This is a genomic window from Spongiactinospora gelatinilytica (assembly GCF_003236385.1).
Taxonomy (GTDB): domain Bacteria; phylum Actinomycetota; class Actinomycetes; order Streptosporangiales; family Streptosporangiaceae; genus Spongiactinospora; species Spongiactinospora gelatinilytica.
The window spans coordinates 1-43,531 of the sequence record NZ_POUA01000016.1 but is presented as its reverse complement, the minus strand read 5'-3'; the positions used below and the strand labels follow the sequence as shown (position 1 = coordinate 43,531).

Genomic DNA, 43,531 nt, shown 5'->3' with positions numbered 1-43,531 from the left:
GTCCTACGCTGCCCGGCATGCGGCGTCTCGACCTTGTGGTCGCCATCGTCCAGCCCATTGTCGTGTGGGGTCCCGCGGTGCTGTTGGCCGGTGCGCTCGGGCTGGTGGGCGGCTGGGCCGTGCGTGAGCGGCGCAGGGCTTCCGCGCTTTCGGGGCGGGTGCGGCTACAGCGGGAGCTGCTGGCCGCGCAGCGGGCCGAGCTGGATCGGGCGGTGCCGGCCGGGGAGCGGCAACTGATCGCGGGGGAGGTGCACGAGGTGGTGGCGCACGTGGTTTCGGTGATGACGCTGCGCGTCGGCGGGGCGCGGCTGGTCATGCGTCGTGATCCCGAGCAGGCCGAGGCCGCGATGCGCGAGGCCGAGGACGCCGGTCGGCTGGCCGTGGCGGAACTGCGCCGCCTGGCGGCGCTGCCACGGCCTTCGGAGCGGCCCGATGGGGATTTCCCGGGCTCCGGTGAACCGCTGCCCGGGCTTTCAGAACGGCCGTGGACCGACCTCGCGCGGGCACGGGAGCCGTTGCCGGGGCTCGCGGATCTGCCCCGGCTGGTCGCGGAGGCCGAGGCGGGCGGCCTGGCCGTACGGCTCGGCGTGGCCGGAACGCCGCCGCCGCTGTCGCCGATGTTCGAGGTGTCGGTCTGCCGGATCGTGCAGGAGGCGCTGGCCAACGCCGTACGGCACGGCGCGGCCCGCACCGCCGAAGTGTCGCTGCGCTGGTGCTCCGGCGCGCTGGACCTGCTCGTCCGGGATAATGGCATGGCCAGGGCCGAAACCGTGACCCCCGGCCGAGGACTGGCCGGAATGGGAGAGCGGGCCGCGCTCTTCGGCGGCACCCTGTCAGCCGCCGCGCACCCGGGCGGCGGCTTCGAGGTACGCGTCCGGCTGCCGACCCCCGGATCGGGACCGGGCGGCGGCGAGGTCAGTCGGCCTCGTTGAGCCCGATGGAGAAGGCCGCCTCCAGGTCGTGCTTGGAGTAGGTGCGAAACGCCAGGTGCGTCTCGGTGTGCCGGACGCCCACGACCTTGTTCAGCTTGCCGGGCACCAGGTCGGCGACCTGCTCGTATGCACGCACCCTGATCATGGCCATCAGGTCGAACTCGCCGGTGATGGAGTAGACCTCGCTCACCCCGTCGATGTCGGCGATCTCCTTGGCCACCTGCGGAATCCGGTCGACCTCGGCCTTGATGTGCACGATCGCGGTGACCACGAGCCCCTCCTTCGGTGACCTGCCAGCGTGGCCCCCACCCTATCGCGCGAGCCGATCACCGCAGTGGACGCCCCTCCCGCTCACTGTGCCGCCGCAGCGCCTGGTAGGCCCGCTCGATACGGCCCCGCAGCCGGGCCGCCCCCCAGGCGGGCATGCTCCACCCGTCGTCGGCCTGCACCAGGCGGACCCCCGGCGACTCCAGCCAGCGCAGGATGCACTCGGTCTCCTCGGCGGTGGCCGCCGGAGTGGGCCCGGGGCCCGGGCGTACGGTCTCGGCGGTGGCCACCAGGGCGTCGACGAAGGGGGTGGGGTGCGCGCCGCGCGGCATCACCCCGGCGGCGGCGAGCCTGCCGTACCGGACGACGTGGATGTCCCAGCCGCCGCCGAAGGCCGGGCTCGCGGCCACGAGCTGGGGCAGCCGGGTCAGCGACCACAGGCGCTGCATGCGCGCGGCGGCGCGGATGTAGGCGGCCAGCCGGTCGCGGTCGGCGGCGGCCTCCTCGTAGCGCTGCTCGACCGACAGCCGCTCCATCCGGGCCTGTACGGCGGCGTAGACCGCCGAGGCGTCGTGCTCCATCGCGCGGCGCACCGCCTCGGCGTGTACGGCGTAGCCGGCCTGGCTCTCCCGCCCCTCGCAGGGCGCGCCGCAGCGGCCGAGCTCGGCCAGCGCGCAGGCCGTACGGGAGGGCCGCAGGCCCAGCCGCTCGGTGCAGCGGCGCAGCGGGATCGCCTCGTGCAGGGCGCTCCTGGCGTCTTCGGCGGCGCGGCCGCTACCGAAGGGCCCGAGGTAGGCCGCCTGGTCGTCGCGGACCTCACGGACGACCGACAGCCGCGGGAACGGCTCGTCGGTGAGTTTGAGCCACACCGCCCGCTCCGGAAAGCGGGAGCGGCGGTTGTAGCGCGGTTTGCCCGCGGCGATCAGCCGCAGCTCCCTGACCTCGGCCTCCAGCCCGGTGGCGCACACGATGGTGCGGACCCGCTCGGCGATGCCGATCATCTCGCGGATCCGGCGGCGGGTCTCGCTCGCGGTGAAGTAACTGCGCACCCGGGTGCGCAGGCTGCCGCTCTTGCCGATGTACAGTGCCTCGCCGTGCTCGTCCTCGAACACGTAGACGCCCGGCGCGGCGGGCACCGTGTCGGCCAGGTGGCGCTTGCGCCGCTGCTCCGGCGTGGGGGCGCGGACGAACCCCTTCAGCTCCTCCAGGGTGTGCACGCCGAAGGAGCCCGCGCGTTCGAGCAGGGCGTGCAGCACGTCGGTGGTGGCCCTGGCGTCGGCCAGGGCCCGGTGGGACGGCTCGGTCGAGCTGCGGAAGATCCGGGCGAGCGTGGACAGCTTGCAGTTGGGCGCCTCGTCGCGGGTGAGCACCCGCCTGGCCAGGTCGGCGGTGTCGACCACCGGGTTGGCCGGCGGCGGATATCCGTGCGCCGCGCACGCCGCCTTGATGAAGCCCATGTCGAAGGGGGCGTTGTGGGCCACCAGGGTGGCGCCCTTGATGAACTCCAGGAAGGACGGCAGCACCGAGGCGAACTTCGGCGCCGCCGCCACCATCGCGTCGGTGATGCCGGTCAGCACCGCGATGAACGGCGGAATCGGCCCGCCGGGATCGACCAGCGTGGCCAGCTCGCCGACCACCTGACCGCCGAGCACCTTGACCGCCCCGATCTCGGTGATCGCATGCTCGGCGGCCGAGCCTCCCGTCGTCTCCAGGTCGAACACCACGAATGTCACCTGGTCGAGTGGCGTGCCCAACTCGTCGAGCGCGCCCTGCACAGCGATCTCCACGCTCTTGACCATAAGGGCGGCCACCGACATATTCCCGGATTCAACGGTTTTGGATTCACGGCTGCGCCTGCCGCAGGCGGTCGGCCCGGATGCCGCGCAGCAGCGCCTCGGCGGTCAGCGCGACGGCGGCGAAGGCGACCACCAGCGCCGCCCCGGCGACCAGGGCGACCGGCCCGAGGGACGGCTCGTACAGCAGCGGCGGCGTACTCGGCGCGGTCGCGAACTCCGGGACGCGCGGCAGTGCCACCCGCGCGGCGAGCAGGCCCGCGCCGGCTCCGTTGAGGGTGCCCGCCGCGAGCGTGATGAGCTGTTCCAGCAGCAGCGCGGCGCGCAGTTCGCCGGGTTTCGCCCCGGTGGCCGCGAGCGCCGCCAGCTCGTACCCGCGCCGCCGGGCCGCGCCGTACAGGGCCAGTACGGCCCGGCCCAGTGCCAGCGCCCCGGCGGCGAGCGCGGCCGCCAGCATGAGCGCCAGCGCCAGCCCCGGGCCCTGGGTCGTGTAACGGGAGACGAGCTGGTCCGGGGTGCGCGCGGGCGAGACCGGATGGCCCTGGGCCTTGAGCGCCGCGGCGACCTGCTCCAGACGCCCGGCCGCGACCCAGACCTCGAACCGCGCCTCGGGGGCGATGCCCAGGGCGGCCCGGTCGGCGAGTTCGAGGTCCACGATCGCGCCGGGTTCGGAAAGTCCCGGCAGCGGTGCCCGCTCGCCCAGCACGGCGTGCCCGGCTGCGAAGTTCTGGTCCAGGCCCGGCGTGAGTTCGCCGTCGATCGGGCCGTTGACCAGCGCCGGCAGGTGCCGGGGGAAGGTCGCGGGTACGGCCTTGGCCCCGCCGAACAGGGGGATCATCAGCGACAGCCCGTCCTCGCCGGCCGACGCCGTGCCGCTCCACCGGGCGCGGTCGGTGAGGCCGGCGTCGATCTCCCGCCAGCGCCCACCGGTGCGCACCTCGATCCTCTTGACGTCCGCGAACATGCTCGCGTTGGTGGTGACCTCGTCGAGGACCGTCACCTCCGCGCGCAGGGCGCGCAGCTCGCAGGTGGCGGCCCGGCACTCCGGGGGCAGGCCCCATTCCATCGTGGCGGGGCCGATCGGCCCGAGCGGGATGCTCTTGACCAGGGTGCTCCCCGGGACCCGGAAGTCGGCGAACAGCGTCGGCTCCCATTTGTCCGGCACCTTCACCGGACCGATCCGCAGCCTAATCCGCTCACCCCGCACCATCAGACGCGGCGTGCCGGGCGGGCCGGCCAGCCCGGCGGTCAGCCGCGCGGCGTCCGTCCCCGGGCGGGCCGCGGCCCAGTCGGCGACGTGCGCGAACCGGGCGGGGTCCGTCGCGATCATCTTCGGCGGGCCGGGCATGACGATCACCGGGGCGGCGTGCCGCCCGCCGGGATCGGCGGCCTCGACCGCCGCGCGCAGTTCGGCCACACTGCCGGCGCGCAGTTCCAGCACGCCCGCCGCGCCGTTGTGCACGCGGGCCACCCGCTCGAAGTTCGCCGAGGTGACGTCCCAAGCGGCGGTGGCGAAGACGGCCATGCCGAACGCGGTGCACAGCACGATCAGGCTGCCCGCGGTGGCGCGCCCGCGGGCGATCTGGCGCAGCGCCAGGAACGCCCCGATGCCCCCGGCCCGCCTGCTCGCCCGGAACAGCCGCCCGGCCAGGAACGGCACGACCCGGCAGGCCAGCAGCGCGACGCCCAGCGCGAGCAGCCCCGGTACGGCCAGCGCCGCCGACGTCTGCCCCGAGGTCTGCGTGATGACCCCCGCCGCCAGCAGCTCCACCAGGCCGAGCGCCGTCAGGGACAGCACGATCGCGTCGATGACCCACCCTCGGGCCCGCCGCCTCGGCGTGCGCCGCCACTCCTCGGTGACCGGCCGCACCGCCATGCCGCGCGCCGCGATCACGGCCGCGACCAGCCCGCCGAGCGGTACGGCGGCGCCCGCGAGCACGCCCGCGGGCGGCAGCGCGAGCGCCACCTGGCCGGGCAGCAGAGCCGCCGCCACGACCTGGGCGAGCCGCATCCCCAGGGCCAGCCCGGCGGCCAGCGCGAGCGCCAGCAGCAGCACCGGCTCGGCCAGCGCGAACCGCCACACCCGCAGCCGGCCCTGCCCGCGCAGCCGGGCCAGCGCGATCTCCGGGGCGCGCGCGGCCACCAGGTCGGAGACCGTCAGGTACAGCAGCAGCCAGCCCAGCGCCACCAACTGCGCGATCACCAGCAGCGCGGGCACGCCCAGCGTGCCGGTCTGCGCGCGCACCTCCAGCATGGTGTCCGGGACGCGGCTGAGGGTGATCACCGGGGCTTGGGCCAGGCCGAGCCGGGGGGCCGCGGCGGTCAGTTCCTCCAGGCGGGGGAGATCCGCGGCGGTGATCTTGGTGGGGTCGATGGACACGATGGACCAGTGCGTCCACTGCACGGTGGCCTGCGTGGCCCGCCGGGTCTCCTCGACGGTGAACAACGGGTCGGCCTTGCTCTCCGACGATCCGGCGGTCTGCGCGAACAGGTTGCCGCCGAACCAGTACGGGTCGTTGATGTCACGCGGCCGGTAGACCCCGACCACGCGCAGCGGGGCCAGTTCCGCCCTGGCGGCGATCACCTCGCCCGGGGCGGGCGCGACCGCCAGCCCCGCAACCCGGACGACCTTGCCCGCGTCGAGGCGGCTCGCCTGGCTGGCGATCACCTCGCCCCCGTTCGCCGGGCAGCGGCCCTTCACCAGGACCAGGTGCGCACAGACGTCGTCCTGGTAGATCACCGGGCGGACGACGCCGCCGCGCGGGTCGCGGCCGGGGAGTTCCGCGCCGTTGACGGGCGTGCCGAGGAAGGCCGCGCCGGAGCGGAACCGGTCGGCGAGCGGCGAGACGTCGGCGTCGCGCGCGGTGATGCGCCAGCCCCTGCCCTCGGGGGCGGCCTGGTTCAGGACGCCTCGGACGAGCGCGGTGCCCGCCGCCTCGGCGAAGATCGGTCCCAACGCGGAGGTGGCCACCGAGACGACCGTCACGACGAGCACGGCCAGCGACAGGCCGCGGCGCTCCCACAGCCCGCGCAGGGTCAGCCCCCGACTCCGGGCACTCATGATTCGGCCCGGCGCAGCGCCACGCCGTCGGGCAGGGCCTCGACCCTGGCCATCGAGCCCGGCGGCAGCAGTTCGTGGAACTCGGGGGGAAGCTGCACCCCGCCCTCCCGGCCGACCACCACGAACTCCTCGCCGTGCCGGCCCTCCGCGCCGACCTTTCCGTCCCGGATCGTGATGGTACGGCCGAGCGCCCGGCTGACCGCCGCGTCATGGGTGACCACCACGACGGTCGTCCCGTTCTCCTCGGCCGCCTGTTCGATCAGGCCGATGACGGCCCGCCCGGAATCGTCGTCGAGCTGGCTGGTCGGCTCGTCGGCCAGCAGCAGCCGGGGCGCGTTGGCCAGCGCCACGGCCACCGCCAGACGCTGCTGCTCGCCGCCGGACATCGCACCGGCCCGCCGCCGCATCCCGCCCAGCCCGACCCGGTCGAGCAGCGCTGCGGCGCGGCGCCGATCGGTGCGGGCGGCCCGCTGGGCGAAGGCCACGTTCTGGGCGGCGGTGGCGTAGGGGATCAGGTTGCGGCCGGGATTCTGCAGCACGACGCCGATGTCGGCGGCCCGCATCCGGTCCAGCGCGCCCGGCGACAGCCGGGACACGTCCGTGCCGTTGATCCGCAGCCTGCCCGCGCTCGGCCGCAGCAGCCCGGCCATCAGCCACATCAGCGTGGACTTGCCCGCGCCCGACGGGCCGAGCAGGGCCACGGTCTCGCCCTGGGCGATGACGAGGTCCACGTCCCGCAGCGCGACGATCTCCAGGTCCCTGGTCTTGTAGATCTGCACGACGCCGTCACAGCGCACGGCCGCGGTCATCGGGCGCCCACCGCCCCCCGTACGGCGGGGCGCAGCTCGACCACCCGGTCGCACCGGGCGGCGACCTCGTCGTCGTGCGTGGCGATCACCAGGGCGCCGCCGCGATCGGCGACGGCGAGCAGTTCGGTCAGCACGATCTCGCGGTGGCCGGCGTCCTGCTCGGCCGTCGGCTCGTCGGCCAGCAGCACCCGGGGGCCGAGCGTCAGCGCCCTGGCCACCGCCACGCGCTGCTGCTGGCCCCCCGACAGTTCCTCGATCAGGTGGTCGGCGTGCCCGGCCAGGCCCAGCCTGGCCAGCGGCCCGACCGCCGCGGCCATCGCCTCGGCCCCGGTACGGCCCGCCGCGCGCAGCGCCACCTCGACGTTCTCGGCCGCGGTGAGCAGCGTGAGCAGCCCGTAGGACTGGAACACCAGCGCCACCTGCGACCGCAGCGACGGGTCGCGGGCCAGTGGGACGCCGCCCACCAGCACCTGTCCCGACGCGGGCGGCCCGAGCCCGGCCAGCGTGGTCAGCAGCGTGGTCTTCCCCGAGCCCGAGGGGCCCATCACCGCGACGCGCTCGCCCGCCCGGAACTCCAGGGAGAGGTCGCGGAAGATCTCCCGCCCGCCGGCCTCGCAGGTGAGGGACTGGCAGGACAACGCCGGCTCGGACATCGGGCCTCCATGGTCTCGGCGGAATCGGCTGCCCTGAGTACCGGCCGGCGCGGCGAGGCATTGCCTAGCCCGGCGTCACGAATCCGTCACGATCTCCGCTCGCCCGGAAGGGGGCCACCAGCCCGGGGACGGCCAGGTCGGCCAGATCCACCGCCGCCGCCTCGGCGGCGTCGTGGACGGTGTAGGAACCGTGCCCGGCGGCGGTGGTGGCGACCAGGGTCGCCAGTCCGGCGCGGCGCTGGAAGACCGACTGGCGGAAGTGCCAGCCGATGATCCCGGTACGGTCCAGCGCGACGGTGCGGCGCACCGCCGTACCGGACCGGGTGACCAGGTGGCGGCCGGTGAGCCCGTGCCCGAGCCCCCGGTAGGCGTCGGCGGCGAAGTACGCGGCGGCCGGTACGGCGGCGGCCGGGACCGCCCACGCCCACCACGGCACCCAGGCGAACACCGCGTCCAGCGCGGCCGTGGCCACGGCGAGCATCACCACCGCGAACCCGGCCCAGCGCATCCGCCGGGCGCGCGCGGCCTTCGGGTGCGCCCGCAGCGCGGGGTGCTCGCCCGGGGAGATCTCCTGGGCGACCCGCAGGGCCTCCGCCAGCGGGACCGGCGGGGTCAGGGTGTCGGCGCGTTCGGTCTCCTTGTCGTTCTTCGACAGGCCGGTGGCGACCGCCTTGACCCGCGCGCCGCCGCCCCAGCGCAGCAGCAGCGGCCGGGACAGCTCGACGCCGCGCAGCCGCCGTTCGGTGAGCGTCAGGGAGCGGGTGGTCAGCAGGCCCCTGCGCAGCCGCAGGGTGCCGCTCGGTTCGCGGTCCAGCCGGTAGTGCCACCACGACTCGACGAACAGCGCGACCGCGCCGACCGTCCCGACCAGCAGGTCGGCCGCCGGCAGCAGCACGATGAGCAGCCATCCCGGGATCACGCTCAGCCGGTCCCAAAGGTCACCGAGCGCGTCGAGGGAGAACAGTTCCACGCCGATGATGTCCAGCGCCCGGTGGGCCACGCCCACCAGGACGGCGCCGCCGACGAACGCCCACACGGTCAGCGGGGCGTAACGGATCCACGCCCAGCGCAGCTCGGCGATGGTGGCGTCGGCCTGCGGTGTGCCGTCCGGCTCCGGGCTCCTGTGCAGCAGTGTGCGGCGCAGCCGGTCGGCATCGGCCCGCCCTACCGGGTCGAGCGTCAGCTCGGCCTTGTCGTCGCCGGCCCGCTCGCCGGTGCCGACCTTGACCACCGCCAGGCCGAGTACGCGGCGCACCGGGTCGGCGGTGACGTCCACCGTGCGGACCCGGTCCCTGGGGATGGAGCGGTGCTCGCGCACCATGATCCCCGAGCGCAGTTCCACGCGCTCGCCGGTGATCCGGTACGTCGTGGCGCGCCAGCGCAGCACGTCGTAGATCACCACCCCGATGATGATCAGTACCGTCGCCCCGGCGTCGGCGGCGACCACCAGGCGCAGCGCCACCTCCTGGTCCAGCAGCACCTTGGTCAAGACCGTGACCAGCGGGACGACCAGCGCCATCGACATCACCGCGGAGGCCAGGAAGGTGCGCCGGTGCAGGCGCAGCCACTCGTCGCTCACGTGGCGTCCCCCGGCGTGCGCTGGGTGATCTCGGTGAGCCGTTCGGCCAGCCCGGCGGCGAGCGCGTGGTCCAGGCCCTCGATCTTGATCGCGCCCGCCGACGACGCCGTGGTCACCGTCACGTCGGAAAGCCCGAACAGCCGCTGCAACGGACCGCGTACCGTGTCGACCGTCTGGATGCGCGACATCGGCGCGATCCGCCACGACCGGAACAACCACCCCGAGCACGTGTAGACCGCCTCGTCCGTCACCTCCCAGCGGGAGAGGCGGTAGTAGGCCCGCGGCCACACCAGCGCCAGCGCGAGCAGCGCCGCGACGAACCCGGCCGCCACCGCCGCCAGCCACAGCGGCCGGTCGGTGAACAGCACGTACGGCACGCCCACGGCCACCGCGGCCACCGCGGCCCCGATCAGTCCCTGCACGGTCCACCAGGTGACGGCCCGCCGGTCGGCCCGGTTGCGCGGGGGGCGCAGATCCATCCGCTCAGCCCTCCCCGCGGCCGGACGTCCTGCCCACCGCCCGCGCGGCGGCGCACAGCGCCACGCCCAGCACGCCGACCACGATGCTGGCGAAGATCTCGTATCCGTCCAGGGCCGCGATGTGGTTGACCAGGAACCAGCTCGGTGTGGAACTGCCCAGCAGGTTGTTGAGCGCCCCGCCCACGGCCTGGACGATGCACAGCACCCCGGCGACGTCGAGTATCACTTTCATGCCCCCGACGATCGCGGACCGCCCGCCGCGCCGCTTCGGCCGGAGGGCGTCCGTGCCATCGACTTTGGTAGCTGTCGCGGTATCCGTTCGACCACGTAACCTGCACGTCAGGATGACTGAGTATCGCTGGCTGCTGCCCGCGGCCCTGATCGGCACCCTGGAGGAGCGCCCGGGGCGGCCCGTGCGGCGCACGCCCCGTGACTGGGCCGTGGACATCACCATGTTCCTGCTGGCCTGCCTGATCACCCTGATCTTCCTGGGCGACCTGAAGGGCCGGCCGGAGGAGATGGTGTTCGCCGAGCAGATCCTGGGGGCGCTGTCGTGCGCGGCGGTCTGGCTGCGCCGCAGGTGGCCGGTCGGGCTGGCGCTCACGCTCGCGCCGCTGTCGGCGTTCTCGCTGCTCGTCTCGGGGCCGCTGCTGATCGTGGTCTTCACGGTGGCGGTCCACCGGCCGTTCCGGTACATCGTGCTGATCATGGTGCCGCACCTGCTGGCCCTGCTGCCCTACGGCTGGCTGCACCCCGATCCCGAGCTCGGCTTCGCCGGGACGGTCATCATTGCGGTGCTGGTCTACCTGGTGCTGATCGCCTGGGGGATGCTCACCCGGTCCAGGCGGCAGCTCATGTTCACCCTGCGCGAGCGCGCCGACCAGGCGGCCGAGCAGGCCCGGCGGCTGGAGCGCGAGCGGATCGCCAGGGAGATGCACGACGTGCTGGCCCACCGCCTGACGCTGCTCAGCCTGCACGCGGGAGCGCTGGAGTTCCGCAAGGACGCCTCCGCCGAGGGGATCGCCACGGCGGCCACCGCGATCAGGTCCGGCGCGCACGAGGCGCTCCAGGACCTCCGGGAGGTCATCGGCGTGCTGCGCTGGGACCGGCAGGGCGAGGCCCCCGAGCCGCCGCAGCCGACGATGGCCGACCTGAACGGGCTGCTTGAGGCGTCGCGGAAGGCCGGGATGGAGGTACGGCCCGCGCTGCGCGTGCCCGGCGAGCCGGAGGTGCCCGCGGCGCTCGGCCGTACGGTCTACCGGGTCGTGCAGGAAGGGCTGACCAACGCGCGCAAGCACGCCCCCGGCGTGCCGGTGACCGTCGCCGTGGACGGCGCGCCCGGCCCCGGGCTGACCGTCGAGATCCGCAATCCCGCGCGTACGTCCGGCCGCCACATCGTCATCCCCGGCAGCGGCACCGGGCTGATCGGCCTGGCCGAGCGGGCGGGGCTGGCCGGCGGGCGGCTGGAGCACGGTACGCGCCCCGATGGTGACTATGTGCTGCGCGCCTGGCTACCGTGGCCCTCATGAGCGCTCCCGCCGACCCCATCAGCGTCCTGATCGTGGACGATGACGCCCTGGTGCGCGCCGGACTGTCCATGATCCTCGGTGGCGCCCCGGACATCGCCCTGGCCGGCGAGGCCGCCGACGGCGACGAGGTGCCCGCGATGGTCGCCAGGCACCGCCCCGACATCGTGCTGATGGACATCCGGATGCCCAAGCTCGACGGGCTGGAGGCGACCGAACGGCTGCGCGCCGCGCCCCGGCCGCCCGAGGTCGTCATCCTGACCACCTTCCACGCCGACGTCCAGGTGCTGCGCGCGCTGCGCGCCGGGGCCGCGGGCTTCCTGCTGAAGGACACCCCGCCGGGCGACCTGGTGGAGGCGATCCGCCGGGTCGCGGCCGGCGAGCCCATCCTGTCGCCCATCGTGACCAGGCAGCTCATCGACCACGTGGCCGACCCCTGGGCGGGCGACCGCCGGTCCCGCGCCCGCGAACTGCTCGACCGGCTGAGCGAACGCGAGCGCGAGGTCGCGCTCGCCGTCGGCAGGGGCGGCTCCAACGCCGAGATCGGCGCCGAGCTGTTCATGAGCGTGGCCACCGTCAAGGCGCACGTCTCGCGCGTCCTCACCAAATTGGAACTTAACAATCGCGTCCAGATCGCCCTGACCGTTCACGACGCCGGTCACGTCTAGGTCATGTGCGCTCCTGTGCCGGACCAAGCCAGTTGCGTGACGGCCGTACCCTTGTCGGATAGACGTTTTTTCTGGAAGGGTGCCTGACGAGGGCTGAGGGGACATGGGATGAGTTCAGCCGATGAGGGCCTGTCTCGTCCGCTGCCCGAACAGGTGAGGGGCCACGTGGTCGATCTCGCGGCCCAGGTGCTCGGGACGATCCCGGGCCCGGCCGTGCCCGCGCCGCTGCGCGGGATAGCCAAGTTCGAACCCCGCAAACGGGCCAGGCTGGGCGGTGCCGCGATCGCCGCGCAACTGGAGACCGACAAGAAGTTCCGCGAGGTCGTCGCGGAGACGCTGGCCGCGGGCTGGCCCGAGCTGGTCTCCAGTCTGGCCGAGGGCACGGTGCCGCCCGCCGCCGATCCGGTGCTGGTCGCCACCGCCGCCTACCTGACCCGGCCGCCCGGCTGGCCGGACATGGTGGAGTCCGCGCGGGCCGACCTCGCCCGTTCCGCCGCCGCCGCGGAGGGCTCCGCGCACGAGCAGACCATCGCGCGGCTGCGCGAACAGCTCGCCGGCCAGAAGGCGGCGGCCAAGGAGGAGATCGACCGCGTCCGCGAGCAGCTCAGGTCGGCCCGCGCCGAGATCGCCGACCTGCGCCGCAAACTGCACGACGCGCGGGAACGCGCCAAGGCCGCCGATGCCCGGGCGGCCGGGCACGAGGGGGCCGCCGAGGAGGCGCGGGCCGCGCTCGCCTCGGCGGGCAGCGCGGCCGAGACCGAGCTGCGCCGTACACGCGAGCGCCTGACGGAGGCCGAACGCCAGCTCGAAGCGGGCCGCCGGTCCGCCCGCGAGGGCCGCAGCGCGGAGGACACCCGCGTGCGCGTGCTGCTGGACGCCCTCCAGGACGCGGCGGCCGGGCTGCGCAGGGAGCTGGCGCTGCCCTCGACGATCAGCCGTCCGGCCGACACGGTCAACGCGGTGTCGCCGGACCGGCCGGGGGTGCGCGCCGTCCCGGCCCGCGCCCTGGCCGATGACGACCCGGCGCTGCTGGACCAGTTGCTGGCGCTGCCGCAGGTCCATCTGATCATCGACGGCTACAACGTCACCAAGACCGGCTACGGCACGCTCACCCTGGCCGACCAGCGCGGCCGGCTGCTGACCGGCCTCGGCGGGCTGGTCGCGCAGACCAGGGTCGAGGTGACCTGTGTCTTCGACGGGGCCGAGCTGAACGGCCCGGTGCCGGTCACCGCGCCGCGCGGCGTGCGGGTGATGTTCAGCGCCCCCGGCCAGATCGCCGATGACCTGATCAGGCAGCTCGTGCGGGCCGAACCGGCGGGCCGGGCCATCGCCGTGGTGTCCTCCGACCGGGAGGTCGCCGAGTCGGTGCGGCGGATGGGCGCGCGCCCGGTGCAGTCGTCGCTGCTGCTGCGCCGCCTCGGCCGCGCCTGAAGGATCTCAATCGCGGCGAAAACGTGAGCCACACCTGCATAATTCTGTACTATTTCGCCCCAAGTCCGGAAACGTAAAGATTTGGGTTGGTGCAGGTGAGGGTAGTGCGGATTTCCGTCGCCGCTGGGGTCATTGTGGCCGCGTTGACCGTACCGCTCGGCGGGTCCGCAGTCGCCGACCCGAGACCGACCATTCAGCAGGCCAAGGCGAAGCTGGCGAAGCTCAACGACGAGGCGGACAAGGTGGTCGACCGCTACAACGCGGCGACCGAGCGGCAGAAGAGCGCCAAGAAGAAGTACCAGCGGCTCAAGGACGAGTACGCCAAGCAGAGCGGCACCGTGGACGGCCTGCGCCGCCAGCTCGTCGGCATGGCCGTCACCGCCTACCAGGGCGCCGACCTGAGCACCTGGCCGGGCATGATGGGCCAGCAGGACCCGGCGGCCATGCTCGCCGGCCTGGCCTCGATCAGCCAGCTCTCCGCGTCCCGATCCCAGTCGCTGACCGCCTTCGACTCGGCCACCCGCGACCTGGTGCGCAAGCGGGACGCCGCCAAGAAGGCGCTGGGCGAGACCGAGAAGGTGCTCGACGAGGTCAAGGGCGAGAAGAAGAAGGTCGAAGGGCTGGTCAAGGAGCAGACCAAGCTGCTGCGCCGGCTCGGGGCCTACCGCAACGGCGACCCGAACAGCCCGGGCGTCAAGTACACCGGCAGCGCCTCGGGCAACGCCCGCCAGGTGCTCGGCTTCGCCTTCGCCCAGATCGGCAAGCCGTACCGGTACGGCGGGACGGGTCCGGGCGGGTACGACTGCTCAGGGCTCACCCAGGCGGCCTGGCGCTCCGGCGGCGTGTCGCTGCCCCGGACCACCTGGGAGCAGTGGCGGTGGGGGGCGGGCCGGAAGGTCTCGATGGACGCCCTGCAGCCCGGCGACCTGCTGTTCAGCCACGGGCTCGGGCATGTCGGGATCTATGCCGGCAACAATAAGATGGTCCACGCGCCGCAGACGGGCGACGTCATCAAGGTCGTCAGCCTCGACTCCTACGGCCGGGGTCGCTTCGTCGGAGCCATCCGCCCCTGATCGTGCCCTGGTCGCGCGGGGGTGCCAGGGGCACCCCCGCTGCGCCGTTCCTGGCGGCTCTCGGCCGGAGTGACAAGAGTCTGCACAGGCGCATGGCGGGCGTGGTAAGTTGAAGAAGTTGCAGTTGTGGTACCCATAAGATTACTTGTGCACCTGACGCGTTGTGACAGCTCAGGTGCTTTTCTTTTTCCGGGCGTCTCCGGATGGGGGTCATCGCGGCGACACGGGGTTCGCACGGTGCGGGCCTCGTCTCTGCACCTGTCAGAAGGAGAAACGACATGAGCACCACCGGAACCGTGAAGTGGTTCAACTCGGAAAAGGGCTTCGGCTTCATCGAGCAGGACGGCGGCGGCGCCGACGTCTTCGCTCACTACTCCAACATCGTGTCCCAGGGCGGCTACCGTGAGCTGCACGAGGGCCAGCGTGTGGCCTTCGACATCACCCAGGGGCAGAAGGGCCCGCAGGCGGAGAACATCGTCCCCGCCTGACACCGGGTCGGACGGCGGGCACGCGCGAGCGCGCGCCCGCCGGGCAGAGTACGGCCAGGCCGCACGAGCGGCCTGGCCGTTTGCTTTTGCCCCCTTTCGGGGCCCGTCCCCTTGTGGCCGGAACCGGCCACACCGGCCGCCCTGGGGCTGTCGTGGCCCGGCCCCCCCGGCGCGGTGGGCTCCGGCAGGCCCGATGATCGAGCGGGCATCGCCGGCCAGGGCGATGTAGATCAGCCCGAACCGGCCACTCCGGAAAGGGCCGGTCTTCCGGCGCGGCCGGACCGGCTCCTTCAGGCGTGGTCTGACCGCTACGAGGTCGCTGGGTGCGCCGAAGGACGGCACGGGCCGCCCATCGTCGCTCTGGGCGGCCTGGGGGCGGCGGCCCTGTCAGGACGGCGCCTTGCTCTGGCTCGCTGTGTGGCCGAGGTCGTGGTAGTGCTCGAACGGCGGCGGCTCGCGCGGTACGCGGCCTCTGACGAGAGCGAGGGCGGCCTCCACGGCTTCGCGGTCCCTCGGGTGGTGCGGTCCGGGACGCCCGCGTGGACGGCCCGTTCGTACGGCTTCCGGCCCGCTCGATGCGGCCTCCCGCCGGCACCCGGTTGCCCTGTCGTCGCTCCTGTTCGGTGGAACTTCCAGTGGGACTGGAGCCTAGCACGGCTTACCGCGCCCTTTGCGAAGTTCGCGAAAAACGCCTCCCGTGACGGGAGTGAAGATCGTGATCCACGGCTGCCATAAGTGATCTCTGTTACATGATTCACCGAATATGTGAGCAGTGTCACATCGGGCGCCGGGAACCCCATGTGGCGTGGGGGATTCGCGTGATCCACGAGGGCCTTATCGATCTCCGCGCTTTGTCGGCCCTTTGCCGGAATATGGCGATGGGAGTACCTTCTCGCATCGCGGCGAACATGCCAAGTCGCCGCACGACATCGGCCCGGATCCGCCGGTGTCGTTTTCTGAATGGCGAGATCCGCTTGGTCACCGCCCGTCCGCCGCGACGCGTGCCGTACCCCCCGATTCCGGGTGGTGACTCAGCCGAATCCATGCAGACATGAGGCATGGAGCCGGGGACCCAATGGGCCCGTCCCGCACCGAGCGTTTCGCTGCGGGAAACGGCCGGGGGTGAATCGGCGCGTGAGCGCCGTAGGGCGAACTTCCCCGCCCGAATCCGTCAGCTAACCCGGTAGGCGTTCGTGGAAGAGTTGAGGAGCGATCCTGTCCGCATCCGTGTATGATTCACGGCCGTCTCACCGTGTCCGCCTTTCCCTCGGCGGCGCGGCCCTCACCGTCACCGCCTCGGTGGTGACGATGTCGCTGCAGGCCACTGCGGCGGAGGCGACGGCCGCCATCGAACCGACCGCCGTGCAGACCGACCCGGCGGAAACGCCGTCCCCCGCCGAGGCGGAGCACGAGAATTCCGCGGTGCCGGCGGCCAAGAAACTCAGCAAGGCCGCCACACAGCGGATCAAGGCCGCCAAGGCCGTTTCGGTGGCCAAGAAACAGGTCGGCGACCCTTATCGGTGGGGAGGTAGCGGCCCCAACGCCTTCGACTGCTCGGGCCTCGTCCAGTTCAGTTGGAAGAAGGCAGGAGTGCGCCTTCCCCGGGTGACGTACAGCCAGTACACCCGTATCAAGAAGAAGGTGTCCTTCAAGAACCTGCGCCCGGGAGATCTGCTGTTCTTCCGGGGTAAGGGCCACGTCGGTATGTACGTCGGCGACGGCAAGATGGTCCACTCGCCGAGCAGCGGAAAGACGGTCCGCGTCGAGAAGCTGAGCGGCTGGCGCAAGGCGAGTTTCAGCGGCGCCGTACGGCCGGGCCTTTAGTTCCGGCGGCGCTTTCTCCGGAGACCGCCGGCACGGGAAGGCGGCCCCGTCCTTTCGTTCCCCTCCGGTGGGGCGGGGCCGCTTTTTCGTGGTCGACGGTGATCACCCGCATTTCTGATCACCCGCATTTCTCCGTAATCCTGGAAATCCGGCCCGGCGGTAAAGACCTGGGCCCGCCGTGGAGACGCTTCCATCCGCTTGAATAGGCTCCACTGCCGGCCGGTGGACATGGCGTGGACGCGCAAGTGTGGCCCCGCGACCGGCCGATCCTGGAGAATGCGCTACTAGATGTGGCGCCGGCGGGGGGAGTGGCTGACGTGCGGGGGGTTCGCGCGGCATGGGCCGCACTGGTGGTGCTCGGCCTGGCTCTCGCCGGGATCGTCGCGGTGACGACGCCGTGGCGGGCGCTGCCGCCGGGCGCGCCCGAGGTGGCCGCCGATCCGGCCCGCGACTTCACCGCGGCGGATATCGCCCGGTCGCAGGCGTTCGACGCGGCGCTCAGCGCGCCCGCCTATCTGTCCCTCGCGCTCGGGCTGGTCTTCGCCGTGGTGCTGGTGGCGACGCCGTTCGGGGCGCGGGTGGTGCGCCGCGTGCCCGGCCCGTGGTGGGTCAAGGCGGTGGGCGGCGTGGTGGCGCTCACGGTGGTGGTCGAGCTGCTGCGGTGGCCGCTCGGCGTCTGGTCCGAGACCTACCTCCGCGAGTACGGCCTTTCCACGCAGACCTGGCTGTCCTGGAGCGTGGACCGGCTGAAGAACACCGCGGTGAGCACGTTGCTGACCGCGCTCATGGTGGTCGTGCTGATCGCGCTGGCGCGGCGGTTCGCCCGCTGGTGGATTCCGGCGGCCCTGGGCGCGTTCGCGCTCACGCTGGCCGCCTCGTTCGTCTACCCCGTCGTGGTGGAGCCGATCTTCAACGACTTCCGGCCGATGCAGGCCGGGCGGTTGCGCGATGACCTGCTGGCCATGGCCGGCCGCGACGGCGTGCCGGTGGACGACGTGCTGGTCGCCGACGCCTCCCGGCGCACCACGGCGCTCAACGCGTACGTGTCCGGGTTCGGCGCGACCCGCCGCATCGTCGTCTACGACACGCTGCTCAAGGCCCCGGAGAACGAGATCGAGCTGATCGTGGCGCACGAGCTGGGTCATGCCGAGCGCGACGACGTCCTTTCCGGCACCCTGATCGGCGGCCTCGGCGCGGCCTGGGGCGTGATCCTGCTCTACCTGGTGACCTCGGCCGGCGCGCCGCGCCGCCGCGCGGCCGTGCCGTCGATCGCCGATCCCCGGGCCGTCGGTCTGCTGATGGGCCTGATGAGCCTGGCCGCCTTCCTGTCCGGCCCGGGCCAGAACCTGGTCAGCAGGCACATCGAGGCCAGGGCCGACGTTCACGCGCTGGACCTGACCCGCGACCCGGGCACGTTCGTGGCGATGCAGCGGCGGCTGGCGCTCACCAACATCGCCGACCTCGACCCCGACCCGTTCGAATACCTGCTCTACTCCTCCCACCCCACGGCTCCCCAGCGGATCGCCGCCGCCCGTTCGTGGGCGCTGCGCGATCGTGTGCCGGAGCCATGACGCCGCCCGGCCTACGGCCGGAGCCCAACGGCACCGCCCGGACGCTGATCGTCACCAACGACTTCCCGCCCCGGCCCGGCGGGATCCAGGCGTTCGTCCACGGGCTGGCGATGCACCGCCCGCCCGGCTCCGTGGTCGTCTACGCGCCGCGCTGGCCCGGGTGCGAGGCGTTCGACGGCCGCCAGCCGTACCAGGTCGTGCGCCACCCGGGCGCGCTGATGCTGCCGCTGCCCGCCGTGGCCCGCCGGGCGGCCGGGCTGGTGCGGCTGCACGGGATCGAGACGGTCGTGTTCGGCGCGGCCGCGCCGCTCGGGCTGCTGGCCCCGGCGCTGCGCGCGGCCGGGGCCCGGCGGGTCGTCATGCTCACCCACGGGCACGAGGCGTCGTGGGCGCGGCTGCCGGGCCCCCGCCAGGTGCTCGCGCGGATCGGCGCGCACGCCGACGTGGTGACCTACCTGGGCGAGTACACCCGGGGCCGGCTGGAGCGGGTGATCGACCCTGGCAAACTGGCCAGGCTCACCCCGGGCGTGGACACGACGGTGTTCCGCCCGGGCGCCGGTGGGGCCGAGGTGCGCAAACGGCTCGGGCTGTCCGGGCGGCCGGTGGCGGTGTGCGTTTCGCGGCTGGTCCCGCGCAAGGGCCAGGACGTGCTGGTACGGGCCTGGCCGCGGGTGCTGCGGGCGGTCCCCGACGCCGTGCTGCTGCTGGTCGGCGGCGGTCCGGGCCGCAGGGCGCTGGAGCGGTCCGCGGCGCGGCTCGGCGGGTCCGTGCGGTTCACCGGGCCGGTGCCGTGGACGGCCCTGCCCGCCCACTACGACGCGGGCGACGTCTTCGCGATGCCCTGCCGCACCCGGCTCGGCGGCATCGACGTGGAGGGGCTCGGCATCGTCTACCTGGAGGCGTCCGCGACCGGGCTGCCGGTGATCGCGGGCTCCTCTGGCGGCGCGCCCGACGCGGTACGGCACGGCGAGACCGGCCTGCTGGTGGACGGCACATCGGTGGAACAGGTCGCCGCCGCGCTCGTCGAGCTGCTGAGCGACCGGGGCCGGGCCCGGGCGATGGGCGACCGGGGCCGGGCCTGGACCACGCGCGAGTGGTCCTGGCCCCTGGTGGCCGGCCGATTCGCCGAGCTGCTGACCCCGTGAGCGACGCCCGCGCTCAGGAGCGGGTGTCGACGTACAGCTCGTCGATCTCCTTGGCGAACTCCGCCATCACCACGTAGCGCTTGATCGACTGCTTGGGGGTGACGTGCCCGGTCTCCTCGGTGAGCTCGATCGGCAGCACCGCGAACTTCTTGATCTGCTCGGCCCTGGACACCATCCGGTTGGCATCGTCGATGGCGTTCTGGACCTCGGCGAGGACGGCGGGGTCGGCGCTCAGGTCGGCCAGCGTGGCCGAGGCGTGGCCGTTGGCGCTCTTCCACTGCTCCAGCGCCTCGGCGTCGAGGGTGACCAGGGCGGCGATGAACGGCCGGTCATCGCCCACCACCAGCGCCTGGCTGACCAGCGGGTGGGCGCGGATGCGGTCCTCAAGCGGGGCCGGGGCGACGTTCTTGCCCGCCGCGGTGACCAGGATCTCCTTCTTGCGCCCGGTGACGCGCAGGTAGCCGTCGGCGTCGAGCTCGCCCACGTCGCCGGAGTGGAACCAGCCGTCCTCGTCGATCACCTCGGCGGTGGCCTCGGGGTTGTTCCAGTAGCCGTCGAAGATGTGCCGGCCCCTGATCAGGATCTCGCCGTCGTCGCCGATGCGGATGGTCACGCCGGGCAGCGGCTTGCCCACCGTGCCGATCTTGTTGCCGCCGGGCATGTTGACCGTGGAGGGGGCGGAGGTCTCGGTCAGGCCGTACCCCTCGAACACCTCGATGCCCACGCCCCGGAAGAAGTGGCCGAGCCGCTCGCCGAGCGCGGAGCCGCCGGAGACCGCCGCCGTCATCTCGCCGCCGGTGGCGGCGCGCAGCTTGCCGTACACCAGCCGGTCGAACAGCGCGCGCCGCAGCCGCAGGCCGAGGCTCGCCCCGCCGGAGCCTTCCGCGCGGCTCCAGGCGATCGCACTGTCGGCGGCCAGCTTGAAGATCTTGCCCTTGCCGTCGGCGGCGGCCCGCTGCACCGCGCCGTTGTAGACCTTCTCGAACACGCGGGGCACCGCGAGCAGGAAGCTCGGTTTGAAGGACTGCAGGTCGGGGGCGACCGCGCGCAGGTTGGGGGAGTGGCCGATGACCGTCCCGGTCTCGATCAGCACGACCTGGATGATCCGCGCGAGGCTGTGCGCCAGCGGGAGGAAGAGCAGCCCGGAGCGGTCGGGAGCCTCGAACAACTGCTCCAGCGGCCCCTGCGCCACGTTGCGCGCGGTGAACATCAGGTTGTCGTGGGTGAGCCGGCAGCCCTTGGGGCGGCCGGTGGTGCCGGCGGTGTAGATGATCGTGGCGAGGTCGGCGATGCCGCGCGAGGTGCGGCGCTCCTCCAAGGTCTCGTCGGTGACCTCGGCGCCGGCGGCGGTCACCTCGCCGAGCGCGCCGTCCTCCACGCACCACAGGTGCGCAACGGCGGGCAGCTCGTCCTCGACCTCGCGCACGGTGTCGCGGTGGTCGCCCAGCTCCACGAAGACCGCCCTGGCGCCGCTGTCGGCGAGGATCCACTTGATCTGGTCGGCCGAGGAGGTGTCGTAGATGGGCACGCTGACCGCGCCCGCCGCCCAGAGCGCGTAGTCGATGACCGCCCACTCGTAGCGGGTGCGCGACATCAGTCCGACCCGGTCGCCGGGGGTGATGCCCATGGCGATCAGCCCCTTGGCCAGCGCCGCCACCTCGTCACGGAACTCCCTGGCGGTCACCGCCGACCAGCCGTCGCCGTCCTTGCGGCGGATCACCACGGCGCCGGGCTGCTGCTCGGCCCGTTCGAACACCGTGTCGGTGCAGTTGGCGGCCGGGGGGACGTCCACCAGCACCGGGACGCTGTACTCGCGCACGGGGCACTCCTTGCGGCGCATGTCGATCGATGGCTGGGACGCTACCGCGATAGGTTACGTGTGGGTAGGGCTCGAAACCCACGCGTTACCAACGATGCACCCCACGCTACCAGTGCATGCCCGAACGCCCGGGGAACGCGCCGCACCCGCCCCCCGGCGGCGCTCGCGCGGCTGATTAGGATGTCGGCCATGCGGGTCCATGTCGTCAGCGATGTGCACGGGAGGGCCGATGCCCTGGCCCGCGCGGGAGACGGCGCGGACGCCCTGGTCTGTTTGGGCGACCTCGTGCTGTTCATCGACTACGCCGATCACTCGCAGGGCATCTTCCCCGAGCTGTTCGGCGCGGACAACGCCGCCCGCTACGTCGGGCTGCGCACGGCGGGCCGCTTCGACGAGGCCCGCGTCATGTCGGCCGGGCTGTGGGCGTCGCTGGACGGCGATCCCGGCGAGCACATCGAGCGGATGGTCGACAAGCAGTACGCGGAGCTGTTCGCGGCCATGCCGACGCCCGCCTACATGACCTACGGCAACGTCGACGTGCCGCGCTTCTGGGCGGGCCACGCCCGCGACGGGCACCACATCCTGGACGGCGAGCGGGTCGAGATCGGCGGGCTGACCTTCGGGTTCGTCGGCGGCGGGCTGCGCACGCGCTACCGCACCCCCTACGAGATCGACGACGCGGAGTACGCGGCGAAGGTGGCCGCCGTGGGCGAGGTGGACGTGCTGTGCGCGCACATCCCGCCGGCCGTGCCCGAGCTGCTGTACGACGTGGTGGCCCGGCGGTTCGAGCGGGGCAGCGAGGCGACGCTCCAGGCGATCAAGGAGACCCAGCCGAAGTACGCGCTGTTCGGTCACGTCCACCAGCCGCTGGCCGCCCGGACCAGGATCGGCCGCACCGAGTGCATAAATGTCGGGCACTTTCGGGCCAGGCGCACACCCTATGCCCTGGAGTGGTGACTATGTGATGCATCGGAGGAACGAGTACGGTTAGCCCATGGCTGATCGCACCACCTCCAGCATCACGATCACCGCGGACCGGTCGGCCGTCATGGCGGTGATCGCCGACTTCGCCGCCTACCCGGAGTGGGCGGGTCAGGTGAAGGCCGCGGAGGTCATGTCCGCCGACGCGGCCGGACGGCCCGCCGAGGTGAGGTTCACGCTGGACGCCGGGGTGATCAGCGACTCCTACGTGCTCGCCTACGACTGGCACGACGACGAGGCGGTCGGCTGGCGCATCGCCGAGCCCGGCGCCATGGTGTCCGGGCTGACCGGCGGCTACCGGCTGGCCGCGACCGGCGGCGGCACCGAGGCGACCTACGAGCTGGCGGTCGAGCTCAAGGTGCCGATGATCGGCATGATCAGGCGCAAGGCCGAGAAGGTCATCGTGGACACCGCGCTGAAGGGGCTGAAGAAGCGCGTCGAGGCGGCATGACGCGGGCGCGCGCCGCGAAGGTCACCTGCGGGTACGGTTCGAGTCAGGAGGCCTTGAATGACTGAGAACCGTGACATTGACGGCGGCAGAGGCGCGGAAGATCCGTGGAGCGCCGTCGTGGACCAGGTCGGCGATGCCGCCGATGCCGCCGAGCCCGGTGCCCCCGAACCTCGGGACGCCGGAAGTGCGGAGTGGGACGAACGGGCCGAGGCGGCCCGGCGGGCGGCCTGGGAGCGTGAGGTCGAGCGGGCCAGGGCCGAGGGCCGCGATCCGCTCACCGTGGTGGCTCGCGAGGCCAGGCGGCTGCTCGACTCGCTCCAGGACCGCGCCGCCCGCGAGATCGGCCGCGGCCTGCTGTGGGGCACCCGGAAGGGCATCGGCCAGGTGTTCGGCGGCGGGGGCGGCGGGCAGCGCGGCGAGCGCGACGTCTGGGAGGAGGCGATCTACGCGCACGAGGACGGCTACATCTGCCGTTCCTGTCCTGTCTGCCGGGTGATCGCCGCGCGCCGCGAGGCCGGGCAGAACACGAGCGCGGGCGTCGGCACCGACATCGCCGACCATCTGGTGGCGGCCGGCGGCGAGCTGGTCACCGCGCTGCGCGAGGCGGTGGACGCGCTGGCGCGCCCGGCGCCCCCGCGCAGGCCCAGAGACGACCGGGACGACCCCGGCGACCGTGGGGAGCACAACGACCCGGGCTGATCGCCCTTGGAGAGAGGCTGGCAGATGGCGCTGACCATTGGCGTGGACATCGGCGGGACGAAGGTCGCCGCCGGGCTGGTCGACGAGCACGGCGAGATCGTCGCCCAGACCCTGCGGTCCACCCCCGCCGACTATCCCGACCAGGTGGCGCAGACCATCGCCGAAGTGATCAAGGAGCTGGCGCACGGGCACCAGGTGGAGGCGGTCGGCCTCGGCGCGGCCGGGTTCGTCGATGAGACCCGTTCGATCGTGCGCTTCGCCCCCAACCTGGCCTGGCGCGAGGAGCCGCTGCGCGAGAAGGTGGCCGCCCTCGTCGGGCTGCCCGTCGTGGTGGAGAACGACGCCAACGCGATGGCCTGGGCCGAGGCCAGGTACGGCGCGGGCCGCGGGGAGAGCCACATCGTGTGCGTCACCGTCGGCACCGGCATCGGCGGCGGCATCGTGCTCGGCGGCGAGCTGTACCGGGGCCGGTGGGGGATGGGCGCGGAGATGGGCCACATGCAGGTGGTCCAGCGCGGACGCCTGTGCGGGTGCGGCAACCTCGGCTGCTGGGAGCGCTACGCCAGCGGCAGCGCGCTGGTCGAGGAGGCCAGGGTGATCGCGGCCGCCGAGCCGCGGCGCGCCGCCACGCTGCTGGAGATGGCCGGCGGCTCACCCGCCGACATCGAGGGGGAGGAGGTCACCGAGGCCGCCAGGGCGGGCGACGACGCGGCGCTGTCCGCCTTCGCGAGCATCGGCCACTGGCTCGGCCAGGGCATGGCCGACATGGCGGCGGTGCTCGACCCGGGCTGTTTCATCCTGGGCGGCGGCGTGTCACGGGCGGCCGACCTGTTCATCGACCGGGTCAGGGAGTCGTTCACCCGCGCGCTCACCGGCAGCGGGCACCGCCCGGTCGCCGATATCCGGCTCGCCGAACTGGGCGCGTCGGCCGGGGTGGTGGGCGCGGCCGACCTCGCCCGGCGCCGATGAGCATCACCCGATACGCCGGTTCTGACCGGGAACGACGGGCCTGTCCGGTAGCGGTCAGGGTGCTGGCCGGGCCGCCGCGCCCCGAACTACCCTGCGCTGCATGACGATCAGGGTCGCGACGTACAACGTGCACGGGATGCGCGACGACGTCCCGGCGCTGGTCCGGGTGATCCGGGCGACCCGGCCGGACATCCTGTGCGTCCAGGAGGTCCCCCGGCGGTGGTCCTGGCGGCGCAAGCGCGCCCGGCTCGCCGCCGAGACCGGGATGATCGTGGCGGCCGGCCGGCGGCGCGGTGGCACCGCGGTGCTGACCGGCCCCGGCGTGCGGGTGCTGCGCGCCGAGACCCACCTGCTGCGCTTCTACTTCTTCCTGGAGCGCAGGGCGACGGCGATCGCGGTGGTGGAGTCGGGCGGGCTGCGCGTCGCGGTCGCCTCGGTGCACCTGGACCTGCACGTGGCCGCGCGCGCCCGGCACGCGGAGGAGGCGGTGACGCTGCTGGAGGCGGCGGCCGAGCCGTACGGCGCGGCCCTCGTACTGGCCGGCGACATCAACGAGCAGGCCCACCAGGACACCTTCCGTCACCTGGCGGGCCGCCTCGCCGACTGCTACGCCCGCGCCCCGCGCGGCGAGGGGATGACGTTCACCGCCAGGCGGCCGGCCAAGCGGATCGACGCGGTCTTCGCCGGCCCCGGCCTGTCGATCGTGTCCTGCGGCGGGGTGGACGCCGATCCCGCCGACCTCGCCGCCGCCAGCGACCACCTGCCGGTCGTGGCCGAGCTGCGGGCCTCCTGACCGCCCGCGCGACCATCTCGATACATGACCCTGGCGAACCGTCGCTGAGCAGGGAACTTGAGGCGGAAAGGGTCATTCATACTGATGTGACACCTGTCCTTGACGAGGCGGATGTCCACACGGGTGAGAGCATCCCCGTACGATTCTGACTATGACCAGCCGCTCACTGCGGCGCGTGGTGGTGACAGGCGCGGGAGCGGCGCTCCTCGCCGGGCTCGTCCTTCCTGGCACGTCGGCCGCCTACGCGCACGCCGACCCCACGCGCCCGCCCGCGCTCGCCGAGTCCTGGCTGCGGACCGAGCGCGTGCGGCTGCAGGGCGACAGCTCCCTCGCCGACGTGGCCGGGCTGTCGGGCACGGACGTCTGGGCGGTCGGCCAGCAGGAGATCTGGGACGCCTGGGAGAACCGCGGCGCGATCGCCCACTGGGACGGCCGCGCGTGGACCCAGGTGGGCATCCGCAACGACGACACCGGCGCCGGATACCTGCGCTCGATCGCCGCCGCCGCGGCGAACGACCTGTGGACGGTCGGCGCCGGGCACGACGGCCTGCCGTACGTCGCGCACGGCGACGGCTCCGGCTTCGACCGGGTGGGCGTCGACCAGCTCCGGGCCAGCGACTGGCTGGCGGGGGTCGCGGCCGTGCCGGGGCGGATGGCCACGGTCGGCAGCCGCGACCGCAAGCCGCTCATCGTCACCCGCACCGGCGCGACGTGGCGGGTGGAGTCCATGCGCGAGGAGGGCACCCTGTACGGCGTGTCGCTCACCGCCAAGGGCGACGGCTTCGCGGTCGGCGACGCGGAGGGCAGGCCGCTGATCATGCGCCAGTCCGGCGGCGGGGCCTGGAAGAAGGCGGCGGTGCCGCGCATCCGCGGCGGATACCTGCGCGACGTCCACAGCGACGGGCCCAAGCGGGCCCTGGCGATCGGCGGCGTCTACCGCGGTTCGGGCGAGATCTCCCCGCTGGTGCTGTCCTGGAACGGCAAGCGCTGGTCCCAGGTGAAGCTGCCCGACGGCGACGCACGCCTGTACGGCGTGACCGGCGACGGCAAGGGCACCTTCTGGATCTCCGGCCACGACCCCGGCCGCCCCGGCGAGGCGTTCCTGCTGCGGCACCAGGGCAAGCACACCGACATCGTGCGCGGCGAGTCCACCGGGTCGCCGCGAACCATGCGGCTACAGGCGGTGAGCCACCTGCCGGGCACCGACGACACCGTGTGGGCGGTGGGCCACGTCATCGACGACAAGGACGCCTACACCGACGTGGTCGAGCGGTTCGGCCCCAAGAGCCCCAAGGCGCTCGACGGCGAGCCCTCGGCCGGCGCGACGCCCGCCACCAGGTCATAGGACCGCCTGAGGGCGGTCAGATCACCGCGCCGTCGTCCCAGCCGGAGCCGCCCGGCGGGCCGTCGCCCTTGCGCACCACCAGCATCACGAACCCGCCGACGAAGGCCGCGACCGCCGCGAACAGCGCCCAGTTCTGCAACTCCCAGCCGAGCAGCACGGCCAGCAGCAGATAGGCGGGACCGCCGAACAGGGCGGCCCAGGCGATCCGTGTGGAGGCGTCGGCCTTGGGCAGCGGCGGCGGGGGCGGGGGGACGTAGTGTCCCTCCTCGTCTTCGGCCGGGGCGCCGGCGGCGTCAACGGCGTCGGCCGCCCCGGTGAGATCACCGGCGGGCGTCGCCCCATCGGCGTCGCCCCCCGCGCCCGGCTCGTCGCCGTCGCGCTCGAGTGTCCGCCTGGCGGGCTCGGAGGGAAGATTCTCGCTGTCCGGCCAGGGGTGATCGTCCGCGGAGTCCGCGGACGGCTCGTTGAACGAGGCGACGATCTGCCGCCAGACCTCGTCCTCGTCGCTCTGGGGCGTCACGTAGTGGGCCTGTCAGTCATCGAAGTCCCGTGCCTTCTTCCTCCCGAGGCCGCCACGCCCATCGGGTCAGTCCCTCTGTAAGGGTACCGAGGCGTGCGTCCTGATGAAGTCCAGGCTCCCCGCGAAGATCTCGCCGGCGTCGTTGTCGAGCGTGGCGACGTGGTAGCTGTCGGCCAGCTCGACGACGGTCAGGTTGCCGCCGGTCAGGCGTTCGCGCAGGAGCCTGACGCTGGTGGGTTTGACGACGTGGTCGTCCGGGCTGTGAAAGACCAGCAGCGGCTGGGTGATGAGGTCCAGTCGCGACCGCACCAGCGACCACAGCCGGGGCAGGGTCGCCGCCGCGCGCACCGGCGTGCGCGCGTAGGCGAGCTCGGTCGCGCCCTCCTTCTTGATGTCGCCCGCCACGCCCGCCACCGAGGGGATGACCAGCTTCAGCACCGGGGCCAGGCGCAGCAGTGGCACATCGACCGCCAGCGACGGGTTGACCGCGACCACGCCGCGGACCGCCGCGCCGTGTACCTGGGCCAGCCGCAGCGCCAGGCACGCGCCGAGCGACAGGCCCGCCACGAACACCTCCGCGCAGCGCCCCAGCAGGTCGGCGAAGGTCTTGTCCAGCTCCGCGTACCAGTCCTCCCAGCGGGTGCGGCTCATCTCCTGCCAGGTGGTGCCGTGGCCGGGGAGCCTCGGCAGGGCGACGGTGAGGCCCGCCCCCGCCAGATGCTCGGCCCACGGCCGCAGCGACTGCGGTGTGCCGGTGAATCCGTGACAGAACAGCACGCCGACGGGGCCTTCGTCACGGTGGTACGGCTCGGCGCCGGGCAGCACGGGCATCGCGCTCCCTCCTTCGGCGGTTCGCCCGATCGTCGCATGAGACACGCTGGTTTGGGGAGAGGAACGCCGGTTTGGCGGTGAGACTTCCCGGCCGGAAGATGGGAGGATGGCTGCCTGCCGTACCGGCGCCGGACCCGAATGGCGGCCTGCGGCGGCCACCGATGCCGAGAAGAGGTGCCCGAGTGTTCTACTGGGTGGTCAAGGCCATCTTGGGGCCGTTCCTTCACCTGGTGTTCCGCCCGTGGGCGGAGGGCACTGACAACGTGCCGCGCGAAGGGCCGGTCATTCTGGCGGGCAACCACCTGTCGTTCGCCGACCACTTCTTCGGCGCGCTGTTCCTGCCGCGCAAGGTCATTTCGCTCGGCAAGGCCGAATACTTCACCGGTACCGGGATCAAGGGCCTGCTGAGCCGGATGTTCTTCTCCGGGGTCGGCACCGTGCCGATCGACCGGTCCGGCGGCAAGGCGAGCGAGGCGGCGCTGCGCACCGGGCTGCGGGTGCTGCGCAACGGGCACGTGCTCGGCATCTACCCCGAGGGCACCCGCTCGCCGGACGGGCGGCTCTACAAGGGCAAGACCGGGGTGGCCAGGCTCGCGCTGGAGTCGCGGGTGCCGGTGATCCCGTGGGCGATGGTCGACACCTTCGAGATGATGCCGCCCGGGCGTCCGCTGCCCAAGCTCGGCATCCGGCCGGGGGTGCGCTTCGGCAAGCCACTGGACTTCTCCCGCTACTACGGCATGGAGGACGACCGGCTGGTGCTGCGCGCGGTCACCGACGAGATCATGTACGCGCTGATGGAGCTGGCCGGGCAGGAGTACGTCGACAAGTACGCCGCCAGCGCGAAGATCGAGATGGTCCGCGCCGCCCGCGAGGCCAAGGCGGGCGAGCAGACGGGCTAGCCCGCACCTGGCCGCCGGGCGGTTCAGCGGGTGAGCAGCCCGTGCCGGGCCGCCAGGAAGCCCGCGTGAAACCTGGTGCGGGCGCCGAGGTGCTCGCACAGGGTCTGCACACGGCGCTGCACGGTACGCGCGCTGAGGCCGAGCTGCCGGGCGATGGCCTCGTCCTTCAGCCCGGTGGCCAGCAGGGTCAGCACCTCGGTGTCGGACGACCGCGGCCACGGGCCGGGCTCGGCCTCGCTGGGATCGCCCGTCCCAGCGGGCGCGAGCCGGAGCGGCACGGCGCCCCGCCACAGCGTCTCGAACAGCGCCACCAGCGCGTCGAGCAGCGCCGAGGGGTGTACCACCAGGGCGTCGTTCGGGTCGGGCTCGGAGGCGAGCGGCAGGATCGCCGTACGCCCGTCGGCGATGGCCATCTTGATCGGCACCTCGCCCAGCCGGGCGTGCTCGCCCTCGGCGATGGCCCGCCGGGTGTGCTCCAGCATGACCGGGTCGTCGAAGGCGCGCGGCCCGTAGATCGCCCGGGCCTGGACCCGGCGCATGCTGCGCCGCCGGTTGACCCCCTCGTCGGTGATGTCCACCGCGTACGGCGGATGCACCAGGACCAGGAACTCCTCGGTCGCGTTGCGCTCAAGCTGGAGGAAGCGCCGGGCGACCGCCTCCCGGCCGGTCACCACTTCGAGCAGCTCCTCGGGGTGGTGCCCGGACGGGTCGCCGACCTCGGCGGTCAGCGCCGCGGCGGCGGCCCGGCTGTGCGTGATCTCGTCGTGCCTGCGCGCCACCAGGATGTCGATCGCCACGTTGGGCGGGGTCGCGAACAACCGGAGCGGGCGGCCCGCCACCCGGGTGACCAGCCCGAGGTTCTCCATCCTTGGCAGCATCCGGCGGATCGCGGTCACCGAACTCCCGGTCCCCGCGGAAAGGCCGCTCAGCGTGGACGGCCCGTGCCGCAGCAGCGCCCGGTAGGCGTTCTCCTCCGCGGCGCTGACCCCCAATCCCTCCAGCAGACGCCGTTCCGCCATGCTCGGTGCCCCCATCCGTACGTGCCGGCGGCTGACACTTTACTCGCGCAGTCGGGTTCACGACATGTCAGGTCCTCGCCATGGCCAGGCCATGGACAGGGATACGTCCTTGCGATTAGGACTTTGAACGATCTTTCCCTAATTGTGGAGGTTGTCGATGACCCTCCGGCAAGGGCGGTTCTGGCGCCGTTCCGCTGTGAACTTATCCGTCACCACCATCTCCCTGGCGACCGCCGTGGCCTCCACGGCGCTCATCGGACAGGCCCCGGCCGCGGCGACCGGGGCCACGCCACCCACAGAGATCACCGCCGCGCCACGCTCCTACGATGTCACCCTGATCACCGGTGACCGTGTACACGTCACCGAGTCGGCCGGCGGCCGCAGCGCCGCCACGGTCACGCCCGCCAGGCGCGGGAACTCCCTGCCATCCGGGTTCCGCATTCAGCAACGCGACGGCGACACGTACGTCTACCCCAACGACATGCTCGGTTTGATCCCGGATCGCTTGGATCCCGAGCTGTTCAACGTGACCACGCTGGCCGAGGAAGGGCTCACCGACGCCGGACCGGCGGCCATTCCGCTCATCCTCACCTATGCGAAGAACGCCGGGAACGCCGCCAAGGCAGCGGTTCCCCAGCTCACCACGCTTCGTACGCTGGAGAGCATCGGCGGGGCGGGGGTGACCCTGGACAAAACCAAGGCGGCCGGCTTCGGCGGCGCGCTCCTCAAGCTCGCGGCCTCCGGCCGTACCAAGGCCGCGACCCCGCTGGACGGCGTGCGGAAGATCTGGCTGGACCGCAAGGCCAGATCGACGCTGGACCGCAGCACGCATCAGATCGGCGCCCCCGCCGCCTGGGCCGCCGGATTCGACGGGGCCGGCACCACTGTCGCGGTCCTGGACAGCGGCGTGGACGCCGGGCACCCCGACCTCGCGGGGCGGATCGCCGGTCAGCGGGATTTCACCGGCATCGGCACCGGTGACCAGTACGGGCACGGCACGCATGTCGCGGCCATCCTCGGCGGCAGCGGTCAGGGCTCGGCCGGCGCGCGCAAGGGCGTCGCCCCCGGCGCGAGGCTGCTCGACGGCCGGGTCCTCGACGGCGGAGGAATGGGCTTCGCGTCCTGGGTCATCGACGGGATGGAGTGGGCCGCGGGGGAACAGGACGCCGACGTCGTCAACCTGAGTCTCGGTTTCGCCGAGCCCGGCGGACCGGTCACCGAGGCGGTGGGCGACCTCACCCGTAGATACGGCACGCTGTTCGTGGTGGCTGCGGGCAACTCCGGCTGTCAGGCGTGCGTCGGCAGCCCCGGTGACGCCCCCGAGGCTCTGACCGTCGGTGCGGTGGATCGCGAAGACGGGTCGGCCGGCTTCTCCAGTTTCGGACCGGTCGGCATGCAGCGCGCGGTCAAGCCCGACGTCACCGCGCCCGGCGTGGGCATCGTCGCGGCGAGAGCACGGGGGACCGGGCTCGGTGAGCCGGTGGACGCCACCTACACCAGGATCTCCGGCACCTCCATGGCCACCCCGCACGTCGCCGGGGCGGCCGCGCTGCTGCGCCAGGTCCGGCCCGGGATCACCGCCGCCGAGCTTAAGTCGCTGCTGATGGGCACCGCCAAGCCGGCCGCCGGCATCTCCGTGGACAAGCAGGGCACCGGCCGGATCGACGTCGCCGGGGCCCTCGCCCAGCCGGTCCAGGCGTCCTCCGGGTCCGTGGACTTCGGGCTCGTGGTGACCCCTGAGGGCGAGCCGGTCACCCGCACCGTGAGCTATCGCAACCCCTCGGCGACGCCGGTCACGCTCGATCTCACGGCGGGCGGCGCGTTCAGTGTCGTCCCGGCCAGGCTCGATCTGCCCGCGGGCGGTACGGGCTCGGCGACCGTCACCCTCGATCCGGGGGAGGCGGAGGCCGGGTGGCAGCGCATCGAGCTGGTCGCCAAGACCGCCGGCGGTCCCGCGCTGCGCACGCTGCTGACCGCCAACGCCGAGCCGAAGCGGGCCGAGCTGAACGTCAAAGCGTTCGCCAGGGACGGCCGGGAGACCAAACCGGTGGTCAACATCGTCAACGTGGAGGACGGCGGGCTGGACGGCCGCGCGCTGCCCGGCGACCCGGTCCAGTGGTGTGATGAGGGCCAGTTGCCCGGTTCCTGTGTGCGCGTTCTCCCCGGGACCTACTCCGTGCTCGGGCGGGTCATAACCGTCCACCCCAGCCTGGACCCGCTGGAGGAGGGCATCCGCGGCAGCGTGCTGCACACCACCTTCGCCGGCGATCCCGAGGTGGAGGTCACCGGCGACACCGAAGTGGTGCTCGACGCCCGCAAGGCGGTCGAGATCGAGATCGATACGCCACATCCCGACGCTCAGCCGCTTCCGGAGGGTGCGACCAAGCTGATCTGGCACCGGAAGCCGGTGAAGGGCGCCGACGTCGTCGATGCCTACCTGCCCGCGGGCAGCCTCGAAGAGCGCTTCTTCGCCACGCCGACCGAGAGCGTGACCAAGGGCGAGTTCGGGTTCGCGAGCAGGTGGCGGCTGGCCGCGCCGCAGATCGCCCTGCGGACGCCGGGCGTCGAACTCGACCCGCGTTACTACGACGCGGTGTGGTTCAGCGACGAGTCCACCCAGTTCCCGCGCCTGGACGGCGAAGCCGACCTGACGGCCGTCGACGCCGGGCGCGCCAGGCCCGAAGACCTCGCCGGCAAGGACCTGCGGGGCAGGCTCGCGCTGGTCCGGCGAGACCCGTCCGCCACGGTCGCCGCGCAGTCCAACGCCGCCGCCGCGGCGGGCGCCAAGCTGGTGGCGATCTACAGTGACACGCCCGGCCTGGACGGGGTCTTCCCCGGCTCCGGGACGAAACTCACCGTCCCGACCGTGCGGCTGACCCACGAGGAGGGCCTCGAGCTGCTGGAGCGGATGCGTGAGGGGCCCGTGGTCGTCCACACCACGGGTGTGGTGGCCAGCCCCTACGCCTACGAGGTCTACGAGCGCGAGGAGGGACGGATACCGGCCGAGCTGAAGTACACGGTGGCGCCGGAGGGGGCGGCCACGGTCGAGACCACGTACCGGACCCAGCTCACTGACAAGCTGGTCCTCTCGGAGACCCGGTTCGGCTGGCAGCCCTGGGAAGTCGGTTCCTACGACTCCTGGCACCCGCAGTACGCGCCGCGCACCCGGGTGGACTACGTCACCGCCGACACCGGGCTGAGCTGGGAGGCGACGGCGGTCGCGCCGGAGAGGTACTACAACGTCATCTGGCAGCCGCCGGACCTGTCGCGGATCTCGCTGTCGGAGTTCACCAACCGGCCGCTCAAGCCGGGGGAGGTGACGAAGCTGGACTGGTTCCGGCAGCCGCTCGCCCCGGGCGTGCGGCGGTACGACCAGTTGCGCAGGACCGGCGACCTGCTGTACGTGGACATGCAGGCGTACGTGGACGCGCACGGCAACACCGGGACCGTCGGCACGGGCCGCTTCCCGGGCGCGACGACGACCGACTTCCGCCTGTACCAGGGGGACACGCTGGTCGCGCAGACCGAGGGGGTTCCGGCAGGGACGATCGCACTGCCGCCGGAGCCCGCGGGCTACCGGATCGAATACGACGTGCGGACCCCTGGCTCCTACGCCAAGCTCTCCACCAGGACCAAGGCGGTGTGGACGTTCGGCTCGCAGCGCCCGCAGGGCGAGGAGACCGCGGTCGTCCCGCTGCTGCTCGCCGGGTACGACGTGCCGGTGGACATCCAGAACAGGAGCGGCGTCGACGAGTTCGGCCTGCGGTTGTACCACCAGCGTGGCTCGGAGGCCGCCGAGATCAAGGACGTGTCCCTGGAGGTGTCCTACGACGACGGCGCGACCTGGCGGCCCGTTGACCGCCTGCAGGGCAAGGGCGGTGGCCTGTACGACGTCTCGGTGGGCCGGCCGGGCGGCGAGTTCGTCTCGCTCCGCCTCAAGGCCACCGACCAGCGCGGGAACAGCCTCTCCCAGGAGGTGATCCGCGCCTACGCCCGCCGCTGACCCGTCCGGCCGGAACGGATTCGGCGAGCGGGGATCATGAAGGAGACCGTCCCTCACTCCCGGTAGACCCCGGGAGTGAGGGACGCGTTCGTTTTCCGGCCGCCGGGACGCGGCCGTGCCGGACGCCGTTCCGCCACGCTCGGTGCCCTCATCCGTACGGGCCGCTGGCTGACACGCCTCCAGGGGAGTCGGGTTTACGACATGTCAGGTCTTCGCCATGTCCGGACGTGGACAGCCGGATGTCCAGGCGATTAGGAATTAGGACGATCTTTTCCCCCTTTTGTGGAGGTTGCCAATGGGCCTCCGGCCGGGATCGCCGCGCTGGCGTCGTGCCGCCCTGACCGTGTCCGTCACCACCGTCTCGCTGGCCACCGCGGTGGCCGCCACGATGCTCACCGGGACGGGCGCGGCGGCGCTCAGCGTTCCCCCAGCCCAGGGGCTCACCGCAGGGCAGCGCTCCTACGACGTCACCCTGATCACCGGTGACCGTGTACACGTCACCGAGTCGGCCGGCGGCCGAAGTGCCGCCACGGTCACGCCCGCCAGGCGGGGGAACGGCCTGCCCTCCGGGTTCCGCGTCCAGCAACGCGACGGCGACACGTACGTCTACCCCAACGACATGCTCGGGCTCATCCCCGAACGTCTGGACCCCGAGCTGTTCAACGTGACCACGCTGGCCGAAGAGGGGCACACCGACGCCGGGTCCGGCTCCATCCCGCTCATCCTCACCTACGCCGAGAACGCCGGGGCCGCCGCCAGGGCGGCGGTCCCGCAACTCGACCGGGTGCGTGCCCTGTCCAGCATCGGCGGGGCGGGGGCGAGCCTGGACAAGGCCAAGGCGGCCGGCTTCGGCGGCGCGCTGTCCAGGCTGGCCGCGTCCGGCCGTACCAAGGCCGCGACCCCGCTGGACGGCGTGCGGAAGATCTGGCTGGACCGCAAGGTCGGCTCGGTACTTGACCACAGCGTGCCGCAGATCGGCGCGCCCGCCGCCTGGGCGGCCGGATTCGACGGGACCGGCACCACCGTCGCGGTCCTGGACAGCGGCGTGGACGCCGGGCACCCCGACCTCGCCGGGCGGATCGCCGCCGAGAAGGACTTCACCGAGACGGGCGAGGGCGACCAGCACGGGCACGGCACGCACGTCGCCGCCACCCTCGGCGGCAGCGGCCAGGGCTCGGGCGGCGCGCGCAAGGGCGTCGCGCCCGGCGCGAAGCTGATCAGCGGCCGGGTCCTCGACGGCGGCGGAATGGGATTCGCCTCCTGGATCATCGCGGGCATGGAGTGGGCGGCGGCCGAGCAGCACGCCGACGTCGTCAACATGAGCCTTGGCACCGCGGAGCCCGGCGGGCCGCTCACCGAGGCGGTGGGCGACCTCAGCCGCAGGTACGGCACGCTGTTCGTGGTGGCGGCCGGCAACTCCGGCTGTCAGGCGTGCGTCGGCAGCCCCGGCGACGCTCCGGAGGCCCTGACCGTCGGCGCGGTGGACGGCCAGGACCGGCTCGCCGATTTCTCCAGCTTCGGGCCGGTCGGCATGCAGCGCGCGGTCAAGCCCGACGTCACCGCGCCCGGCGTGGGCGTGATCGCGGCCAGGGCGAAGGGCACCCGGCTCGGCGAGCCGGTGGACGCCACCTACACCAGGATCTCCGGCACCTCCATGGCCACCCCGCACGTCGCCGGCGCCGCCGCGCTGCTGCGCCAGGCCCGGCCCGGGATCACCGCCGCCGAACTGAAGTCGCTGCTCATGGGCACCGCCAAGCCGGCCGCCGATGTCCCCGCCGACAAGCAGGGCGCCGGCCGGATCGACGTCGCCGCCGCGCTCGCCCAGCCGGTCCAGGCATCGTCGGGATCGGTGGGCTTCGGGCTCGTGGTGATCCCGAAGGGCGAGCCGGTCGCCCGTACGGTGACCTACCGCAACCCCTCGGCCGCGCCGGTCACGCTCGACCTCACCGCGGGCGGCGCGTTCAGCGTCGCCCCGCCCCGGCTCGACCTGCCCGCCGGCGGCACCGGCCAGGTGACCGTCACCCTTGACCCGGCCAGGGCCGAGGCCGGGTGGCAGCGCACCGAACTCGTCGCCAAGACCGCCGGCGGCCCCGCGCTGCGCACGCTGCTGACCGCCAACGCCGAGCCCGAGCGGGCAGAGCTGAAGGTCGTGCCGATCGCCAGGGACGGCCGGGTGACCAGGTCCGTGGTCAACATCGTCAACGTGGCCGACGGCGGGCTGCACGGCCGCGCGCTGCCCGGCGACCCGGTCCAGTGGTGCGACGGCGGGAGCGTCCCCGGTTCGTGCGTACGGGTCCTGCCCGGCACCTACTCCGTGCTGGGGCGGGTCACCACCGTCCACCCGAGCCTGGACCCCTTCGACGACGGCATGCGCGGCAACGTCCTGAACGCCACTTTCGCCGGCGACCCCGAGGTGAAGGTCACCGGCGACACCGAAGTGGTCCTCGACGCCCGCAAGGGCGCCGAGATCAAGATCGACACCCCGCACCGGGACGCCCAGGCCGGTCCGAGCGGAGCCACCAAGCTGACCTGGCACCGGGCCCCGGAGAAGGGCCCGGACAACGTGGACTCCTACCTGCCCGCGGGCAGCCAGGAGGAGCGGCTCTTCGCGACGCCGACCCGGCGGGTGACCAAGGGCGAGTTCGGGTTCGCGAGCAGGTGGCGGCTGACCGCGCCGCAGATCACCCTGCGGACGCCCGGCGTCGAACTCGACCCGCGTTACTACGACTCGGTGTGGTTCAGCGACGACACCACCCAGTTCCCGCGCCTGGACGGCAACGCGCTGCTCCTGGCCGCCGACGCCGGGCGCGCCACCGCCAAGGACCTCGCGGGCAAGAACCTGCGGGGCAGGCTCGCGCTGGTCCGCCGGGACCCTTCGGCCACGGTCGCCGCGCAGTCCAACGCCGCCGCGGCGGCGGGCGCCAAGCTGGTGGCGATCTACAGTGGCACGCCCGGCGTGGACCCGGTGTTCCCCGGCACCGGGACGCGGCTGTCCGTCCCGACCCTGCGGCTGACCCACGAGGAGGGCCTGCGGCTGCTGGAGCGGATGCGCAAGATCCCCGTCGTCGTCCTCGCCACTGGCGTCGTGGCCAGCCCCTACGCCTACGAGGTCTACGAGCGCGAGGAGGGGCGCATCCCGGCCAGGCTGGAGTACACCGTGCGGCCGAGATCGATGGCCACGGTGAAGACCACGTACCGGACCCAGCTCACCGACAAGGTGGTCCTGTCGGAGACCCGGTTCGGCTGGCAGCCCTGGGAGGACGGCTCCTACGACTCCTGGCACGCGCAGTACGCGCCGCGCACCCGGGTGGACTACGTCACCGCCGACCCCAAGGTGACCTGGGAGGCGATGGCGGTCGCGCCGGAGCGCAACTACAACGTCATCTGGCAGCCGAAGGACGTGCCGCGGATCGCGCTGTCGGAGTTCACCAACCGGTCGCTGTCGGCGGGGGAGCGGAGCGAGCTGGACTGGTTCAGGCAGCCGATGGCGCCGGGCGTGCGGCGGTACGACCAGTTGCGCAGGACGGGCGACCTGCTTTATGTGGACATGCAGGCGTACGTGGACGCGCACGGCAACACCGGGACCACGAGCACGGGCCACTTCCCGGGCGCGACGACGAGCGACTTCCGCCTGTACCGAGGCGAGACGCTGGTCGCCGAGACCGAGGCCACTCCGGCGGGCACCATCGCCCTGCCGGCGCAGCGGATGGACTACCGGATCGAGTACGAGATCCGCACGCCCGGACCGTACGTCCAGTTGTCCACCAGGACCCGGGCGGAATGGACGTTCGGCTCGCAGCGCCCGGAGGGTGACGCGACCATGGTGGTGCCGTTGCTGCTGGCCGAGTACGACGTGCCCGTGGACATCAGGAACCGGGCCAGGGGCGACCAGTTCGGGCTGCGGCTGTACCACCAGCGCGGCTCGGACCCCGCCCGGATCAAGGACGTGTCCCTGGAGGTCTCCTACGACGACGGCGCCACCTGGCGGCCCGTTGCCCGCCTGCGCGCCAAGGGCGGCAACACCTACGAGGCCAGGCTCGGCCGCCCCGGGGGCGAGTTCGTCTCCCTCCGCCTCAAGGCCACCGACCAGCGCGGGAACAGCCTCTCCCAAGAGGTGATCCGCGCCTACGCCCGCCGCTGAACCCGTCCGGCCGGAACGGGTACGGCAAGCGGGAACCTGAGGGAGGCCGTCCCTCACTCCCGGCGACCCCGGGAGTGAGGGACGCGAACTCCGCCCCCAATAGGTCAGGGGCGCTTCCAGAAGGCGCGGGAGGTGCGGGCGCCGCCGTCGTTGGGGCGGCGATGGGTGCCGAGCGCGCCCGGGGCCGGTGTGTCGCCGCCGCTGAGGCGGGTCAGCAGGGTGAACGCGCGCCGCCACAGACCGCGCGGGTCCGCGCCCGGGACTTCGGCCGCCACGAGGTTTCTGGCCAGGTCGGCCAGCTCCTGGTGGCCGCCGAGGTGCCCGGCCAGGACCGCCAGGCGGCTGCCGAGGTCGGCCAGGTACCCCGCCAGCGCGGGATCGGGCAGCGACTCGGCGGCGCGCAGCCGTTCCAGTTCGGAGACCAACTGCGGCCGTACCGACTCGAACGCGTGCGGCACCGGCCGCACCGGGGCGGTGAAGCCGCGCTGCGGCCGCGGGCCGGGCGCCGCCGGCGCGGGGAAGGCCCGGCCCTGGGCCGGCGCACCGGCGAACCCCTCGGGCGCGCCGAACGACCCAGGGGCCTGTGGGGCGAACGACGCCGCCATGGCCTGCGCGCCGAACCCGATCTGCCCCCCACCGCCCGCGGCGGGCGCGTCCCATCCGCTCGGCGGTTCCACCGGCTGCACGACGCGGTGCTGCGGCCCGCCCTCGGCCACCACCCGCGTGTCGATCGCGACGAACGCCGTGAACCTGCACAGCACGCCGTACTTCAGAGACGTCGCGACGATCGTCTCCTCCAGCGCGCGGTCGCCCATCGCGTAGCGGTCCTCCAGCGCGCGCAGCCGCGCCCGCGCCCACACGGCCCGCACCGCCGGGTTGCCGGAGGCCGCGCCGGTCACCTCGCGCTCCCACGGCCGCCCGCCCGCCGCCAGCCCGCGCACGGTCAGCGTGGCCGCCGCGCCGCTCGCGGCCCGGTAGCGGCCGAAGACCGAAAGCGGCACCCCGGAGAACAGCGACCCCGGCCGGGTCACCGTGTCGGGGACCAGCTCGAACCCGTCGGCCTTCAGCGACAGGTCGGTCACCAGCGGCGCGCCGATCCGCCGGTGGATGTGCTCCATCGCCTCGTCCAGCCGGTCCTCCGACTCCACCAGTTCGCAGCGGCCCGCGCCGAGCCCGGCCAGCCTGCCGAGGAACCCGGCGTTGACCGCGCGGTCGATGCCCACGGTGTGCACGCGTACCTGCGCCAGCCGGGCGCCGGTACGCTCCAGGATCTGGTCCTCGTTGCCGACCTGGCCGTCGGTGACCAGCACCAGGACCCGATCGCGCTCGCCGTCGGCCAGCAGGCCTAGGGCCCGCTCGATCGGCGACAGCATCTCGGTGCCGCCCCGCGCCTCCAGCCTGGCCAGATGCTCCACGGCCCGGTAGCGGTTGCGGTCGGTGGCCGCCACCAGCCCCTCGGGCAGGTGCTCCGGGTGCTCCACGACGGTGTCGAAGGACAGCACCGCGAAGCGGTCGCCCGAGGTCAGGGTGTCCACGATCCGCGCCGCGGCCCGCCGGGCGGCGACCATCTTCCAGCCGCCCATGCTGCCCGAACGGTCGAGTACGAGCACCACGTCACGCGGCGTCCGCACGGCCTCGCCGGCCGGCGGCATCACGGTCAGCGCGAACGTGCCCTCGCCGCTCGCGGCGTCCTCGTCGTCGGGGACCATGGCGAGCGCCGTGGAGGTCTCGAAGGCGAGACGCAGGATGAAGTCGCGGTCCAGTCGCTCGCCGGGCCGCAGGCTGACGTTCGTGCCGTCGATCGAGACCACGTGCAGGCTGGATCGCATCTCGCGCAGGTCCAGCCCGGCCGGATCGACGTTGACGGCCAGCGACAGGCGTACCGGGTTGGGAAACCCGGGCAGCAGCACCGGCGGCGAGATGCGCGAGGCGTCCGGCGCGGCGTCGGTGTCGGGCTCCACGCCCGGCCCGGCCGGGGCGTCGTCCAGCGGCGCGCCCGGGATGTACCGCGGGGCCACCACCAGCGGGAAGCGGAAGGTCGCGGCGCCGTCCTCGTACGGCAGCGGCTGGCTCAGCGTGAGGCGCACCCGGACCTTCTCGCCGGGCACGATGTTGCCGACCCTGATGCTGAAGACGTCGGGCCGGTCCTCTTCGGCGATCGCGGCGCGCCTGCCCTCGGCGATGGCCCGATCGTAGTCGGCCCGGGCCTGGCCACGCTCCTTGAGCAGGCCCTCGACCACCCGGTCGTCGGCCTCCATCCGGAACGCGGTGACCGCCGCCCTGGGCGGCAGCGGGAAGATGTAGGTCGCCTCCAGCGGGAGGTCGAACGGGTTGTGGAAGCCCTGGGTCACCTCGACGGCGGCGATCAGGCCGGTCACGTCGGCGGTGACGTCCAGGCTCTCCAGCGGCAGGTTGCCCCGCTCGGTGCGCAGCGTACCGAGACCCGCGTCGGGATCAGGGACGCACTCCTCCGGCCGCAGCGGGGTGATCGGAACAATCATGCGGTGCTCCCTTCCGAGTGGCTGACGTGAGTCGGGCCCGCTAGATCAGTCGCATCCCCTGCGCCACTTCGCACGGAGCACCGCCCAGCACCAATCGGCCCCGCCGGACCTTTCGCGCTGCTTTGTGTGTCGGGGTGCGCTGTGGGCGGTTTGGTGTTGATCGGATGCGCTGGGTCTTTCGCGCTGTCTTGTCGGTCTGGGTGCGCGGTAGGCGGTTTGGTGTTGATCGGGATCGCTAGGCCTTTTGTGCTGCTTTGTGTGCTGGGGTGCGCTGTGGGCGGTCCGGTGGCGATCAGGCCCCGCTCGGCGAGTACGGCGAGCAGTGGCGCGGCGGCGGCGGTGATGGCTGCGAGGTCGCCGGGCGCGGGTGTCCGGCCCGCGCCGTCGAGCAGCACGGTCACGCCGTGCGCCAGCCGTACGCCGTGGACCATGCCCGCCGCCTGCCCGTCGAGCTCCGGCGGAGTCGGACTCGGGGCCGGAGCCGGGAACGGCGGCGCGGCCCAAAAGCGCGGGCGGGCTTTGGCGGGCTCCGGCGGCGCGGGCCGGGGAGATGGTCCCTCCGGTTCATCCGCCTGCGGCCGGGGGACCTGGGCGACGGTGGCGAGGTGCGCGTCGGTGGCCCCCGCCAGCCGGGTCTGGATCTCGGCGATCGACAGGCCGTCCGCCTGCAGGCGTTTGATCGCGACGAGCTGGAGCAGGTGGCGTCGCCCGTACAGGGCGATCCGGCCGCGGCGGGTGAGCGGCGGATCGACCAGGCCGATCGTCGTGTACCACCGGATCAGGCGCGCCCCGGGCACCTCGCGGACCCGGCCGTTCGCCGCCTGGGCCGCCCTGCCCGGGCCGCCGGGGGCGGTCTGCGCGGCGGCGGCGTCGCCGGACCTGGCGCGCAGCGTGTCGGCCGCGCGCTCGGCCAGCTCACCGAGGGTCCAGGTTTCGCTCATACCGCGATGGTGACACTGTAATTATGACAGTGTCAAGCGTTGGGCATATGCCGCGAACGGCTGGGTAGCGGGATGAACCTGACCTTGATGTCGATTTCGGGGAGGGGATGCGACATGGCCGCCATCACGGGCGCGCTGCCGCCGGAGGAGAGGAAGGTCGTGGGCGAGGCCCTACAGGGGGCGCTCATCGATCTGATCGACCTTTCACTCGTGGCCAAGCAGGCACACTGGAACATCGTCGGCCACCACTTCCGGCCGCTGCACCTTCAACTGGACGAGATCGTCTCGCTCGCCCGCGAACACACCGACGTGATGGCCGAGCGCGCCGTCGCCCTCGGGATGAACCCTGACGGGCGCTCCGCGACCGTGGCCCGCGCCACGGAGCTGCCGCAGCCCGACGTGGGATGGATCAACGACGGCAAGGTGGTCGCCCTGATCACCGACGCCCTGGAGGGCATGGTCGAACGGATGCGCGAGCGCGTGAAGGCGACTGAAGAGGCAGATCCGGTGACCCAGGATCTCCTGATCAAGGCGACCCAGGACCTGGAGAAGCAACACTGGATGATGCAGGCCCAGCGTTAACACCGCCTGCCCGATCATCCCGGCGAAATCCGGGACGACCCGACACCCGGGCCCGGCCCGACGGACCCCTCTCCACTTCGGAGGGGGCGACGTCGCCGGGCCCGCGGCCTACGCGGTGACCAAGACCGCTGGCTCTGCCGCCGCCAAGAAGCCCGATGGCCTGGTACGGACCAGCGCCCCATGGACGGTGTCAGGGACCGGCCGGAGCGGCGGGTGGAGAAGTTCAGGCGACGGCTGTCCGATGGGAAGGCCAAGCCGCCATGGGGCCCGGTGGCCTGTGGCGGCCCGGGCCGATGGTGCCGCCGATGGCGGTCAGGGGACCGCCTCGGGGTGCAGGGGTGCAAGTTGGGGTCGTCCGGTGGGAAGGCCAGGTCCCAAAGGGGGCTTGGTGGCTTGCTGTCAGGGGCGGAAGGGGCCGGTGATTTCGTATGTGGTGCCGCCGATGGCGGTCAGGGATCGGCTGGGGCGGCGGGCGAGGGTGAGGCGGGTGGAGAAGTACAGGCGGCGGCCGTCCGGTGAGAAGGCAAGGCCGGTGATCTTCGAGCGGTCCTGGCCGGTCAGCCGGAGCAGTGGACCCGGGCCCGCCGTGTCGGGCGTGACCACACTGATCTCCAGCGCGCCGCCGTCTTCCGCGGTGTAGAGGTCGTGGCCGCGGTGCGGTGGGTCGGCGAGCAGGCGTCCGCCGCCATAGACGACGTCCAGGCGTTCGGCCGCCGCGTCGTACGCCCACACCTTGCCGTCGCCCGTGGTGGTGAGGGCGAGCACGCCGTCCGCGTAGTGACAGCCGCCGGTCCTGGCGAAGTGCACCGCCTCCGGCACCTGGTGCCGCGCCGGGGTGAACAGCGAGGCCGGGCTGGGCACCGGCCGCCAGGCGACCCGCCCCGGGGCGGGGCCGGGCGCGTGGCACAGCACCTCAAGCTCGCCCTCGATCAGCTCGCCCCAGTCCATCGGCCTGAAGCGGTAGAGGCAGCCATCGTCCTCGTCCTCTGTCAGGTAGACGACCCCCCGATCGGCGTCGCAGGCGAGGGCCTGGTGCTTGAATCGGCCCATGGCCAGGCGCGGCATTGCCGCGCGCACGCCGTACGGGTCGCACTCGAAGATGCGTCCGAGGACGGTGCTCTCGCCCGACAGCCAGGTACGCCACGGGGTCGCGCAGCCGGCGCGGTTGAGGGTGGCACCGGACAGGATGCGGTAGGCGTCGCGTACCGAGCCGTCCGGGCGGAACTTGATCGCGGACGCGCCGCCGAGCAGCGGGACCGCCGAGTTGGAGACGTAGATCCAACCCTCACCGTCAGGGACGCACGCACCGGCGTCGGGCGCGGCGTGCCAGCGCAGGCCGCCCACGGTATGCCCGGTGCGGGCGATGACCCGGCCGCTGAACCCGGCCGGCAGGGCAATGCCGTCGTGGTCGGGCGGCAGCAGCGGGCCGTACGGGCCCTCCGCGCCGGGCGCGCTCCCGCCCGCCGCGGCCACGCGCCACAGCGATCCGTTCAGCGCCCGGGCAGTACACGGGCCCGTTCGGGCGTACGTACGGCGCAGCATCGGGACCTGCCTCCACATGTCCGGGGCGCGACGTATTCACGACCACGCTACCCGCGGGCCATCGGTCAGGGTCGATTGGATCGGCGGGCCGTTAACGGCCGGGAATATCCGGACTCCTGGCGGCCTAACGTCACACGAAGCTCCGGCCCGCACCCAGCACAAACCCCCGCACCCTCGTATCCGCCCCGCCCAGGGC

Annotated in this window: 34 protein-coding genes and 1 riboswitch; of the genes, 19 read left to right on the top strand and 15 right to left on the bottom strand. The window is 73.0% G+C overall.

The window, feature by feature from the left end; translation table 11 throughout:
• A partial coding sequence (locus C1I98_RS03930; protein ID WP_233507150.1) for a sensor histidine kinase occupies positions 1-932 on the top strand: 932 nt, incomplete at its 5' end.
• Here C1I98_RS03930 and C1I98_RS03925 read toward each other — a convergent pair.
• The 8 genes from C1I98_RS03925 to C1I98_RS03890 form a co-directional block, all read right to left on the bottom strand.
• Positions 916-1,203, bottom strand: coding sequence for an Lrp/AsnC family transcriptional regulator (locus C1I98_RS03925; RefSeq protein WP_111165682.1), 288 nt, complete (start codon positions 1,201-1,203; stop codon positions 916-918). The two genes, C1I98_RS03930 and C1I98_RS03925, sit on opposite strands and share 17 nt — an antisense overlap.
• Positions 1,204-1,258: 55 nt before the next feature.
• Positions 1,259-2,998: a DEDD exonuclease domain-containing protein gene (locus C1I98_RS03920; protein ID WP_111165681.1), complete on the bottom strand. Its 1,740-nt coding sequence runs from the start codon at positions 2,996-2,998 to the stop codon at positions 1,259-1,261.
• A 43-nt stretch (positions 2,999-3,041) separates the two neighbouring features.
• Positions 3,042-6,053 carry an FtsX-like permease family protein gene (locus C1I98_RS03915; protein ID WP_111165680.1) on the bottom strand — a complete coding sequence of 1,004 codons (3,012 nt, stop codon included), beginning with the start codon at positions 6,051-6,053 and terminating at the stop codon, positions 3,042-3,044.
• Positions 6,050-6,862: an ABC transporter ATP-binding protein gene (locus tag C1I98_RS03910; RefSeq protein WP_111165679.1), complete on the bottom strand. Its 813-nt coding sequence runs from the start codon at positions 6,860-6,862 to the stop codon at positions 6,050-6,052. Before C1I98_RS03910 ends, C1I98_RS03915 begins: the two co-directional genes overlap by 4 nt.
• Positions 6,859-7,515: an ABC transporter ATP-binding protein gene (locus C1I98_RS03905; protein WP_111165678.1), complete on the bottom strand. Its 657-nt coding sequence runs from the start codon at positions 7,513-7,515 to the stop codon at positions 6,859-6,861. The genes C1I98_RS03910 and C1I98_RS03905 overlap by 4 nt, the downstream gene beginning before the upstream one ends.
• A 64-nt stretch (positions 7,516-7,579) precedes the next feature.
• The gene (locus tag C1I98_RS03900) at positions 7,580-9,094 is read right to left on the bottom strand and encodes a PH domain-containing protein (protein ID WP_111165677.1); all 1,515 of its coding nucleotides are present in this window, start codon (positions 9,092-9,094) and stop codon (positions 7,580-7,582) included.
• Positions 9,091-9,573 carry a PH domain-containing protein gene (locus C1I98_RS03895; RefSeq protein ID WP_111165676.1) on the bottom strand — a complete coding sequence of 161 codons (483 nt, stop codon included), beginning with the start codon at positions 9,571-9,573 and terminating at the stop codon, positions 9,091-9,093. The genes C1I98_RS03900 and C1I98_RS03895 overlap by 4 nt, the downstream gene beginning before the upstream one ends.
• A gap of 4 nt (positions 9,574-9,577) precedes the next feature.
• Positions 9,578-9,805, bottom strand: a complete 228-nt coding sequence (locus C1I98_RS03890; protein ID WP_111165675.1) for a hypothetical protein — start codon at positions 9,803-9,805, stop codon at positions 9,578-9,580.
• Between the two features lie 112 nt (positions 9,806-9,917).
• Here C1I98_RS03890 and C1I98_RS03885 point away from each other — a divergent pair, with 112 nt between their 5' ends.
• From C1I98_RS03885 to C1I98_RS03850, 8 genes are all read left to right on the top strand, one after another.
• Complete coding sequence (locus C1I98_RS03885; RefSeq protein WP_111165674.1) at positions 9,918-11,102, top strand: sensor histidine kinase; 1,185 nt, start codon at positions 9,918-9,920, stop codon at positions 11,100-11,102.
• Complete coding sequence (locus C1I98_RS03880) at positions 11,099-11,767, top strand: response regulator (protein ID WP_111165690.1); 669 nt, start codon at positions 11,099-11,101, stop codon at positions 11,765-11,767. Before C1I98_RS03885 ends, C1I98_RS03880 begins: the two co-directional genes overlap by 4 nt.
• A 108-nt stretch (positions 11,768-11,875) precedes the next feature.
• Positions 11,876-13,198, top strand: coding sequence for an NYN domain-containing protein (locus tag C1I98_RS03875; protein WP_111165673.1), 1,323 nt, complete (start codon positions 11,876-11,878; stop codon positions 13,196-13,198).
• Positions 13,199-13,302: 104 nt separating this feature from the next.
• Positions 13,303-14,271: a C40 family peptidase gene (locus C1I98_RS03870; protein WP_233507148.1), complete on the top strand. Its 969-nt coding sequence runs from the start codon at positions 13,303-13,305 to the stop codon at positions 14,269-14,271.
• Positions 14,272-14,549: 278 nt separating this feature from the next.
• Positions 14,550-14,759, top strand: a complete 210-nt coding sequence (locus C1I98_RS03865) for a cold-shock protein (RefSeq protein ID WP_111165672.1) — start codon at positions 14,550-14,552, stop codon at positions 14,757-14,759.
• Positions 14,760-15,782: 1,023 nt separating this feature from the next.
• Positions 15,783-15,964: riboswitch (cyclic di-AMP (ydaO/yuaA leader) on the top strand.
• Positions 15,965-15,986: 22 nt separating this feature from the next.
• Positions 15,987-16,583: a C40 family peptidase gene (locus C1I98_RS03860; protein ID WP_233507146.1), complete on the top strand. Its 597-nt coding sequence runs from the start codon at positions 15,987-15,989 to the stop codon at positions 16,581-16,583.
• A gap of 317 nt (positions 16,584-16,900) precedes the next feature.
• Complete coding sequence (locus tag C1I98_RS03855) at positions 16,901-18,154, top strand: M48 family metallopeptidase (RefSeq protein ID WP_233507145.1); 1,254 nt, start codon at positions 16,901-16,903, stop codon at positions 18,152-18,154.
• Positions 18,151-19,299: a glycosyltransferase family 4 protein gene (locus C1I98_RS03850; RefSeq protein WP_111165670.1), complete on the top strand. Its 1,149-nt coding sequence runs from the start codon at positions 18,151-18,153 to the stop codon at positions 19,297-19,299. The genes C1I98_RS03855 and C1I98_RS03850 overlap by 4 nt, the downstream gene beginning before the upstream one ends.
• A 13-nt stretch (positions 19,300-19,312) precedes the next feature.
• On the opposite strand, the gene C1I98_RS03845 is transcribed toward C1I98_RS03850, so the two are convergent.
• A complete protein-coding gene (locus C1I98_RS03845; RefSeq protein WP_111165687.1) occupies positions 19,313-21,118 on the bottom strand; it encodes an AMP-dependent synthetase/ligase in 1,806 nt (601 codons plus the stop codon).
• 189 nt (positions 21,119-21,307) lie between these two features.
• On the opposite strand from C1I98_RS03845, the gene C1I98_RS03840 reads away from it, so the two are divergent.
• The 6 genes from C1I98_RS03840 to C1I98_RS03815 all read left to right on the top strand — a co-directional run bounded on the left by C1I98_RS03840 (position 21,308) and on the right by C1I98_RS03815 (position 26,356).
• Positions 21,308-22,075 (top strand): metallophosphoesterase family protein, encoded by a 768-nt coding sequence (locus C1I98_RS03840; RefSeq protein ID WP_111165686.1) that lies wholly within the window; start codon positions 21,308-21,310, stop codon positions 22,073-22,075.
• A gap of 37 nt (positions 22,076-22,112) precedes the next feature.
• On the top strand, positions 22,113-22,550 hold the full coding sequence (locus C1I98_RS03835; protein ID WP_111165669.1) for an SRPBCC family protein: 438 nt from the start codon (positions 22,113-22,115) through the stop codon (positions 22,548-22,550).
• Positions 22,551-22,607: 57 nt separating this feature from the next.
• The gene (locus C1I98_RS03830) at positions 22,608-23,249 is read left to right on the top strand and encodes a hypothetical protein (RefSeq protein ID WP_146607267.1); all 642 of its coding nucleotides are present in this window, start codon (positions 22,608-22,610) and stop codon (positions 23,247-23,249) included.
• 24 nt (positions 23,250-23,273) lie between these two features.
• Positions 23,274-24,218: an ROK family glucokinase gene (locus C1I98_RS03825; protein ID WP_111165667.1), complete on the top strand. Its 945-nt coding sequence runs from the start codon at positions 23,274-23,276 to the stop codon at positions 24,216-24,218.
• 100 nt (positions 24,219-24,318) lie between these two features.
• Positions 24,319-25,011: an endonuclease/exonuclease/phosphatase family protein gene (locus C1I98_RS03820; RefSeq protein WP_111165666.1), complete on the top strand. Its 693-nt coding sequence runs from the start codon at positions 24,319-24,321 to the stop codon at positions 25,009-25,011.
• A 151-nt stretch (positions 25,012-25,162) separates the two neighbouring features.
• On the top strand, positions 25,163-26,356 hold the full coding sequence (locus C1I98_RS03815; protein WP_111165665.1) for a hypothetical protein: 1,194 nt from the start codon (positions 25,163-25,165) through the stop codon (positions 26,354-26,356).
• Positions 26,357-26,372: 16 nt separating this feature from the next.
• On the opposite strand, the gene C1I98_RS03810 is transcribed toward C1I98_RS03815, so the two are convergent.
• Positions 26,373-26,876 (bottom strand): hypothetical protein, encoded by a 504-nt coding sequence (locus tag C1I98_RS03810; RefSeq protein WP_111165664.1) that lies wholly within the window; start codon positions 26,874-26,876, stop codon positions 26,373-26,375.
• A gap of 66 nt (positions 26,877-26,942) precedes the next feature.
• Complete coding sequence (locus tag C1I98_RS03805) at positions 26,943-27,707, bottom strand: alpha/beta hydrolase (protein ID WP_111165663.1); 765 nt, start codon at positions 27,705-27,707, stop codon at positions 26,943-26,945.
• A 182-nt stretch (positions 27,708-27,889) separates the two neighbouring features.
• Here C1I98_RS03805 and C1I98_RS03800 point away from each other — a divergent pair, with 182 nt between their 5' ends.
• Complete coding sequence (locus C1I98_RS03800; RefSeq protein ID WP_111165662.1) at positions 27,890-28,606, top strand: lysophospholipid acyltransferase family protein; 717 nt, start codon at positions 27,890-27,892, stop codon at positions 28,604-28,606.
• A gap of 23 nt (positions 28,607-28,629) precedes the next feature.
• Here the strand turns inward: C1I98_RS03800 and C1I98_RS03795 are convergent, their stop codons facing one another.
• Positions 28,630-29,625 carry a helix-turn-helix transcriptional regulator gene (locus C1I98_RS03795; protein WP_111165661.1) on the bottom strand — a complete coding sequence of 332 codons (996 nt, stop codon included), beginning with the start codon at positions 29,623-29,625 and terminating at the stop codon, positions 28,630-28,632.
• Between the two features lie 196 nt (positions 29,626-29,821).
• Here C1I98_RS03795 and C1I98_RS03790 point away from each other — a divergent pair, with 196 nt between their 5' ends.
• A complete protein-coding gene (locus C1I98_RS03790) occupies positions 29,822-33,628 on the top strand; it encodes a S8 family peptidase (RefSeq protein ID WP_111165660.1) in 3,807 nt (1,268 codons plus the stop codon).
• 295 nt (positions 33,629-33,923) lie between these two features.
• Positions 33,924-37,769, top strand: coding sequence for a S8 family peptidase (locus C1I98_RS03785; protein WP_111165659.1), 3,846 nt, complete (start codon positions 33,924-33,926; stop codon positions 37,767-37,769).
• A 104-nt stretch (positions 37,770-37,873) separates the two neighbouring features.
• On the opposite strand, the gene C1I98_RS44890 is transcribed toward C1I98_RS03785, so the two are convergent.
• Together C1I98_RS44890 and C1I98_RS03775 are read right to left on the bottom strand one after the other, a co-directional pair.
• Positions 37,874-40,270: a VIT domain-containing protein gene (locus C1I98_RS44890; RefSeq protein ID WP_111165658.1), complete on the bottom strand. Its 2,397-nt coding sequence runs from the start codon at positions 40,268-40,270 to the stop codon at positions 37,874-37,876.
• Entirely contained in the window at positions 40,267-41,211 is a 945-nt protein-coding gene (locus C1I98_RS03775) for a helix-turn-helix domain-containing protein (RefSeq protein ID WP_111165657.1), read from the bottom strand. Before C1I98_RS03775 ends, C1I98_RS44890 begins: the two co-directional genes overlap by 4 nt.
• A gap of 114 nt (positions 41,212-41,325) precedes the next feature.
• Between C1I98_RS03775 and C1I98_RS03770 the strand changes: the two genes are divergently transcribed.
• A complete protein-coding gene (locus C1I98_RS03770) occupies positions 41,326-41,793 on the top strand; it encodes a Dps family protein (RefSeq protein ID WP_111165685.1) in 468 nt (155 codons plus the stop codon).
• A 399-nt stretch (positions 41,794-42,192) separates the two neighbouring features.
• Here the strand turns inward: C1I98_RS03770 and C1I98_RS03765 are convergent, their stop codons facing one another.
• Positions 42,193-43,353, bottom strand: a complete 1,161-nt coding sequence (locus C1I98_RS03765; RefSeq protein WP_233507143.1) for an alkaline phosphatase PhoX — start codon at positions 43,351-43,353, stop codon at positions 42,193-42,195.
• Positions 43,354-43,531: the final 178 nt, after the last annotated feature.

Bases quoted from the DNA above. Each gene is read 5' to 3' on its own strand.
- C1I98_RS03820 (WP_111165666.1), top strand. From the start codon at position 24,319: ATGACGATCAGGGTCGCGACGTACAACGTGCACGGGATGCGCGACGAC.
- C1I98_RS03805 (WP_111165663.1), bottom strand. From the start codon at position 27,707: ATGCCCGTGCTGCCCGGCGCCGAGCCGTACCACCGTGACGAAGGCCCC.
- C1I98_RS44890 (WP_111165658.1), bottom strand. From the start codon at position 40,270: ATGATTGTTCCGATCACCCCGCTGCGGCCGGAGGAGTGCGTCCCTGAT.
- C1I98_RS03865 (WP_111165672.1), top strand. From the start codon at position 14,550: ATGAGCACCACCGGAACCGTGAAGTGGTTCAACTCGGAAAAGGGCTTC.
- C1I98_RS03795 (WP_111165661.1), bottom strand. From the start codon at position 29,625: ATGGCGGAACGGCGTCTGCTGGAGGGATTGGGGGTCAGCGCCGCGGAG.
- C1I98_RS03875 (WP_111165673.1), top strand. From the start codon at position 11,876: ATGAGTTCAGCCGATGAGGGCCTGTCTCGTCCGCTGCCCGAACAGGTG.
- C1I98_RS03770 (WP_111165685.1), top strand. From the start codon at position 41,326: ATGGCCGCCATCACGGGCGCGCTGCCGCCGGAGGAGAGGAAGGTCGTG.
- C1I98_RS03885 (WP_111165674.1), top strand. From the start codon at position 9,918: ATGACTGAGTATCGCTGGCTGCTGCCCGCGGCCCTGATCGGCACCCTG.
- C1I98_RS03775 (WP_111165657.1), bottom strand. From the start codon at position 41,211: ATGAGCGAAACCTGGACCCTCGGTGAGCTGGCCGAGCGCGCGGCCGAC.
- C1I98_RS03880 (WP_111165690.1), top strand. From the start codon at position 11,099: ATGAGCGCTCCCGCCGACCCCATCAGCGTCCTGATCGTGGACGATGAC.
- C1I98_RS03815 (WP_111165665.1), top strand. From the start codon at position 25,163: ATGACCAGCCGCTCACTGCGGCGCGTGGTGGTGACAGGCGCGGGAGCG.
- C1I98_RS03765 (WP_233507143.1), bottom strand. From the start codon at position 43,353: ATGTGGAGGCAGGTCCCGATGCTGCGCCGTACGTACGCCCGAACGGGC.
- C1I98_RS03915 (WP_111165680.1), bottom strand. From the start codon at position 6,053: ATGAGTGCCCGGAGTCGGGGGCTGACCCTGCGCGGGCTGTGGGAGCGC.
- C1I98_RS03840 (WP_111165686.1), top strand. From the start codon at position 21,308: ATGCGGGTCCATGTCGTCAGCGATGTGCACGGGAGGGCCGATGCCCTG.
- C1I98_RS03850 (WP_111165670.1), top strand. From the start codon at position 18,151: ATGACGCCGCCCGGCCTACGGCCGGAGCCCAACGGCACCGCCCGGACG.
- C1I98_RS03895 (WP_111165676.1), bottom strand. From the start codon at position 9,573: ATGGATCTGCGCCCCCCGCGCAACCGGGCCGACCGGCGGGCCGTCACC.
- C1I98_RS03910 (WP_111165679.1), bottom strand. From the start codon at position 6,862: ATGACCGCGGCCGTGCGCTGTGACGGCGTCGTGCAGATCTACAAGACC.
- C1I98_RS03830 (WP_146607267.1), top strand. From the start codon at position 22,608: ATGACTGAGAACCGTGACATTGACGGCGGCAGAGGCGCGGAAGATCCG.
- C1I98_RS03905 (WP_111165678.1), bottom strand. From the start codon at position 7,515: ATGTCCGAGCCGGCGTTGTCCTGCCAGTCCCTCACCTGCGAGGCCGGC.
- C1I98_RS03920 (WP_111165681.1), bottom strand. From the start codon at position 2,998: ATGGTCAAGAGCGTGGAGATCGCTGTGCAGGGCGCGCTCGACGAGTTG.
- C1I98_RS03785 (WP_111165659.1), top strand. From the start codon at position 33,924: ATGGGCCTCCGGCCGGGATCGCCGCGCTGGCGTCGTGCCGCCCTGACC.
- C1I98_RS03890 (WP_111165675.1), bottom strand. From the start codon at position 9,805: ATGAAAGTGATACTCGACGTCGCCGGGGTGCTGTGCATCGTCCAGGCC.
- C1I98_RS03835 (WP_111165669.1), top strand. From the start codon at position 22,113: ATGGCTGATCGCACCACCTCCAGCATCACGATCACCGCGGACCGGTCG.
- C1I98_RS03825 (WP_111165667.1), top strand. From the start codon at position 23,274: ATGGCGCTGACCATTGGCGTGGACATCGGCGGGACGAAGGTCGCCGCC.